This is a genomic window from Jeotgalicoccus meleagridis, from assembly GCF_903994045.1.
GTDB lineage: Bacteria > Bacillota > Bacilli > Staphylococcales > Salinicoccaceae > Jeotgalicoccus > Jeotgalicoccus meleagridis.
On the sequence record NZ_CAJEWD010000009.1, the window covers coordinates 1 to 55,945 of the forward strand.

Genomic DNA, 55,945 nt, shown 5'->3' on the forward strand with positions numbered 1-55,945 from the left:
GCCACACCTGTTCCCATGTCGAACACAGTAGTTAAGCTCTCCAGCGCCGATGGTAGTTGGACTGACGTCCCGCAAGAGTAGGACGCTGCCAGGCTAATATTTTAATAAAATGTAAAATTCATATTGATTTTTTATTAATAATATAAGATAATAAATACTTAATGGAGAATTAGCTCAGCTGGGAGAGCATCTGCCTTACAAGCAGAGGGTCGGCGGTTCGAACCCGTCATTCTCCACCATCTAGCCGGCCTAGCTCAACTGGTAGAGCAACTGACTTGTAATCAGTAGGTTGGGGGTTCAAGTCCTCTGGCCGGCACCATAATACTAAGAGCCATTAGCTCAGTCGGTAGAGCATCTGACTTTTAATCAGAGGGTCGCAGGTTCGAATCCTGCATGGCTCACATTTGAAATAGCGGGTATGGCGGAACTGGCAGACGCGCTAGACTTAGGATCTAGTGCCTTCGGGCGTGGGGGTTCGACTCCCTTTACCCGCACCATATTAAATTATTTAAAAAAGATAAATCAGCGGAAGTAGTTCAGTGGTAGAACACCACCTTGCCAAGGTGGGGGTCGCGGGTTCGAATCCCGTCTTCCGCTCCAGTTTAAGCCGGGGTGGCGGAACTGGCAGACGCACAGGACTTAAAATCCTGCGATAAGTGATTATCGTACCGGTTCGATTCCGGTCCTCGGCACCATTAGTTTTATTTGCGCCCATAGCTCAATTGGATAGAGCGTTTGACTACGGATCAAAAGGCTAGGGGTTCGACTCCTCTTGGGCGCGCTTATAATATAATAACGGGAAGTAGCTCAGCTTGGTAGAGCACTTGGTTTGGGACCAAGGGGTCGCAGGTTCGAATCCTGTCTTCCCGATTCTATTTTATAATAGATATCACTTTTAATTTAATGGGGGCTTAGCTCAGCTGGGAGAGCGCCTGCCTTGCACGCAGGAGGTCAGCGGTTCGATCCCGCTAGTCTCCACCATTATTAAGTTAGTACTTGTTAGTTTATAAAATTTAACTCGGCGGCGTAGCTCAGCTGGCTAGAGCGTACGGTTCATACCCGTGAGGTCGGGGGTTCGATCCCCTCTGCCGCCACCATTAAGGACCTTTAGCTCAGTTGGTCAGAGCAAACGGCTCATAACCGTTGGGTCGCAGGTTCGAGTCCTGCAAGGTCCACCATAACTTAATTTTATATCGCGGAGGAATACCCAAGTTCGGCTGAAGGGATCGGTCTTGAAAACCGACAGGGGCTTAACGGCTCGCGGGGGTTCGAATCCCTCTTCCTCCGCCATTTTTATTTTAATATTATTATCGCGGGATGGAGCAGTGGTAGCTCGTCGGGCTCATAACCCGGAGGTCGTAGGTTCGAATCCTTCTCCCGCAATTATCTATGTTTGGTCCCGTGGTGTAGCGGTTAACATGCCTGCCTGTCACGCAGGAGATCGCGGGTTCGATTCCCGTCGGGACCGCCATTATAATTAAATATAAGTGGTTTAGTAGCTCAGTTGGTAGAGCATGTGATTGAAGCTCACAGTGTCGGCGGTTCGATTCCGTCCTGAACCACCATTTAAGCCGGCCTAGCTCAACTGGTAGAGCAACTGACTTGTAATCAGTAGGTTGGGGGTTCAAGTCCTCTGGCCGGCATATTTACGGAAGGGTAGCGAAGTGGCTAAACGCGGCGGACTGTAAATCCGCTCCTTCGGGTTCGGCAGTTCGAATCTGCCCCCTTCCATTTGTATAGGGGTATAGTTCAATGGTAGAATAGAGGTCTCCAAAACCTTTGATGTGGGTTCGATTCCTACTACCCCTGCTTTATTAATTTAGTAATATGGCGGTTGTGGTGAAGTGGTTAACACACCGGATTGTGGTTCCGGCATGCGTGGGTTCGATCCCCATCAGCCGCCCCATATTGGGCTGTAGCCAAGCGGTAAGGCAACGGGTTTTGGTCTCGTGACGCGAAGGTTCGAATCCTTCCAGCCCAGTTTTTAATTTAAAAAGTAATCCTTTGGCGCCATAGCCAAGTGGTAAGGCAGAGGACTGCAAATCCTTTATCACCGGTTCAAATCCGGTTGGCGCCTTTTATATTAAATGCGGAAGTAGTTTAGTGTTTAGAACATGCTTCTTCCTGAAGCAAGACATAGGTTTAAATCCTATCTTCCGCTCCATATTTTTTAAAAATGAAGACTTATAGTCTTTTTTTTTATAATGAGCCACCGTGGCGGAATTGGCAGACGCGTTGGACTCAAAATCCAATTCTCGTTAGAGAGTGTCGGTTCGATCCCGACCGGTGGTATATAAGACCTAATCGTTGTTTTCAATGGTTAGGTCTTTTTTAATAGGATTTAGTGAAAAAATTCTCAAATTATTCATGAATTTTGTGAAAATATCACATAATGTCTGTTGATTTGTGTTAAAATAAGTTTTTATTGCTTAAAATAATATAATATAAGCAATAAAAAGTGAGTTAGGAGGATTAGAATGCATCCTAAAGAAAATGACGTTTTAGAACATATAAAAGTAAACCCTTTTATTTCACAATCTGAGCTGGCTAAAAAGCTCGGTCTTACAAGCTCATCTGTATCATCAATTATTTCTGATCTTATTAAAAAAGAATTTATTCAAGGTCAAGCTTATGTCTTAAATACAGAATTTCCTATTGTTTGTATTGGTGCAGCTAACGTGGATAGAAAGTTCTTTGTCAATGAAGAGTTGATACATGGTACCTCTAACCCGATTCAGTCATCTCAGTCAGTCGGTGGAGTTGCACGTAACATAGGAGAGAATCTTGGCCGCTTAGGAGAAAATGTTGCTTTAATCACGACACATGGTGCTGATAGTGAATGGCAAACAATATCTGATTTAACCTCACCTTTTATCAACCTAGATTTTGCACAGTATGTAGAAGGACAATCAACAGGTTGTTATACTGCATTATTAAGTAATGATGGTGATATGGAATACGGCTTAGCAGATATGGACATATATGACCATTTAACTCCAGAGGTATTGATTAAACAAACATACATATTAAAGCGTGCAAAGTGTATAATCGCAGATTTAAATACGCCTAAAGTCACTCTAGAGTTCTTAACTGCATACGCAGAAAAACATAATTTAAATCTTGTACTTATTCCAGTATCCGGACCTAAGATGGACCGTCTACCAGATAATTTAAATTCTGTTGACTGGTTAATCGTCAATAGGGATGAAACTGAAGCACAATTTAATATTAAAATTAATAATGATCAAGAATTGATGGATGCAGCAGCCTTGTGGACGGATTTAGGAGTTCGTAATGTCATTGTTACGAATGGCGTCAAATCCATAGCTTACAGCAATAAGAACGGTGATCAGAAGGTATATGACATTACACCATCAGATAAGGTAGTAGATGTCACAGGAGCAGGAGATTCGTTCTCTAGTGCAATTATCTTTGGATGGTTGAAAGGCTATTCAGTTGATGATATCGTCAAAATGGCAATGGCTAATAGTCGTAAGACCATTGAAACACCTTTTACTGTTCGTGAAGATTTATCTGAAAAGCAATTAATTAAAGACATGGAGGAAGTTAAATGAATCATTTAATCGATTTACATCCTGAGGTTAAAGAAGCTTTAGAAAATAACAAGCCTGTTATCGCTTTAGAATCTACAATTATTTCACACGGTATGCCATACCCACAAAACGTTGAAATGGCAACAACTGTAGAAAACATCATCCGCGAAGGTGGTGCTGTGCCAGCAACAATTGCAATCATGGATGGAAGAATCAAAGTTGGTCTAGATGAAGAATCATTAGAGAAACTTGGAAACTCTGAAGGCGTTGCTAAAGTTTCACGTCGTGATCTAGCAGAAGTTATTGCAACGAAAAGAATTGGTGCAACAACTGTAGCTTCAACGATGATCTGTGCTGAAATGGCAGGAATTAAATTCTTCGTAACTGGTGGAATTGGTGGCGTACACCGCGGTGTTGAAGAGACAATGGATATCTCTGCTGACTTAGACGAACTTGGTAAAACAGATGTTGCTGTAATCTGTGCTGGAGCTAAATCAATCTTAGACTTAGATAGAACAATGGAATACTTAGAAACTAAAGGTGTACCAGTGATTGGTTATCAAACTGAAGTATTACCAGCTTTCTTCACACGCACAAGTGATATTAAACTTAACACTGTTACTGAAACTACTGATGAAATTGCAAGCATCATTAAAGCAAAACACGATCTTGGACTTGAAGGTGGCGTAGTAATCGCTAACCCAATTCCAGAAGAAGATGAATTAAATAAAGATTACATCGATGGAATTGTTCAAGAAGCAGTTAAAGAAGCTGAAGAAAATGGAATTGGTGGTAAAGATTCAACACCATTCTTACTAGGTAAAATTGTAGAGAAAACTGAAGGAAAATCATTAGAAGCAAACATTAAACTTGTTTACAATAATGCAAAAGTTGGCTCACAAATTGCTGTAGATTACTTCAATAAATAATTGCTAGATATAAGCCCTAATCCTTACATTTAATGTAGGATTAGGGTATTTTATTATATAAGGGAATAAAAAATTGAAGAGGGTGCGGAGTGTGACGGAATTTATTAAATATCTTTCTTTAAAAAAAGATGAAAGTGGAGATAATTTATACTTCATTTCTGATGAAACAACAAAGAGAGAACTTCATCGTTATAATTTAAATAATGAAGAGCTAATTCAAGTAACAAATGAAAAAGAGAATGTGAAAAACTTTTGGCATGTGGATGAAGGTCTTTTGATTGCTACAGATTACAACGGTAATGAAAGAGAACAACTCACTTACATAAAAAACGGCAGTGTTCAAAAAATTACTGATGACGGTGATTACTATCATCATTACGGTGTGTATATGAAAGATCATTTTATCTTTCTTAGAAACCATCACGATGGTAAGGACTTTGACCTAGTAAAATATAGTCAAGGACAGTTAGAAGTTATGGCTACTTTTGAGCGTCCAACTTCCATAGTTTCAAAATTTGATGATGAAAAAATCATTCTAAGTCAGCAAGTAAATAATATTGATAAAGAAATTTATCTCTTTAATATACATACAGGGGAGTATAAAAAAACACCATTATCGATTGGGCGTTTTTCAAACTACCGTTCTTTAAATGAAGAAACAGCCGTCTTTACGAGTGATTATCTTGAAGGACATATGAACTTATATCTCTTAAATAAAGAAGACTTTTCATTTAGAAAGCTCACATATTTTAAATGGGATATTGAAAAGCTCTTAATATTAAATGATAAAGAAACTGTTGTATTTGAAGTGAACAAGAAAGGTTTCAGTCAGCTTTTTCAATATAAGGTCACCGAAGATATTTTAGAACTATTAGACTTTCCAACTGATGGTGTCATTCACTCAATTCAAAATATAGATAGTAAACTATATATGATTTATTCCAGCATGAATCAACCGCATATTGTTTGTTCATACGATCTCATGAGACATGAATTAATAAAATTATTTGGCAATGAGGATCTTAAAGAACCGATGACTGTCAGCCATTCAACTTACCCGTCCTTTGATGGACTTGATGTGCCATATTATCTATATGAACAAGCAGGTGAGAACTTATCGACTGCCATTCATGTGCACGGAGGACCTGAGTCTCAAGCAAGACCTGAATTTAATGAGCTGTACTATAAACTTTATAAGGAAGGCTTCCAAATTGCTGTACCGAATATTAGAGGTTCTACTGGCTATTCTAAATTCTATATCGGTCTTGATAACCAAGAAAAGAGAATGGATGCAGCAAAAGACGTCGTATCTCTAAGAAGTCACTTATGTGCAGTACATGATGCGAATCCAGAAAACATTTTTATTATGGGCCGAAGTTATGGTGGCTTTATGACTCTACTGCTCATTACTCAATTCCCTAAATTGTGGAGAGCTGCGGTGGATATTGTTGGGATTTCTCACTTTACTACCTTACTGTCGAACACACCTGCATGGCGAAGGGATAACCGCTCATATGAATACGGCTTTATCGGTAAACATGATGAGTTTATGCAGTGTATTGCACCATTAAATAATGCACATAGAGTAAGGTCTCCTTTAAAAATATTCCATTCACATCACGATGTGAGAGTACCTTTCTCTGAATCGACTCAAATGTATGAAAAAATGAAAGAAGTGCATAAAGATGTTGAACTAATCGTTTACGAAAACGAGGGACATCAATATTTGTATACTGAAAATCAAGATGATATGAATGCTAGAATTGTTAAATTCTTTAAAGAAGAGACTAAGAAATAATAAGAAGAGACTAAACAAACTTGTTTAGTCTCTTCTTTTGCTTAAGTGATTAAATTTAAATAATAGGGTAGTGAAGTTTTCAATTTCTTCTTTTGTCCACTCATTAGAGATCGTATTAAAACGCTCTTGTCTTTTTGAGCGCGCGCGTTTTAAGGTCTCTTTTCCTTCAACAGTTAAATCATACTTGTAGGCACGTCTATCAGTTTCGGAAGAAATTTTCTTGATTTTATCTTGTTTTAATAATTCAGCAGCTTGACGACTGACAGTAGAGATGTCTAGAAATAAATGTTCAGATAACTGTTTTACTCCCATAGCACCTTCTTCTGATAGTAATAATAGTATTAAATAACTCGCAGATTTTAATTCTTGAGACTCACTGATTTTTGAGGTGCGATATTTTAATTGTCTAACCAGCATACCAAGCTGCAATTCTAGTTTTTCTAAAGCTTGATCATGATTCATTTATGGCGACCTTTCAGAATAATTTATTATTTGACTTTGAATATAGTTGTATTATACAATTACTTCTGTTGTATGTCTAGGAAAGAAGGAAATATATGTCAAATAACTTAGAAAATAATCAAAACTTAACTACTAGGAGTCGCACTGTCCTAATGGCGGTATTGTTGTCAGGGGCTTTTGCGGCTATTTTAAATCAAACGCTGTTAGCGACTGCAATTCCACATATCATGAATGATTTAAAGCTGGATGCTGATGTTGCACAGTGGTTACAATCTGTTTTTATGCTTGTCAACGGAATTATGATTCCAATTACTGCTTTCTTAATTAATAAATTTTCTACAAGATCTTTATTCTTTACAGCACTGTCACTGTTTGGACTCGGTACTTTAATTTGTGGTATTTCCCCAAATTTCTCTATTTTACTCGCTGGTAGAATACTACAAGCAGCAGGTGCCGGTATTGTGATGCCATTAATGCAAACGATCCTATTTCTAACTTATCCTAAATCTGAACGTGGTAAGGCTATGGGAATGTTTGGATTAGTAATTAGTTTTGCTCCAGCTATAGGACCGACTTTATCAGGTTGGTTTGTAGAAATATACCCTTGGAGAGGACTATTCTGGATTATCGTACCAATTGTTGTCATTGATATTATTGTTGCTTACTTTATTTTAAGAAATGTGACTAAAACAACGAACCCAAGTCTAGATATGACATCAATTGTCTTATCAACACTTGGTTTTGGTGGTCTACTATACGGCTTTAGTGCTGCCGGAAATTCCGGATGGTTGAGTGTATCAGTCATTCTTCCTATCATCGTTGGAGCTTTAGCACTGTTCTTCTTTATCAGACGTCAAAATAAACTTGATGAACCAATCTTAGAATTTGGAGTATTTAAAAATAAAGTATTTACTTTATCTACACTACTCGGAATGATTGTCTTTATGGCTATGATTGGTGGAGCAGTCATACTTCCTATCTTTATGCAGACCATGCTTGGTTTCTCAGCTATGGAATCTGGCATGATGTTACTACCAGGTGCCATACTCATGGGAATCATGAGTCCTGTTACAGGTCGTCTTTACGACAGATACGGGGCACGTTGGTTAGCCATTATCGGTCTTTTAATAGTGACTGTGACGACACTGATGTTTTCAAATCTGGATACAGCAACAACATTCACTTACTTAGCAGTAGTTAACACATTTAGAATGCTAGGTGTTGCCATGGTTATGATGCCAGTGACAACAGCAGGTTTAAATCAAATTTCAAACACTTTAGTGCCACATGGTACTGCTATGAACAACACGATGAGACAAGTAGCAGGTGCAGTAGGAACTGCCTTACTCGTATCGATTATGACAGGAACTATGAAACCTGAAGAAGGTGTTGAGGGAATGATTCACGGCGTCAACGTCTCTTTCTTTTTTGCAGCAACACTTGCTTTTATTGGATTTATTTTAGCCTTTTGGTTAAGAGAACCAAAAGAAAATTAAAAGAACAGATAAGCATATCATTATATGCTTATCTGTTCTTTTTTCTACTTCTATAAAGCTGCATCAAGACGATAATAACTAAACCAATATACATAAAATATTTAACGATAAAAGTAGCTAAACCGTTTAATACATCAAGAGGATAGAGTATTCTACCCAGACTATAAATTAAAATAATAATAAAGATAATTTTTGTCGACCACTCTGAAGAAGACAAGATAAAGTACAGTGCAGCTGCTGCGATAATAATAAATAATCCAAACAGTAATGAATCAACTAGAGAGACATCGAAACTATCAATAAATAAAACTTGTAAAAAACTTGATGACATAAAGATAATGAGGCAATTGGTGATTACAAATAATAATAAAAATATAATAGATGCTCCGGTTTTATGACTGCCCCGTCCAGATGCCTGGTGTTTTATCCCATGATTCATGAAAGGTACCATCACAAAAATTAAGAGTAGAGCAAGGACTACAGAATAAGAAAGAACTATTTCTCCTATGAAAAATGTCATAGCGATGTAGAGTACTGCAAAGTAGAAGAGTAATATCGTAACGTCTATCCAGAAATTCCCTCTAATTTTTTCTAATTCCTTTGATTCGTTTTTAGCTAGCACTCGCGTCTTTTGGTTGTAATAATCAATATAATTTTGATTATTATCTATCATGTTTCTTACTAGCTCATATAACTTTTTATATTTTGCTTCTTGTGCAACGTGATTTTTATCGAATTCCTGATTTAAAGAATCAAAAGCGATTTGATCATCGTCACTTAAATTTTCATATAGTTTAGTATATTTTTCTTTAAATTGTGTCATAGTAACCTCTTATTCTGTACTTATTAATTTCTAGTATATCAACAAGTTATGTATTTGACGATGAAAGTAAATGATTAAGAAAGTATAAATGGGTTATATAAAGAAAAATTAAGTTAAAATAACTTAATTTTAGTTTGTTACTTGCTTTTTGTAACTGGATATATTATTATAAGTATTGCAATACTTCGAAATTGAAATAATTAAATTTAACATGTATGGAGGAATTTTAAAAATGGCTAAATTTGTAGCAGACACAGCACACTCAGAATTAGAATTTACGGTAAAACATATGATGGTAACTAAAGTAAGAGGAACTTTCGGCGAATGGTCAATGGAAGTAGAAGTTGACGACATTGAAGATCTTTCATCAGCTGTTATCAAAGGTGAAGCAAACGTAGCAACTATCGATACAGGCGTTGAAGACCGCGATGCTCACTTACGTTCTGGAGACTTCTTTGAAACTGATGAATTCCCTAAAATGACATTTGAATCAACTAAAATTGAAGGTTCAGGTTCAAAATATCAAGTTACAGGTAATTTAACAATTAAAGATGTAACTAAAGAAATTACTGTACCACTTTCTTATAACGGACAAGGTGTAAGTCCATTTGGACCTACTGTATATGGTTTTGAAGCAGATTTCTCAATCAACCGTGAAGATTTCGGTTTAACATGGAACCAAACTTTAGAAACTGGTGGCGTACTTGTATCTAAAGATGTTAAGATCAACGCTGAATTACAGTTTAACCCAGCTGAATAAATAAATGCACAATAATTGAAGGTCTGACATTTGTCAGGCCTTTTTGATTAGAAAATTATACAAAGGGTATATAGTATTATTAATAAATATAGATAATAGGAGATGCTATAATTGGCAAATTTTGATGCATTGATAATTGGTTTTGGTAAGGCAGGGAAAACTTTAGCGGGTAGTCTTGCTGCACAAAATTGGAAAGTTGCATTAGTTGAAGAAGATCCTAAAATGTATGGTGGTACATGTATTAACATTGCTTGTATTCCTACGAAATTACTTATGCATGATGCATTAGAAGGCAAGGATTATGCTTCTGCCATAGAACGCAAATTCACTACGATTGAAAAGCTGAATAATAAAAACTATCATACTGTCGCAGATTTAGATAACGCTGAAGTTATTGATGGAAAAGCGACATTTTTAAATGATAAAGAAGTAGAAGTTAAGAAAAACGACGGTAGTAAAGAAACATTGACTGCAGATAAAATATTTATCAATACAGGTGCTAAAACAGCCATTCCACCATTAGAAGGTGACATGGACTCAGACAAAATTTATACTAGTACGAGTCTTTTAGAAGAGAAAAAATTACCTGAAACATTGACAATAGTCGGTGGCGGTTATATTGGTCTAGAATTTGCGACAATGTACAATGCCTTTGGTTCAACAGTTAATGTCATTGTTCCAAATGATGCTATTTTAGAAAATGAAGACGAGGAAATTGCTAAAGAAATTACTAAAGACTTAAAAGAAAGTGGCGTTAACTTTATTTTTGGTAACTCTGCTGAGAAAGTAACTGACAATGGTAATGATATTACAGTTCATCTTTCTGAGAGTGAAGATATCACTTCACAGGCTGTCTTGTTTGCTACTGGACGTAAACCTAATACAGAAGGTTTAGGTTTAGAAAACACGAGTGTTAAAGTAAATGATAAAGGTGCAATTGAAGTGAATGATCACCTAGAAACAAGTGTTGAAAATATCTTTGCTTTAGGTGATGTAAAAGGTGGCATGCAGTTTACTTATACTTCACTTGATGACTTTAGAATAGTGAATGACTACCTTTTATCAGAAGGTAAATATACTTTTAAAGAAAGACAAAATGTTCAATACTCTATGTTTATCGACCCAGTGTTCTCACGTATTGGCTATACTCTAGATGAAGCTAAAGAGAAAGGCTATAATGCAAAAGAAAATAGTATGGCTATGTCTGGACACCCAAGATCGCACGTTAATAATGAAACTAGAGGTATTTTTAAAGCCGTTGTAGATACGGACAGTAAAAAAATACTCGGTGCACATTTATACGGTGTCAATTCTGAAGAGTTAATAAACACAGTTAAACTTGCTATGGACCATGATATACAATATACAAGTTTGAGAGATATGATGTATAACCATCCAAATATGTCAGAAGCGTTTAATAACTTGTTTGATATATAAAGTTGAATATATAAACTGATAAATTCCCCTTCATTTGGTTAAGAAGCTAAGTGAAGGGGAGTTTTACTCTAAAAAAAATAAATAGTTATAGACCGTGTTTTTTCAAGGCTCTATAAACTCGAGCTATGGGTAAACCGACGATTGTGTAATAATCTCCTTGTATGGACTCAACAAATGAAGCACCAAAATCTTGAATCCCATATGCTCCAGCCTTGTCATATGGTTCACCTGTATTGATGTAATCTTCAATTTCCTGGTGACTTAAACTGAAAAATGACACACTTGCCTTAGAGATTATTTTTTCCTCAAAGTCCCTTGACTTTATGATTGCAGCGGAGTACACTTCATGAGTGTTGCCGGATAGGGCGTTGATCATCTTCCTAGCCTCTTCTTTAGAAGTAGGTTTTTCAAAGATCTCATTGTTGAAGCTTACTACAGTATCACCAGTGATTATGGTAGTATTCTCAGGGAGTTGAAGAGCATCTGCTTTTAGTCTGGCTGTTTCTATGACTTTTGTTTGAGGGTCGGTTGATGTGATTAGTTTCTCATCAACATTTGGAACTTCTACTTCAAAGGAAATACCGACTTGTTTGAGTAAACTTTGACGTCTTGGAGAAGATGATCCAAGTATAATTTTCATAGATAAAACCTCCATTATGATTAAGGTTGCCTTATATTATAAAGTGGTTATAATGGCTTTAGTGTAGCTTTTGAAAATAACTATGAGAAATTTAAATAGATAATTAATAATTATGATATAGAAGAATTAAGAGGGGAGCAATCATGAGAGTTGAATTAACGAAATACAGAGTAAAAGAAGGTAAAAGTGAATTAGTCGATGAGTGGATTGAGTATATGCACAACCACATGGATGATGTGCTCATGAACCTCGAAGGTGAAAAAATGTTTGTGGAAACAATCTTCCGAGAAGCATTTAATGATGTTGAATATTTGTATTGGTACAGCGTTCAGGATGTAGAAACGACCGAGCAAGAAGTTAATGCTGATGAACTTGACCAAAAACATATAGAATACTGGGAACAATGTATCGACAAAACTTTCAGACCAGAAGATATGAAAGCTGAGATTGTTATGATACCTAAAAAAATAAGAGACGCTATGCAATTTGATGAAAACCAATAAAGTCAGGGGACTTATATACCCTGGCTTTATTTTCTTTGTTCATTAGAGATATAATATAGTGAACGTGTGAGTTTTTTCTAGGAGTGATAATATGAATCGCCACGAATTTAAAGAGAAAGTTATTGAATATGCATCTACTATAGGAATTGATGATATTGGTTTTACTACTGCAGAACCGTTTACTGAATTTAAAGCGAAACTCATTGACTATTATAAGAACGGCTATGAGTCAGGTTTTGAAACAGGAACGATAGAGGAAAGAACAAACCCTAAAGCGAGTTTACCGTCTGCTAAAAGTATTATCTCAATTGCAGTGGGCTACCCCAATAAATTGAGAAATGCGCCAAAGTCTAAACGCGGTGACAGAAGAGGAATATTTGCACGTGCGTCTTGGGGTATGGATTATCATACTTTATTAAGAAAACGACTGGAAAAATTAGAGGCCTACATAAAATCAATAGATCCATCAATCGAGTGTAAATCAATGGTGGATACAGGTGTCTTAAGTGATAGAGAAGTGGCGAGAAGAAGCGGTCTAGGCTTTATCGGTAAAAATGGATTTGTGATCAATCCAAAGCTTGGAACATATTCCTATCTAGGGGAAATGATTGTATCTTATCCATTTCCTGAAGATGAAGAACTCTTGGACTCATGTGGAGATTGTAATATTTGTGTAGACCGTTGCCCGACTGGTGCACTAGTTGGAGATGGACAGTTGAACTCTAAGAAATGTATTTCATTTTTAACACAAACTAAAGGTTTTATGCCCGTTCAATATAGAGGTGTCGTCGGTAACCGACTGTATGGTTGTGATACGTGCCAGCAAGTATGCCCTAGAAATCGTGGCATTAACACAGAACATCACGAAGATATTGTTTTAGAACCGGAAATTTTAAAACCTGAGCTTACTAGTTTATTAAAAATATCAAACCGTGAATTTAAAGAGACCTATGGTCATCTAGCGGGTGTTTGGAGAGGTAAAAAGCCGATTCAAAGAAATGCAATTCTCGCTTTAGCTCATTACAAAGAAGAGTCAGCCCTAGATCTATTAAAAGAAGTAGCAGAAACGGACCCGAGACCGGTTATTAAAGGAACTGCCTACTGGGCAATTGGACAAATTGCTGGTAATGATGCCTTAGAATATATTTATTCTAGATATAATGAAGAAACAGATCAAGAAATTAAACAAGAGATGCTTTTAGGCATCCAAGAAGTGTCATAGGAAGAAGGAAAAATATGAATCACGTTGTTTTATACCAACCAGAAATTCCACAAAATACAGGTAATATAGCAAGGACTTGTGTCGGGACAGGCACACCTTTGCACCTTATTAAACCGTATGGTTTTAGCTTAGAGGATAAGTATGTTAAACGTGCCGGACTTGACTATTGGAAAGATCTTGAACTTTATGAATATGAATCAATTGAAGAATTTTTTGAACAAAACCAAGGAAATTTTTATATGATTTCTAAGTTTGGTAAACAAAACTTTTCAGACATGGATTACTCAGATAGAAAAGAAGCACATTACTTTGTCTTTGGCAGAGAAACAAGTGGACTACCTGATGAGTTAAAGGATAAGTATAAAGATACTTTAATGAGGATTCCCATGACAGAAAAGGTACGTTCATTGAACCTCTCAAACACTGTAGGTATTTTGGTGTATGAGGCCTTAAGACAACAGGATTATCCAAATTTAAAATAGGAGGAAGCTTTAATGAATGAAGTAATAAAGTTAATCAACAATCATCGCTCACTCAGAAAATTTTCTGAAGAAAAATTGAGTCAGGAAGAAATTGAAAATTTGGTTGGGGCAGCTCAAAGTGCAAGTACATCAAGCTATGTACAAGCATACTCAATTATTGGAGTGACTGATGAAGAGAAGAAAAAACAATTGAGAGAGATTTCGACTCAAAGTTATGTGGAACACAATGGGCATCTCTTTGTCTTTGTTGTAGACTTCTACCGCAATAATGAGCTTGCCAAGAAATTTGATCAAAGTATTTCTTACGATAAAACAGAAAATCTTATTGTCGGTGTTGTTGATGCTTCCTTGGCTGCACAAAATATGGCTATTGCCGCAGAGAGTATGGGGCTTGGCATGTGCTATATTGGCTCACTTAGAAATGATGTAAATAAAGTTAAAGAAATACTAGACCTACCAGAAGCAACTTTCCCTTTGTTTGGGATGGTAGTTGGTCATCCGACAACAAAAGGTTCACAAAAAGAAAGATTACCTTTTAAGGAGATCTATCATGAAAACACCTATCAAAGAATGGAACAAGTAGAGTCCATTATTGAAGAATATGATCAAAGTGTAAGTGAGTATTACAAGGAGCGTACGAATGGTCAAAGAGATGATAAGTGGTCGGAGCAAGTTGTGAAGACACTCATGAAAAAACAGCGTCTTGATGTTGATTCATTCTTGAAATCACAAGGATTTTTAGGTCAATAACAGAATAATATGAAGCGGGAATTAGAACTTCTGTTTCCAGTGGTAGTGTGATTTGGTTCATGTTATAGAGTCTTATTATTTGTAGATAAATTAGGGATTTAATATAAAAAAGCGCACTTGACTTCTTGGGGAGTAGCGTCTGCGTGAGACTACAGACTCACGCAGACGCCCCAGAAAAGCAAGTGCGCTTTTTGATTTAGGAACTGGACTTTTGTCCCAGCCCGCTTTTTTCTTATATAAATGCTTCTCTTTGGCTTGGGTGTTTATCAAGTGAGATTTGATCATTAGGAATGTCATTTTTTAATAATAAATCAATATTTTCTTTCAAGAACTCGTCGCTACCGACAACGTAGTAAAGTGCATTTTTATCTTGCATTAATCCTTCTGCTTTTTCATAGTAATCTGCACGGTTATTGGTGAATTCGGCAGTAATATTATTATTATTGTCATTATTAAAGATATCAGTAAATAAGTATTCTTTTGATGAATCGACGTTTAAAGAATGAATTTTGTTTACGCCACTAGAATCATCGATGTATTTAAGTGCTAGTGGTCGTAAAGTTGCTAAGCCTACACCAGCAGACAGCATGATGATATTTTTCCCTTCACGTTTTAAAGGAACATTTGTATGAGTTTTGAAAATAGCCGCTTTTCCACCAATTGGTAGCTGATCTAGTATGTTTTTAAACTTAGAAGGTTGTTCTTTCAAACGAGTGGTAATACCGATATCGCCATTCTCGTTATAAGTAGAAATTGACATATGTCTAACTAAACTACGGTCAGGTTTTTCACCAGCGTTAAATCCTTCAAAAGCGAGGTGAATATGTGCACCTTCATCCCATGTATAGTCTTCAGGGCAATTAAAGATATATGTTTTTACTTGTGAGTTCTCTTTTTTAACATCTTTTAATGTAGTCCAATATATTTGCATATTCCTATTCTCCTCATCATGGTATTACTGTCATTATATATTTAATTGATAATGTTTATCAATTAAATGAGCTCATAAAAAAACCTAGTCCAAAGACTAGGTCTATTATTCTTAAATAAGACTATTCTCTAATTTTTGTTTCTCCATCATCTTTGTAGCCCCATGAAGTCTCGCGACCTGCAGTAAGCATTGACGTTAGGAATGCAATACAAACCATTAGAATTAAAAATGCTTTCATTATTGATTTGCCCCCAGTACTTATACTTTAATTAACTTCATTATAAACTATTCAGCTAAATATAAAAAGGTTAAGTTTAAAAATTTATAGTTCACTACTAAAATATTAAGTTTATTCTAGTCTTTAGGTTATATTTTATGGAATTTAGGGTAAGATAAATTTAAATGAGCTTATTATGTGATTTATGATTATTGGAGGATAAAAATATGGCTATGAATTTTAAAATATTTGAATCAAAAGAAGTAGCAGATTTATATTTAGCAGATCTTATGAGAAAACAGATACACAACAATCCAGAAAGCATATTAGCAGTAGATACACATGAGGAACTCAGTGCTGCTTATGAAAAATTCGTTGGTGAAGTTAAAAATCATCCAGCAGATTTATCTGAAGTGCAAGTGTATGCCGTTGGTAAGGACGGTTTGGATATCTTTAAGAAGTTAGATTTACCATCTTCTCAAATATACACTGGTGGTACTGCTGAAGACTTAGACAACAAAGGTAAGAAGAAAGTGAACGTTGCAGTACTAAACTTAAACAACAATAAAAAAGTTGGCTTTAACAACGATAATGACGATTTATTTAAGGCAAAAGAGATGTTTATCTATGCTACAGGCAGTAACAGTAGTGAAGTGGTAAGAGCCTTATATGAAGCACCGTTAGATGGTGGGTCTAACTTAAGTGATATAAAAAATCATCGTATGGTGACAGTGATTATCGATACTGATGCAGCAGCAGATTTAGACAGTGATATTGTGGATTATTACACTTATAAGTTTGCATAATATTATTCTTAATGAATCCTTTCGCAATATAGTATAAACTAGTAAGTGAATACTATATTTCGGGGGGATTTTTTTATGTCATTTAGAATTGAACACGATACGATTGGTGAAATTAAAGTACCTGCAGAAAAATATTGGGGCGCTCAAACAGAGAGAAGTCGCCAAAACTTCCCTGTAGGTAAAGAAAAAATGCCGATTGAGGTCATCGTTGCTTTTGCACATTTGAAAAAAGCAGCAGCAATTTCTAACAATAGTTTAGGAAAGCTTTCAGATGTGAAGAAAGACGCGATTGTCCATGCATGTGACCGTGTGATCAACAGAGAACTTGATGAACATTTTCCACTTGTTGTATGGCAAACAGGTAGTGGTACACAAAGTAATATGAACGTTAACGAAGTGATAAGCTTTGTTGCAAACGACTATTTGAAAGAACAGGGCAGTGATGAAGTTGTTCATCCTAATGATGATGTGAACAAATCACAAAGCTCAAACGATACTTATCCAACTGCAATGTATGTTGCTTTGTCACAAGCGATACATGATAAATTAATGCCATCACTTATAAAACTTCATGACACACTAAGTGAAAAGTCTGAGAAGTTTAAAGATATTATTAAAATTGGACGTACACACTTACAAGATGCGACTCCACTAACATTAGGCCAAGAAATTAGTGGTTGGTCTTATATGTTAGAGAAATCTAAAGAGTTTATTGAAGAATCTAGTAAACAGCTAGAAAACCTTGCTATCGGTGGAACAGCAGTCGGTACAGGAATTAATGCTCATCCAGAATTTGGAGGTATGGTTGCGAGTCAACTATCTAAACAAACTGGCCTTGATTTTATATCTTCACCAAATAAATTCCATGCACTATCATCTTATGATGAGGTCGTTTATGTACACGGTGCTTTAAAAGCCCTAGCTGGTGATTTGATGAAGATTGCTAATGATATAAGATGGCTTGCTTCAGGTCCACGTGCAGGTTTAGCTGAAATTGAAATTCCTGCAAATGAACCAGGATCTTCAATCATGCCAGGGAAAGTAAACCCAACTCAATCAGAAATGTTAACTATGGTTGTCGCTCAGGTGATGGGTAATGATGCAACAGTTGGCTTTAGCTCATCACAAGGTAACTTTGAATTAAATGTTTTCAAACCAGTTATTTTATATAATACTTTACAATCAATTTATCTTTTAGCAGATGGCATGAGTAGTTTCAATGATAACTGCGCAGTTGGTATTGAACCAATTAAAGAAAATATTGAAAAGTATTTAAATAATTCCTTGATGTTAGTGACTGCACTTAATCCTCATATTGGTTATGAAAATGCAGCTAAAATCGCGAAAAGCGCACATGCTAAAGGAATTACACTAAAAGAATCAGCACTTGATTCAGGTTTATTGACTGAAGCTGAATTCGATGAGTGGATTAAACCAGAGGACATGATTCAATCTAAAGAGTAGGGGTTTTCTATGAAAAAAATTAGTTTGATTGATATCGGGTCGAATACTATCCGGTTAGTAATATTTGAATATACAGAAGCACACGGACTTAGAGAAGAGAGAAACATTAAAACACCCGCACGACTTGCACAATATATCGATAATCAAGGTGTCATGACTGAAGAAGGTATTGACGCACTTTTAAAAATTTTGCATAGCTTTAAACAAATCTCAGATAAGTATGATATTGAAGAAATTTATCCTGTTGCAACAGCAGCGATTCGTCAGTCTGAAAACAGAAATGATATTATACAGCGTGTAAAAGATGAACTTGATTTAGATGTAAAAATCATCTCAGGTGACCAAGAGGCAACGTTCGGTTATGAAGCAGCTGTTCATACCATTTCTTATTATGATGCTGTCACTATTGATATCGGTGGGGGAAGTACGGAACTCACTTTCTATGAAGATAAAAACCTAATTTATAAAAAGAGTTTACCTTTTGGTGTCGTGACTCTAAAAAGTATGTTTTTCAATGATAGAGAACATAATGATAAGAAAGCAATCAAGGAAGTTAAGAAGTTTGTCGCAGAACAATTTAAAAAAGTGAACTGGTTACCTGGTCGAAATGTACCTATTTTAGCAATTGGGGGGAGTGCGCGTAACATTGCGCGCATTCACCAGTCACTGATTTCTTATCCGATTGCAGGTGTTCACGGCTACACAATGACAAGAGATAACCTTCAAACCGTCTATAAGTTATTAAAATCTACCGATGTTGATGACTTAGATAGCGTTGATGGCTTGAGTAAAGACCGTGCAGACTTGATTATGCCAGCGAGTATTGTTTTTAATACTTTATTTGATGTGGTCGAGGCCACAGAATTTAAGTTTTCTAGAAAAGGTTTACGTGAAGGACTGGCAATGAGCATTATTAGTCGGGATTACCCAACTGCTTTTAATAAGTACAGAGTGTTTGATGATTCTATTAAACAGTTGACTAATGATTTTAACATTGATGAAACAGATGCAAATAAGAGAACTGAAATTGTCGATCGTTTGTATCATCAATTAGAGCGTTTTGATATTCTCAATTTAAGTCGAGAGACCAAGATGATTATGAAACAAGCAGCTGGAATTTATTATCTCGGGGATTTTATTGATCGTGATGCTTCAAGTCAGCATACTTATTATCTAATCTCAAACTCAAACATCAATGGAATATCACATCGGGACCGTGTAAAACTCGCTTTGATAGCCAGTTTTAAAAATAAAACCCTACTTGATTTTTATGCAAAGGAAACCGGCTGGTTTGACGATGAAGAACTAGATGAAATTCAGTCTCTAGGTTCACTGGTTAAGTTTGCTAATGCTTTAAATATTTCAAATACCGGTATTGTTGATAGCTTACGTCTCAGTCAAACTGATGAAGGTTATGAGCTGATTATTAAATACAATGGGGATCCTATTGCTGAAGAATACTATGCACTCAGACAAAAGAAACATTTTGAAAAGATAATTGGACAAAAACTATGGATAGAATTTACAGAAAGTTAACATTTATACGCTATAATAATCGAGGTTAGGAGGATACAAATGGATTATAAATTAAACGATAAATCATATTATAATAACCGGGAATTAAGCTGGTTAAGGTTTAACTATAGAGTATTAGAAGAAGCGAGTGATCTACGTAATCCTCTACTCGAAAGACTTAAATTTATAGCGATAACAAGTTCCAACTTAGATGAATTTTTTATGGTTAGGGTAGCTGGTTTAAAGGACCAAGTAAAAATGAATTATGCAGAGCCCGATACAAAAACGGGACTTACACCTGAGGAACAACTTGAAGGTATTGGTGAATTGAACCGTTATAATTGCCAGGTTCAATATGAAACCTATCACCAATTAATGGGAGAGCTAGAGAAACTGAATATCTTTATTAAACATCCTAAAGACTTGTCTAAAGACTTACAAGATGAGCTTGAGGCTTTATTTGATGAGCAAATTTTGCCATCACTGACACCTTTAGGGATTGATGCTTATCGCCCATTTCCTAAATTGATGAATAAAAAGCTGAATATTTTTGTCGATTTATCGAATGAAGTCGGTAGACAAACTGCAATTGTGCAGTTACCAACAGTGATTAGACGCTATTTTGAACTTCACGAAGATAATAAAACATACTATATTTTAGCTGAGGATATTATAGAGACCTATGCTTATAAATTATTTAACGGTTATAAGATAGACCGAACATTCCCATTTAGAATTACTAGAAATGCTGATTTAACCATTCATGAAGAAGGTGCAGCAGATTTACTAATTGAAATTGAGCGCTTTTTAAAAGAGCGTACAAAAGGTGCTGCAGTGCGTTTAGAAATAGATAGAAGTAAAGATCCTACTATCAATGGTTCATTTTTAGAAGAACAATTATCCTTACACCATGAAGATGTTTATCGTTTTGATGGACCTTTAGATTTAACTTTCCTCTTTGAACTAGTTGGGGATTTAAAAGAAAGATTTCCTAATCTTGTCTTTAAGCCATTCTTTCCACAACCTGCTAAGTTCTTAGGTAATGAGAATGTCTATCAGGCAACTTTAAAAGAGGATATATTTTTCCACCATCCATATGAATCTTTTCAACCTATTGTGGAATTTGTTCAAGAAGCGGCTCATGATAAGGATGTCCTTGCAATAAAACAAACACTCTATAGAGTCTCAAGTGATTCACCTATTATAGAATCATTGAAACAAGCTGCAGAAAACGGTAAACAAGTGACTGTTCTCGTTGAGTTAAAAGCACGTTTTGATGAAGAAAATAATGTGCACTGGGCAAAAGAGTTAGAAGATGCTGGCTGTCATGTTATTTATGGTATGAACTACTTGAAGACGCATAGTAAAATTACTTTGGTTGTTAAACGCGTAAATAAAAAAATTGTAAAATTTGTTCACCTAGGAACAGGTAACTATAATGATTCTACTGCAAAACTATATACGGATATGGGTATCATTACGACTGACCCAGAAATCGGTGATGATGCGGTTAACTTCTTTAACTATTTAAGTGGTTACTCATTAAAACCTGAGTATAAACAACTGCACGTTGCACCATTTGAGATTAGAGATCTATTTGCAGAGCGCATTGACCAAGAAATAGAATGTCATAGAGTGCATGGAAATGGTTATATCTTTGCAAAAATGAACTCACTAACAGACAAACGCATCATTGATAAACTACTCGAGGCTTCCCAAGAAGGCGTTAAAGTCGATTTAGTTATCCGCGGAATTTGTTGCTTAAAGCCAGGAATTGAAGGCGTAAGTGATAATATTACTGTCATTAGTGTAGTTGGAAGATTTTTAGAACACTCAAGAATCTATTATTTCTACAATAATGGAGAAAGAAACATGTATCTGTCATCAGCTGATATGATGACGAGGAACATGATTAAACGTGTTGAAATTCTATTTCCTATTAATGATCCAAGAATTATTGATGAGTTATTGGAAATCAATGAACTTTATCTTCAAGATAACACGAAGGCACGTAGACAACTTTCAGATGGTACTTATGAGTATGTAAAAAATGATCTACCACCACTGAGTGTCCAAGATGAGTTAATGAAGCGTGCGATTGAAAATGGAGAAGAGAAAAAATCAGAATTTGTAGAAGAACACAGCAACATCTTACAAAGAATTAAGAATAGATTTAAAAAATAAGAAAAAGGATTGGAAATTTATATTTCCAGTCCTTTTTATCTTTCCTTACTTTTCTTTCATTGTTACTGTTAATTCCTTATCATCTAGTGGATTAATGAATGACAACTGATAACCGAATAGATGCATATTGACAGCAGTTGAGCCACCGTAGAGCTTATCTCCAATAATAGGAGCATTTAAATGGTTAAGGTGTGCTCTAATTTGATGGGTTCTTCCTGTTTCCAATTCAACAGTCAGGACATCGTAATGTTCTTTTTTCTGACTAGATAGGATGTGTGTGATAGCAGATTTTCCATCTCTAGTCACATGATATATATTAGTATAAGGTTTTCTACCCAGTGGCGCTTTGATCGTTTGTTTACGAATGCCACTATTTTTTTTCACATGTGCTTTATATATCCTTCTAATCTGGTTATTTGCAAGCATGTGATCTAGAATTTTTTTCATATAAGCATTCTTTGCTAAAAGCACAATACCTGTTGTATCAGCATCCAAACGGTGAACAGCTTCTACATAGTTGGAATCTACTGTATTGATTACATCGTTAACTAAGGTGTCATGTTCGTTTTCATCGTTGGGATGAACTTTTTGACCTGCTGGTTTTTCAGCAACAACAATATTGTGATCTTCATAGACAATACTCGCTTTTTTATTACTCTTTTTATAAGCACTTTCTTGTATAAAATCTGGAAGATACACTTCGTCATTTTCTTTTAAAATGACATTCAATTTACACTCTTGATCATTTACTTTTATATCCTTCGACATTCTTAGCCAATGGAGTTCTTTTTTCGGAATATAGAGGGCCTTCAACACTTCTTCTAAGCTTTTGTTTTTAAACTTCTTATCTATAGTAAACTTCATCTTATTCAGCCACAGCAGTCATGAATTCTTCAAAACCATCAGCTGAACCAGGATTTCCTTCTAAGCGTTCAACTTCTTTGCCATCTTTGAAATAAACTAAAGTTGGTGTTGCTTCGATGTTATATGTTTGCCAAGCTTCATCATACTCTAAAACGTTGAGCTGTGTGACTTCACCATCTATGTTATCTAAAGCATCTGTCAGTAATGGTGTTGCTGCTTGGCAGTGTACACATGTTGGGCTCCAGAAGTATACGAATTCTCCTTCTTCTGATTGGATGATTTCTTCAACTTCAGCAGGTGTCTTGTTCGACTGATAATCTTCATTATCTAACACGTCGATTGTCGGTCCACTTAAGTCCTCAGGTTCTTTATCAGTGTACGGATAATAGCCACTTTCGCTTAATGAATCAGGATCTGAAGATTGGTTACTCACAAAAACAAAGACTGCCACGAAGACGATAACAATTAAAGCGATAATACCGTAAAAAATTTTATTTCCCATTTACTTAAACTCCTCTTTTAATCTTTTTTTATGAAAAATGATAGAATAAAAATAATAACAAAGGCGACTAAAGCAAGTAGGGGAATGGTAATAAATCCACCCCAGTTAATATATTGCACTGTACAAGATACGCCCATACAAGCATTTGCGCTTTCACCAAGTGCAGGTATTTTCTGTAATCCATAATGATAAGTAGATACTAATAAGCCAATGCCACTCATTATTCTAACATATAGCCTTGCATTACTATCGTCTTTAATTACACCAATGAGCGATAAAAGAACAATAGGATACATCAGTATTCTTTGATACCAGCACATTTCACATGGTTCGTATAATCTAATTTCACTAAAGTATAGAGATCCTAGTGTCGCTATTAAGGATACTAAAAATATAAGCTGTAAAAACAGTTTATTATTTTTCATATTTGTACTCCTTTCAATATTATTTTGTAAGTGACTATTTAATTATAAGTGATAGTAAGTAAATTAAGTGTAACAAATTTAGTACAATCTTTAAGAGGGAGGTTATGGTGTGAAAAGTAAATTACAGTTATTAAAAGATATTGCAGAGTTTTTAAATGCAGAAACGCATAGACAAGCCATGATAGATGGTGCCTTACGTTTATTGATAGACCATTCAAATTTTGAAACAGGCTGGGTTTTTCTTATAAATAATCAAGGAGAGCATGAACTAAGTGCATATTATCAACTGCCACCTTCTTTAGAAGAAAATGATCATCAGTATCTGTGTAATGATAAGTGTTGGTGTGTTAATAAATTTAATAAAAAAGAATTAGTCAAAGCTACTAATATTGTTGCTTGTTCTAGATTAGAACGTGCTGCACGTTCTGAAAAAGACAGCAATAACCATATTACCCATCATGCGACAGTGCCTTTGTTTTCGGGAAGTGAAAATTTTGGCTTATTAAATGTTGCAACACCATACACTAAGGAATTTCAACAGGATGAATTAGATTTATTAGAGTCTGTTGCCTTTCAACTTGGTTCGTCTTTAAAGCGCTTGGATCTTACTGTAAAAGAAAAAGAAAGTATGATCATGCAAGAAAGACAAAGACTTGCTCGTGAACTCCACGATTCGGTCAATCAGATGTTATTTTCAATTGGAATAACTTCACACGCAGCTCAGTCTTTAAAGGAAAGTGAACAAATTGAAGGGGCTTTTAAGAGAATTGGAGATACATCAAAATATGCTATGCAAGAAATGAAAGCCTTGATATGGCAGTTAAAGCCAATTGGCTTAGAGAATGGTATTATTGATGCTATAGAAAACTACGCTAAAATACTTCAGTTGGAAGTCGAAGTAACTGTAACAGGGTTTTATAACTTAGCAGATGATGTGGAATTAGAAATTTATCGCATTATACAAGAAAGCTTAAATAACGTGAGAAAGCACGCAAATACAGATGCTGCTGAGGTTGCCTTAGAACTCACAGATAAAGTCATAAGTATTCAGATAAAAGATCTTGGACAAGGCTTTGATTTAAAAGCGTCTAGAGGTTTAAGTCATGGAATCTCTAACATGAGAGAAAGAACGAGAAATATAGGTGGTAAATTCGAAATTCAATCAGCAGCTAATCAAGGTACTATTATTAGAGTTGTAATACCGAAAGGATGATAAAAATGTACAACATCATATTAACAGACGACCATCAAGTGGTTAGAGAAGGGATGAAATTCCTTTTATCTACGACTGATGATATTAAGGTGATTAATGATTTTGACAATGGCCAAGATACTTTAGACTTTTTAGAAAGTACAAAAGAAGAAGTTCATTTAGCACTCATTGATTTAGTCATGCCTGAAATGGATGGTATTGAGTTAACGACCTTGTTAAAGGAAAAATATAAAGATATCAAGGTCCTCGTTTTATCTTCTTACACTAGTGAAGAGTATATTCGTCCTGTTTTTCGTGCTGGTGCTGATGGTTATATCATTAAAGAAATGGACATAGAAGAATTGACAAATTCCATCCGAGACGTCATTGATAATAAACGAGTGGTGCATCCTGAAATATTAAAAATTATTGATGAGGGTGGTAATCTCCCTCATGAAAGAAATGTCTTATCTAGAAGAGAGATGGAAGTGCTAAGAGAAATTGTTAAAGGTCACTCGAACAAAGAAATTTCCGAAGCACTTTTTGTCAGCGAAAAAACAGTAAAAACACATGTCAGTCATATTCTAAATAAGCTAGAAGTTTCAGATCGTACCCAGGCTGTTATCTATGCAATAAAATTTAATATTATCAATTTTTAATGTATATTTTCAAAAAAAGTTTTTACTATGTAAACGCTTAACCATGCGGTGTCTCGGCGATTGTAAAGAAATCTTTAATCAATTTTTATAGACAAATCTATGAGATACAAAGTATACTTGAATACATATTCAAGGAATATTCTTTAAACAGGGAGGATACATATGAAAATTGGTAATAAGTTAACAATTTATATTGTAATCGCTTTAATCGCCGGTATTGCAGTCGGTTCATTTTTTAATACCATGGTGGATCAAGCTTGGGTTTTATGGATTGATAAATACATCTTTAACGTACTTGGACAAATCTTTTTAAACCTAATCTTCATGGTTGTAGTACCAGTCGTATTTATCTCGATTACTTTAGGGGTAGTCAGTGTAGGGGATCCTAAGATGCTCGGTTCAATTGGAATTAAAACCCTAGCATTTTACTTGGTGACAACAGCGATTGCGATAACAATTGCTATGGCTATCGCACTATTATTTGAACCAGGTGAAGGAAAAGCAGATTTATTACAATCAGACGATGTTTCAGAATATCGTGAAACAGAGTTAGAGGGTGGCGACACTGAGATTGCCATGGAGCAAACCTTTGACCAAACGATAATTAATATTATTCCTGATAACATCTTTATGGCAATGGCAGAACAAGATATGCTACAAATTATTGCTTTTGCCATCTTCATTGGTGTCGGGATGATCGCAGTTAAGGAAAAGGCCAGTGGTTTAATAAAGCTCTTTGAACAAGCCAATGAGGTCATTATGTGGATTGTGCTCGCAATCATGAAATACTGTGCTGCTTTAGGTGCTTTTGGCCTCGTTGCGACTGCATTTACACATGCAGGGTTTGGTGCAATTCAACAGTTAGGAATGTACTTTATCTGTGTACTCTTAGCGCTATTAATACACTTTGCAGTCGTTTACGGTTCTGCAGTTCAGTTCTTAGCTAAGCACAGTTTCGTATGGTTCATTAAAAACTTTATTCCAGCAATGACAGTCGCATTTAGTACATCTTCATCTTCAGCAGTATTGCCAGTTTCACTAGAAGCTGCTCAAAATAATCTTAAAATCAGAAAAAGTATCTCATCTTTCGTACAGCCATTAGGAGCGACGGTAAATATGGATGGTACGGCAATTATGCAAGGGGTTGCCACAGTCTTTATCGCTCAACTTTCAGGTGTTGATTTAACAGTGATGCAGATGATTACAGTTGTGATTATTGCGACTATTGCAAGTATCGGTACAGCAGGGGTTCCAGGTGTCGGCCTGGTCATGCTAGCTATGGTATTAACGGCTGTTGGGCTTGATCCAGCTGCAATCGGTATTATTCTAGGAATCGACAGACTCTTAGATATGACGCGTACTGTTGTTAATATTACAGGGGATGCAACTGTTGCTTTAGTCATTGACCATCAACAAGACGTCAAAGAAGGTAAATTTGTTAAAGGTAAACACAAATACGCCGATGGTGAAATTGTAGAAAAATAAGTTATAAAGTGTTTGATTCTCTAGTAAGGCTGTTGAAAAAGTCATTCTGACTATTTCAGCAGCCTATTTTTATAATAGTTCTAAATAGTGAATAATTAGTGAATTCTTTCCCAAAGCTCTTTATAATGTAATAGTTATCATTTAAAATAAATAACAGACAGAATGATACGATAGGCGATTAGCATAAGTAGTCGCAGTGAGATGAGGGGACGATTTTTAATGGATAAAGAAGAATTCACACAGATTCTACAGTCTAAGTTCAAAATAGTGAGAACGGAGGCTGGCTACACTCAAGATGCTATGAGTCATACAATTGGATTGTCCAAGAAAACGCTAGTACAAATAGAAAAAGAGCGAATTGTACCTAACTGGACAACTAGCGTTTCACTCTGTGCCTTATTTAGAGATAGTGAAGCTCTAACAAATACATTTGGGGGAGACCCACTGGAACTCGTTCAAGTCTTATCAAGAGGATCAGCAATTTACCCTAATTACAACAAAGAAGATTTGTATTGGGAAACTCTAGAAAGTGCCAGAGGATATAAATTAGAGTTCAATAAGACGAACCAAATATATCGCGTGATAAATGATCGAAATCAACCATTACATGCTTCATATATTGAACGTGAAATGAGAACTTATTTCGATAGAGTAAAAAATAGATAATGAATCCTTGCCCGTAGATTGATATCTACGGGTATTTTTACTTTTATTTATTGGTAATTTTAGATATAGTTAATTTTCATATAGAGGTGAATTTATGAATCCAGTATTACAAGTAATTATTATGGCTATAACAGGTGCATTAATCGGTGGTTTGACGAATACCATTGCCATCAAAATGCTTTTTAAACCCTATCATGCTAAATATCTTTTTGGTAAACGCCTGCCTTTAACACCAGGTGTGATTCCTATGAGACGTGAAGAAGCATCTACCAAACTTGGGGAGATTGTCACAGGGCATTTATTAACACCTGAAGTGTTTCAAGAAAAACTAAAAAGTCCTGAAACAGATCGATTAATCATGCATTTTATCGATAGACAAATTGAAACAATTGAAGAAGAGAAATTATCACCTTCATACTTTTTAGAAAGATTGTCTAAGGGACTCACTGAAAAAATAATCCATGCTTTTAATAAAGAGATTGAGGACAAGGTTACACAAGAAGCAAAGCATTTATATAGTAGAGACATAGAAGATGTATTACCAAAAGACGCAATGACAGCGATTGAATATAAGGTTGATCATTTAGCCTACGATATAAATGGTAAGATAAGCGATTATTTAGCGTCGGAAAAGGGCTATAGAGATATTTACACTATGGTCGATGAATTTACTGAGAATCGCGGAAAGCTTGCGAGTAGTATTAAGTATTTTATGACTAAAGAATCTTTAGCGAGTAGAGTTCAAAGTGAGTTGTTAAAACTCATTAGCCAAGAAAAAATGATCGCAATAGAAAAGAAAGTCATTGTTGATGAATTTGAAAAACTTAAATCGTCTAGCATTAATGAACTCATAACAGAAGAAGATCGTTCACAAATATTGGTGAGCGTAATTAAAGTACTGCAAGAAAAAATAGATATTAGAACAATCTTAAATACACCAATTATAGATTTTAACAGAGACTTATTTGAAGATTTTAAAGCTAAAGGTAAATACAAATTGAAGGATAATTTAGTGAATTATTCCTCAAAAAATATGACTAAGATTATTAATAAACTTCAACTGGCTGACGTGATAAAAAAACAAATCGACAGTTTTGAATTGAGTAAATTAGAATCTTTAGTTATGGATGTTGCAAATAAAGAATTTAAGATGATTATGTTACTTGGCTACCTATTAGGTGGAATCGTAGGTGTTTTCCAAGGAATATTTGTATTATTTTTCTAAAATTGCTTTTTATGTTATCGTATCAATATAAACTTAAAAGGAGTTTTTACTAGTATGACTAATGTATACGATCAGGCAAATGCACTAGAAAGTGCTTTAAGACAATCAGATGAATTTCTTCAGATGCAAGACCTTTATAAAAAAGTGAATGAAGATGAAACTTCAAAAAAACTTTTTGATGAGTTCAGAGAACTTCAAATGACCTTGCAACAAAAACAAATGCAAGGTGAAGAGCTCTTAGAGGAAGATATCCAAAAAGCTCAAAGTTCTGCACAAGAAATTGAGAACGATGAAAACATTAAAGGTTTAATGGAAGCTGAGCAAAAAATGAGTCAGCTTATTCAAGACTTAAACCGTGTAATTATGAAACCAATCGAAGAACTTTACGAGATTAACAATCAGTAAAAAATTTAATAGATGAGAGGCCATAATGGCCTCTCATTTTTGTTATAATAGCTAGGAATAGATTTTTGTCTTAGAAAGGATGAATCCATTGGTAAAATTTATCCATGCAGCTGATTTGCATTTAGATAGTCCATTTAAATCACGGACAAAAATGCCAAATAGCGTCTTAGAAGTTCTAATGGAAAGTACATATAATAGCGTGACTAGAATGATAGATTTTGCTATTAGAGAGTCAGTTGATTTTATTGTTCTATCTGGTGATATATTTGATCAATCAAACCGTTCACTAAAATCAGAAATATTTTTGAAACAAGCTTTTAATCGCTTAAGAGAAAAAAATATTTTTGTTTACATGATTCATGGTAACCACGATCCGATATCATCTGGATTTAAAACGCACTGGCCAGAAAATGTCGCGGTTTTTAAAGAAAACGTTGAAACTTATGAAATGATGAGCCGTCAAGGTGAAAGAATTTATCTACATGGATTTTCTTATTTAATGGATGAGTCTTATGAAAATAAATTAGATGAATATCCGACTAATACAGATAATAGAGGAATCCATATTGGTCTTTTACACGGTACATATGCTAAAAGTAAAGAGAGTGTCAAACGTTATACAGAATTTAATCTTGAAGCTTTAAATAGTAAACTCTATCATTACTGGGCACTTGGTCATATTCATGTACGTAATCAATTATCAGATTTACCACAAATTCATTACGCTGGGAATATGCAAGGGCGTCATAAAAATGAAACTGGTGAAAAAGGTTTTCTTTTAGTCCAAGGAGATGATGTTTCCTTGACGACAGATTTTATCGCAACACAAGAAGTGATCTTTGAGAACTTAACACTTCAAACTGAGACCTTAAGAAAAGAAAGCTTATATCAACATATTGTCGAATTTAAAGAAAAACTTCGTGAAGACAGTAAATATATTATCAACCTAACAATTGATTATGACGGTGAAGACGAAATATCCTTAACTGACTTCAATGAATTAATTGAGTTACTGCAAGAGGATGAGGTCAATGTAAAACAGTTTGTGTGGATTGATAATATCAAGGTTTCTTATAATAATAAGGAGCAAATTGCCTTATTAAATGATATTAAAAAGAGTTACTCAAATAATGATGATCTCTTTAGAGAAGCGGTTAACACCATGTACATGGACCCAAATATAAATCGTTATTTACCATCAATTGGAGAGATTTCTCAACAAGAAATGCTTGAGATGGGTGAAGAACGCTTGAAAATGCTGATGAGGAAGTAGTGAAAAAATGAAAATACTTTCAGTTAATATATATGGTTACGGTAAATTAATTAAAGAAGAATATACCACTGCTCAAGATTTTGTACAGATTTTCGGTGAAAACGAAGCAGGGAAGTCAACCATGATGTCCTTTATTCACTCTGTATTATTTGGTTTCCCAACTAAGAAAGAGCAAGAACCTCGTCGTGAGCCTCGCATGCATAATCTCTATGGTGGTAAATTAGTTGTCCAATTTGAAGATGAAGAAGGACCTGTAGAGATTGAGCGCATCAAGGGTAAAGTCCAAGGGGACGTCAAGATTTACTTTAAAGATGGGTCGACTAGAGGAGAAGAATGGTTACACAAAAAGCTTAACTATATCGATAAAAGAACTTATCGCTCCATCTTTTCTTTTGATGTTTTAGGACTTCAAGATATTCATAAAAATATGACTGAAGACAAATTACAAGAGTACTTATTAAGAGCAGGTGCACTTGGCTCCCATGAATATGATGAAATGCTCAGTACCATTGATAAGGAGTTAAAATCACTCTATAAGAGAAATGGTATTAACCCGGTCATCAATCAAGAACTAGAAGAGTTAAACAGTTTAAATGACAAAATTAGAGACCTTGAAAAGCATGAGGACAGCTATAAAAGTTTAGTTAACGAACAGATTAAAACTCTAGAGAATTTAAATGCTAAAAAACATACCTTAAATCAACTTGATATGGTTAGAAAGCAGAAGATGAAGGAAGTGATGTACCATAAGGACATCAAGGACTGGAAACAGTTAGAAAGTAAGTTAAATATCGAGCCAGTCAACTTTCCTGAAAGAGGGATTGAACGTTACGAATCTCTAAGAAATCATGTTAAACAATCTGCCAAAGATATCGGTTTAAGACAAGAAAAACTTAAATCTCTAATCGATGAAATTCAACACATTGAACTTCCAGATAAATCTGTTATGGCCTATCTTGATGAGTTACAAAAAGAAGAACCAGAGATTAAGCAACAGAACCTTGAAGTGGTCCGTCTATCGAACTCAATCTCTAACTTAGAAAGTGACATTAACAATCTTCAAAGTGATATTGGTTGGACAGAAGAACACTTAGATGTTGATGATTCTAATATCGTTAGGGAAACAGTCCAATCTCTCCTATCAAAATACGACGAGATTATGCTAGAAGAACAGTATTTGATTCGTGAAATTGACCACTTAAGTAGTGACATTAAACAGCTAGATTTAGATATAAAAACATCAGAAGAAAATCAAATAGATGATACACGTATGGTTAAAAAGCGTGAACTCTTAGACAAGGAATTTGAACTTGTAGAGAAAAAACGCATGTATCAATTGATAGAAAAAGATTATGAACGTGAAAAGAAAGAACGCGATAGGGTTAAAAATTGGCAAGCAGCGCTAATTATTACCATCAGTATAGTCGCAATTATTATCGGTGTGACATTTATCGTTAACAACAACTTCTTATACGGGGGACTTAGTTTTGCTATTGGTGCAGCAGCACTCTTCATCTTAGTCATTACTAATAACCGAGAAATCGATAGTCTGAAAACGGACTATCAAGAAGAAGTAGAGACCTTACAAAATGATATTTCACAGCTAAAAAATGATTACGATATTGCTTTTGATATTGAGGATGCTAAAGATGGTCGTCAAGAATTAAAAGCTCTGAAAGCTAAACGTAACTCATTCAGAGTGAAGTTAGGTGATTTAAATGAGACTTTGAGCGTCAATGAAGCAAATCAAGATCATTTAAATACTCAATTGTTAGATGTGAAAAAGGCTCTAAAAGTGAATCCTGATATCGAGTCTAAGTATATTGTGGATGCTATATTTACAATTAGAGATATTAAGAAAAAACGTCGTCAAATTGAAAAAGAAGCTGATGAATTAGCTAGCATCAAGAGTAACCTTGAAGCTTTTGATCAAAGAGTAAGTGAAGAAGTAAGTAACTTAGGTATTTCTTACTCTAAAAATAGAGTTTTCCATGAAGCGGGTCAGTTAGCTAGTAAATTAAGCTCTGATGAATCTAAGTATTATCGTTTAAGAGAACAAGCTGATTTATTAGAAAATGAAATCGCAGTATTAGAAGAGAAAAATAGTACTTCACAAAAAGAACTGAATGAATTACTAGACTACGTCGATGCAGATGATGAAGAAGAGTATTACTACTATGCTAGAAAATTCGATGAATATAGAGCAGATGTCAATCGCTTTAAAGTTCTGAGTGAAAAACTTGATGAAGAACATTTTGATTATGATTTAAGAAATGAACTATCTTCACGACTCTTAGCTGATTTAAAAGAAGATGAAGATCAGATTAATCAGCAAATCGAAGTAGTTAATCAAGAGGTGCAAAAAGAACAACAAACTTTAGTTGAATTGAATAATGATATTAAGGTCTTAGAAGGTGATGGTAAACTCAGTGAGTTAAATCACTTATACGGCATGCAAAAATCAGTTGTTCAGAGCCTGTCTAAGGAATACATGAGTTTAACTTATATTAAAATTTTAATAGAAACTCATATTAAAGCGATTAAGGACGAACGTCTGCCAATTGTTATTGAAGAGGCTAGAGAGACCTTTGAATTTGTTACAAAAGGTAGATATATCAATGTCATTTATAATGAAGAAGGCATCTTTGTTAAACATAAAAATGGACAAGTATTCCATCCACTTGAGTTGTCACAGTCGACAAAAGAGATGTTATACATTAGTTTAAGACTGAGCTTGATTAGAGCACTAAAAGGTTATTATCAACTACCAATTATTATCGATGATGCATTTGTTCACTTCGACAGTGAAAGAACAAGAACAATACTCGATTACTTTAGAACGAAGACTAATGATCAAGTCTTGTATTTTACATGTAATCTTAATACAAGTATTCCTTCATCTCAGACGATTAAGTTAAAAGAAAAGACTAAATAGGAGGATGAGTAATGAATAATATTTCATCGCTTAAAGCAGGGGATTCTGTAGATACTTTTTATTTGATAAAAAGAGCACAACAAGGAGTAACAAGCCAAGGTAAACCCTACATGACAATTATTCTCCAAGATAGAACAGGTGAAGTAGAAGCTAAGCATTGGAATGTGACACCTGAAGAAATAGAAGTCTTGCTACCTGAAACGCTTATCAAGGTTAAGGGAGACATCATTGATTACCGAGGGAAAAAACAGATGAAGATTGCCAATTTTAGATTGGCGACACCAGAAGATGGTCTAGCTCCAAAAGATTTCGTGGAAAAAGCACCAATTGATGGAGATGAGCTATACGATCAAATTTTAGACTACTGCTTAAAAATTGAAAATGGTAGCTTACAAAGAATTACACGTCAATTATTGACTAAATATAGACAAGAGTTTTCAGTTTATCCTGCTGCTATGAGTAATCACCATGATTTTGTCTCAGGACTCGCTTATCATGTGTATTATATGTTGAGGGTAGCTGATTCACTATGTGATATCTACCCAACTTTAAATCGCAGTCTCTTGTTCTCAGGTATTATCTTACATGACATCGGTAAAGTTAAAGAACTTACAGGGCCGATTGGAACATCTTACACTAACGAAGGTAATTTAATTGGTCATATTGTTATTGCAGTAGAAGAAATTACTAGAATTGCGGATCAGTTAAATATTGAAGGAGAAGAGGTTATGTTACTTAAACACCTCATCCTCAGTCATCACGGTAAACTTGAATATGGTTCACCGAAAATGCCAATGATAAAAGAAGCAGAGATTTTACACTTTATTGATAATATCGATGCTAGAATCATGATGATGGATAAGCATATAAATAAGGCAGATAAGGGCAGCTTTACAGATAGAATCTTCCCCTTAGAATCTAGAAACTTCTACAGACCAGAAAGCTTATAAAATATTGACTTAACCATAAAAATTTCCCAGTACCTAAAGGTTACTGGGAAATTTTTTTATTCAGCATTTTCTTCAGAATCTTCTTCTGAGTCTTTATTGTTAGCATCTTCTTCAGCATCTTCTTTTGGTGCACCAGCGTCTTCTTCTTCAGCTGCTGGGTCTTCTTTTTTAGCATTTTCAAGTGCCTCATCGGCATTTAAGAAAGTCTCTTCTATATATGAATCAATTTCTTCATTTTCAAAGGAAACTTCATATTCTTCCATTAAATCCTTATACGCTTGAAGTGCTTCTTGTGGCTCTTCTTGTATTTTTTGATTTACTAATTTTGTTTTAATTGACTGAATTTCTTCTTCAGAAGCATCTTCTAGACTAGCATCTTCACGTAGAATAATGTGATAACCAAACTGAGATTCTACAGGTTCAGAAATTTCTCCAGCTTCAAGTTCAAAGAGTTTTGTTTCAAATTCTTCAACCATTTCTCCTTTTGATACAAAGCCGAGTTCACCGTTTTTCTGTGCACTACCTGTATCATCGGAGTTTTCTTTAGCAAGTTCACCGAAGTCAGCACCATCATCTAATTGTGCTTTTAGATCATCAGCTTTTTTCTTAGCTTCTTCTTTTGTTAGAGCATCTTCATCTTCTCCATCTTCAGAGAAAGCAACTAAAATATGCGACCCTTTTCTAACACTGTCGAATGCTTTTTCATCAGTGATTTCGAAGTAATCAGCAAAATATAAGTCATTATAAGCATTGGATACTCTTTGAGATTTATAAGCATCAACAGTCATTCCTGGTTGTGATTGTTGTAACATCATTTGGAAATTTTCTTCTCCACCATATTGTTCAATCTCTTTGTTGACTGTTTCATTTAATTCATCTTTATTGATATCATCTTTGTATTTATCTTCAAGGACTTTGTCGAGTACAAGTTGGAATGTTTGGTTAGCAACTTGATTTGTCCCGATTTGATTTAAAACGTCATCTGTTGTGACCTCTCCAGCTTTACTGTTGGCAAGTACATCTCCATACTCAACAGTTTCACTGCCTGTACTTTCTGATTTTTCCTCATCTGAGTTGCCTGAATCATTGTTACAAGCTGCTAAACTGACAAGGCCAATCCCTAAAATGAATGGTGCTAATTTCTTATTCATTAACTTTTCTCCCTCCGGTTGATATACAAGGCATAATATATCATAAAAAAAGGACAAGGCACAAATATAATCTGTCCTCATCCTTACTGTTTAAATTAATCTTTAGTCTTTCTTCTTATCTTTTTTACTTGCTGGAAAATCTGTTGCAGTCTCCACACGGTTCGTTACGTTGTCAATATTACCTTGTAAGCGTTCAATGTTTGGATTAATATCAGCTTGGAAGTTTGAAATCATCGTTTTCACTTCATCTCCTAAGCTTTGAAAGACCTCACTAGATTCTCTTTTGGTTTTGAGGAAGGAGTTTTTGATTTCATCTCCCTCAATTTTAAGTTGATTAAATTGCGACTTTAAATCGCTTGAACCAGATTTTAAGGAAAGTTGTAATTCCTTCCCTGATTTTGGTGCATTTAAAAATGAAATAAGTACACCACCGGTTACACCGACTAAAAAGCCGACTCCAATATTTTTAAGCTTCATGATAAACACCTCTCATCTTAAACTTTAATACCCTTATAATAGAAAATTATGCATCTAATCTATTTTTTAGTGCACTTTCTAAGTCGCTTCTTATCTCAGGTGTATTATCTTCTTTTTCTACATCAACCCATTTGTAACCAAAGCCATCGTGTTGATCCTTATATCTCGGAATGATATGGAAGTGTAGGTGGAAGACGGATTGTGATGCATAAGAGCCGTTGTTTTGGACGACATTTAAACCAGCAGGTTCAAAAGTATCTTTGACTGCATTAGCAACACGTGTCACGACAGACATTAACTTTGCACCTGTGTCTTCATCTAAGTCATAGATGTTTTCAATGACTTTCTTTGGAACAACTAAAGTATGGCCTTTAGCCACTGGAAAGGCATCTAAAAACGCAATAATATCATCATCTTCATATACAATATTTGCAGGTATTTCACGGTCAATAATTTTTTCGAAAATTGTCTTAGTCATCTCAATATCCTCCATTGCCTTGTTTGTGATATAGTTTTACTTACGTATTAGTATACAAATAATTTCAACTATTTTAAAGGAAGTAAAATAATGGTCCTAGAATTAAAACACTTAACAGGCGGTTATTCAAAAGAACCGGTCATAAAAGATATTTCACTGAACATAAAAGAAGGAGAAATTGTTGGCCTTATTGGACTCAACGGAGCAGGTAAGAGTACGACAATAAAACATATACTCGGTCTCTTAAGACCTCATTCAGGCACTATAGAAGTAAGAGGAAAAACTTTAAAAGAAGACGTAGAAGAATATAGAAGACATCTAGGTTATATTCCTGAATCGCCTATTTTATATGAAGAACTGACTTTAAAAGAACACATCGAGATGACTGCCATGGCATATGGTCTAACGACAGAAGAAGTGGAGAAAAGAAAAGGGCCGCTTCTTAAGCGTTTTAGACTAGAGGACAAGGAAGATACTTTTCCAAGCCATTTTTCAAAAGGTATGAAACAGAAAGTCATGTTGATTTGTGCTTTCATTGTAGAACCAGATCTTTATATTATTGATGAACCATTTCTTGGATTAGACCCTTTAGGGATTGAATCTTTGATTGAACTAATGATTTCTGAGCGCGATAAAAAACGCTCAATCTTAATGAGTACACACATCCTATCAACAGCAGAACGCTACTGTGACCGCTATATTATTATCGATCAGGGTGAAAAGATTGCAGATGGTAGCTTAGATGACTTAAGGGAGAAAACTGGGCTTTTAAACGCGACACTTGATGAAATTTATATTGAGTTAACTGGTGGTAATGTAGATGAGTAAGTCATTGTTTGAAAGTCGGATGACCGAAGATGTAAAAATTAGGTCCTATTATGGCAAATTTATTTTCAACAGTCACTTTTTAGTCTTTCTCATGATTGCAGCAGGTGTCCTTTTATATACTTTACTCAGCCTGAGAGAAAGTCTGAACCCGAGTATTTACATCGATGTACTCTCAGCTATTATTTTAGCAGTCGTCTTAAATCCTAAGTATAGAACTCTATTAAAAGAAGCGGATATGTTATTCTTACCACCTTATGAAAAGCATATGGATAATTATTTTAAAGGCGCAAAAATCTACAGCTTATCACTTGGTATTACTTTACCCGTCGTGACATCATTAGCTATCCTCATCATGTTAACAATCGGACATGATGTGCTTACTTTATCCTTGTTTTTCATCATGGCAATTATCCTATACTTTAATACATTTTCTATAAAAACTTTAGCAGTCAATACAAATCTTAATCGTTTAGCAGTGACTCTTTCTTATTTATTCATAGACTTTACTAGCTTGTTTTTAATTTTAATCCATCCTGCCTTCTTTATCTTGGCAGTAATTTTAGTGATTCTCTCTCAAATCTTTGTGAGAAGACATGTTTTTGAAAATATTTCTTGGATGAACTATACAAGCTATGAGAAAGATCAACAGCAGTCTTATTATCAGACTGTTAGTATGTTTACAAATGTTAAAAGCATAGATAAGAGCTTTAAAAGAAGAAGAGTTTTAGACTTTTTACTCCCTGTCTATAAGGGTGAGAAGTTCGATAAAAAACATATGTATGAATATTTATTTTACCGTTCTTTCATCAGAGATCATGATTTACCGATGATTGTTTTACGAATAATGATTCTGTTCTTTATCATTATGTTCTGGATTTCTAATCTTTATGTATCTCTAATATTTTCCTTGTTTGGGATTTATATTATCGTACTTCAAATGTCTCAAATCTATACTGCCCAAGCCTATCTTCTATGGCCAAAAGTATGGCCAGTGAAAAGGTCTTACATTCAAGACAGCTACATTAGATACTCACATAAGGTTGTCTTTATCATCACCCTTATTTTCTTGTTTATATTTATTATTATTCATCCAGCACAATTCTATTTATCTCTTATCTTTCCAATCTGGGGTTATCTCTTGAATAGGGTATACTCTAAATCAATATATAAAAAAGAAGAAGAACTCAGTGATTAATCACTGAATTCTTCTTTTTCTTCTTCTGTAAATTCATTATCATCCACACTATAATAAGTTTTACTTGATAGATAGTCACCGAATAATGATTCTTCATTGCGGAATCTCTTCAAGGCGTCGTGAGTTAAATACTTTTTAAAAGCATCTGTATACTTAAAGTCATCGTGGATCAATAAGTCAGCCCATTTAATAAAGAGGACATAAGTTTCACTCTTATCGTTAACTGCAAGTCGATATGATAGTATACCGTTCATTTCCTGTAGTTGATCCGTAAGATCAGACAAATGCATTCTAAGTGCCTGGAAACCATCACCAGCAGATGGGATATAAAAGATGGTAATCGGACTTTCTCCGTTAAGTTCGCCTTCTTGATAGAGCACTTCATACGTTTTTTTAGTTGCAAAAACAGATTCAACTTGATTATCTTCATAAAATAAAACAGCATCTGTGCCTTTAGCATTTAACGATGTATGTGGATATTTTTCCTGTAAGTCTTCTAAATAATTCAGGGTTCCTGTTGTAATGTGTAAATACACTCTGTTCACCTCATCTAGTTATCTTCTACATATAATATACACTACTTTTAGGCTCGATAAACACAGAGGCAAATAGAACGATTTTTTGACAAGTTGACCCTAGATGATAATTGTTCTAAAGAATATGCTAAACTAAATTAAGTATAAATATAATATATTAGGGGGTACTTCCGTGTTTAACGATACACTCATTAGAGCAGCACGAGGCGAAAAAACTGAACATACTCCAGTTTGGTTTATGAGACAGGTTGGCCGCTCTCAACCGGAATATAATAAGGTAAAAGAGAAATATTCTCTTATAGAAATTACCAAGCAGCCAGAATTAACGGCTTATCTGACAGCGACACCAGTCGATAATTACAATGTCGATGCTGCAGTACTTTACAAAGATATCATTACACCTTTAGCACCAATTGGAATTGATGTCGAGATTAAGTCAGGGGTCGGTCCAGTTATACATAATCCTGTTCGTACTTTGAACGATATCGAGAATCTTGGAGAACTTGATCCATTTAAAGATCTGGACTATGTGTATAAAGCAATACAGATATTGACTCAGGAAAAACTAAATGTACCTTTAATCGGATTCTGTGGTGCACCCTTTACAGTAGCAAGCTATATGATTGAAGGGGGACCTTCTAAAAATTATCACAGAACAAAAACAATGATGTACACACAACCAGAACTTTGGTTTAAACTCATGGACAAATTAGTCGAGACAAGCATCACTTATTTAACTGCTCAAATTAAAGCAGGTGCAAGTGTCATCCAAATTTTCGATTCATGGGGTGGCGCATTGAACAAGGCTGATTATAATCATTACCTTGCTCCAGGTATGAAGAGAATTATTAATGCTGTAAAAGCACAAAATGTGCCAGTAATTGTCTTTGGTGTGGGTGCGAGTCACCTTGCAACAGAGTGGGATAAGCTCGGCAGCGATGTTTTAGGTTTAGACTGGAGAATGTCTATAACAGAAGCTCGTGAGTTAGGTATCACAAAGGCTCTTCAAGGAAACCTTGACCCAGCAATCCTTTTATCAGATTGGTCTGTGATTGAAGAACGTGCCAAAAAGATTGTAGAAGAAGGTCAGAGAACCGGACATATCTTTAACCTTGGGCATGGCGTCTTTCCACAAGTCGACCCTGATGTCTTAAAACGATTAACCGAATTAGTACACACATATAGTAAAGGACTGTGAAATTATGAGTGAGAAAAAAGCATTATTAGTTATGGCATATGGAACACCTTATAAAGAATCGGATATTGAGCCATATTATACACATATAAGACACGGCAGAAAGCCAAGTGAAGAAGCACTTCAAGACTTAAAAGACCGTTATGAAGCAATTGGAGGAATTTCTCCTTTAGCAGATACAACTGAAAGACAGGCAAAAGCTCTCGTTGATAGTTTAAACAAGCAATCAGACGATGAGTTTGAGTTGTTCATCGGTTTAAAACACATCCATCCATTTATTGAAGATAGTGTGAAAGAAATCAATGAAACGGGTATCAAAGAAATTCACACAGTAGTATTAGCACCACATTATTCAAATTTCTCTGTGGGTTCTTATAATCAAAGAGCAAAAGAAGAAGCAGACAAATACGGTATTACTGTTAAATCTGTTGATTCCTTCTATGAACAGATGCCGTTTATTGATTTTTGGGTAGATGCGTTAGAGCAAACGTTTTCTGAAATTCCAGAAGAAGCACACGATAAAACAGCTATCATTGTAAGTGCACATAGCTTACCTGAGAAAATTAAGGAACATAATGATCCTTACCCTGATCAACTTGTAGAAACAAAAGATCTCTTGAAATCACGATTTAATAAAGGGCATTACTTTGTTGGTTGGCAGTCTGAAGGAAATACACCAGACCCTTGGTTAGGTCCAGACGTTCAAGATTTAACGCGTGATTTATATAAAGAAAATAATTTTGAACACTTTGTTTATTTACCATTGGGCTTTGTTTGTGAACATTTAGAAGTGCTTTACGATAATGATTATGAATGTAAAGTTGTAACAGATGAAGTGGGTGCCGAGTATCACAGACCAGCAATGCCAAATACGGATGACAGATTCATCCAAGCAATGGTCAATGAGCTTCTGAAATTATAATTCGTTTTTTAAAGGTGTGTGACTCATGAAAAATATCGCAATTATCGGTGCAGGTATTACCGGTTTGTCTTCAATGTATTATTTGTTAACAGGTAATCAAGATTATCGAGTAGATATTTTTGAGAAGAGTGATAGAGCAGGTGGTAAGGTCAAGACACATATCCAAGATGGATATACGATTGAACTTGGACCCGAATCATATCTATCGCGTAAACAAATTATGACCGATTTAGCCGAAGAAATCGGACTCGGTCATACCTTAGTTAGAAATGAGACAGGCCAATCATATATCTATACGAAGAATCAGCTGTTTCCTGTGCCAATGGGAACCATGCTAGGTGTTCCAATGGAGTTTAAAGCGCTCTTATCTACAGAACTCATCTCTTGGCCAGGTAAGTTAAAAGCCAGTCTTGAGTACTTTAAAGATACTATGCCATTGTATAAAGATATTTCTGTGGGTGAATTCTTTAGACACCGTTTTGGTAATGAAGTTTTAGAAAATATGATAGAACCACTATTGTCGGGTGTATACGGCACCAATATTGACCAACTCAGTTTAATGTCTACTTATCCGAACTTTAAGAAGACTGAACAGTACTATGGTAGTTTGATGAAAGGTTTACCGATAGAAAGAAGCCTTAAACCACAAGCGCCTAAAAAGAAAGTTGGACAGTTCTATCAATTTTCTGATGGTCTTCAGTCCTTTATTGACCGACTAGTCGAAGTGAATATAGAAAAGGGCGGACAAATTAACTTCCAAGCGGATGTTACTGATATAGAAAAGTTAGATGATGGTTATCGAGTGACGGTTAATGGTGAAAGCCAAGTTTATGATGAAGTCATTGTAACGACGCCGCATTTCCAATATAAACGCTGGTTTGATGATAAGGAATTTGAGTATTTTAAACATATGGAAGCTACAAGTGTTGCAACAGTAGTGATGGCTTTTGATCAGGAACAAGTTAATAATTCAATCGATGGGACAGGCTTTGTCGTCAGTCGAAATATGGATACAGTCATTACAGCCTGTACTTGGACTAATAAGAAATGGAAGCATTCTACTCCAAGTGGTAAGGCACTCTTACGTGCTTACGTCGGACGACCTGGTGATTTTATCGTCCATGAAAAATCTGATGAAGATATCATTAGGCTCGTTAGAAAAGACTTAGACCAGATAATGAATATTGAAGGAGAGCCGAATTTCTCCATTGTGACTAGATTACCTAATTCTATGCCTAACTATTTTGTTGGACATAAGCGCATGATTGATGAGATCCAAGATTATGTAGGAGAAACATATCCTGGTCTTCACTTAATCGGTGCTTCACACTATGCAGTTGGCTTACCAGATTGTGTTCAAACTGCAAAAGACACTGCAGATAAAATTTTAAATATGTCATTAGATTTCTAGACCTGTTTCAGTTATAATTGGAACAGGTCTTTTTATATTAAACAGGGGGAGTAGAGATGAAGTTTATTTCAAATAATAACATTACAGATCCAATGATTAATCTAGCGATGGAGGAGTATGTCTTAAGAGAGATTCCAACAGATGACTCTTACTTTCTCTTCTATGTTAACCAGCCATCGATTATCATTGGGAAAAACCAAAATACTATAGAAGAAATCAATGTGCCTTACATTGAAGAAAATGATATTAAAGTTGTTCGTAGAGTGTCAGGTGGTGGGGCAGTTTATCATGATGAAGGTAACTTAAACTTTAGCTTTATAACAGAAGATGATGGTGATAGCTTTCATAACTTTAAACGTTTTACACAACCGATAGTAGATGCACTGAAAGAAATGGGGGTCAATGCTGAATTATCTGGCCGTAATGATATAGAACTTGAAGATGGTAAAAAAGTATCTGGCAGCGCTATGTTCACGCAAAATGGACGTATGTTCTCTCATGGTACATTGATGTTAGAAAGTGATATCAATGAAGTTCAAAACGCCTTAAAAGTGAATCCTAAGAAGATTAAATCTAAAGGGGTTAAATCTGTCAGTGCAAGAGTTGGAAATATTAATGACTATCTGCAGGATAAAATAGATATTGAAGAATTTAAAAAGAGAATACTGAAAAATATCTTTGGTGATCTTGAGAGTGTAGAAGAATATGTCTTGAACGAAGATGATTGGAAAAAAATCAATAAATTATCAAAAGAAAAGTATCAAACATGGGATTGGAATTATGGGAAAAATCCTAAATACAACTACGATAATTCCTACAAATATGATGCTGGTTTACTTGATATCCGCCTAGAAATTAAACAAGGTCGAATTAATCATGCTAAAATATTTGGAGACTTTTTTGGTGTAGGAGAAGTTGTGGATATTGAGAAGAGATTAATTGGAGTAGAGCATAATAGACAAGCGATTGATCACGCTTTAAAGGATTTAGATATCAGTCACTATCTAGGGCGTATCACAAGAGAAGAGTTTTTAAATCTCATCTCCTAAAGTGAAAACAAAAAAAGCGACTACTTGAGGAATCACCTTAAGTAGTCGCTTTATGTATGCTTATAGTTGTTTGAGTAAGTTAGTGTATTTCATGAATTTCTCTTTGTCCTTTGCAAGGAGCGCTTCTTCTATCTTAGTTGTATATAATTTTTTGTTAAAGATTTGCATGGATTCTTGCAATACTAGGTCTGCGGATAAGTCGTTGATAGTATTGAGGAATCCTCTTAATTGATTTGTCGGATATACTATTCTACCCATATGTCAAAACCCCTCTCCATAACTCTTAAATAAAAGTATACACTTCATTCTCAATTAGGTCAATGATAATGAGAATCGTATTTCTTAATTATCTGATAATAAATATTTACTTATCAAACATTTCCCTAAATATAGTTAACAAAGATGTTTATTTATGTTATATTCTATTTAATAAAATATTTGGAGGCCACATGACTAGACAACAGTATATTATGAATGATGAAACGATGTATATTGTAGCTAAGCCAAATGGGCGTTATGTAGAAAGTTCCATAGCAGAATTATATGGTGATCCTATATTATGTCTAAAGAGTCCCAATAAGATTATTGAATATAATTGTAAGTATCACTCTCAAAACTATGTTTCACGAAAAGATTTGACGAAAGGCTTAACAGATATTCGAGCTAAGCATCCGATTATTGTTGATCTCTTTGCTTCATATATTTATTTTTGTACACACTCCGATAGAGTAATGGAGAATAGTTGGTTTAATCTTAAGTATATTAAGAGATACTATGAATATAGAGGAATGACTAAAGTTATTTTTGAAAATAATGAGGAATTAAAAGTTGATATTTCATATTCATCTTTTAATAATCAATATTTAAATGCTGTCAGGTTATATTATAAATTCACTTTAGAAAAAGAAAAGTACTATAAGAAGAGTCATAATCAGACGATTACTTATGAACAATTTCAGACAGATGAAAGTCATGAAGTGAACTATATTAATGAAGCAGCTCGAGCAGCATATAAAAAATATATGAGAGGAATAGACGAGTTAAACTCATTAATTTGAATTCTAAGTTAATACTCACATAAAAATTGTAAATATAAATTAATTATTATTAATTTATTGTTGATAATGTTTATAGTCCTTGTTATAATAAATATTGTTCGTTTGAAAGCTACATAATATTCCACAGTAGCTCAGTGGTAGAGCTATCGGCTGTTAACCGATCGGTCGTAGGTTCGAGTCCTACCTGTGGAGCCATGGAGATGTACTCAAGTGGCTGAAGAGGCGCCCCTGCTAAGGGTGTAGGTCGCGAAAGCGGCGCGAGAGTTCGAATCTCTCCATCTCCGTACTGATACTTTTTAAACCCCATCATATCATCGTTAAACGTTGATATGATGGGGTTTAACTTTTCTTTAAAAACTATAAAAGTGACAAAAAAGGACTAGACCTGTCAATATAATGTCAATCTAACTGTTAATATTCGTTGACAAATTATCTAAAAGATAAGAAAAAAAGAGATATGAACAAAGCCATATCTCCTAAAAAATTATTCTTTTTTTACTTATTCTACTCTGTCATTGTTTTCGTTAGATTTGTTAGCTTGTCTGTACTCTTTTTCAGTCATTACATCTTCAACATGCACATTCACTTCAACAACATTTAAGCCTGTCATAAATTTAATTTGTTCTTTAACAACTTCTTTAACTTTGTTGAAGACTTTAGGCGCACTTTCGCCATATTCTAAAATAACTTTCAAATCAATAGCAGCTTGTTTTTCTCCAACTTCTGCAGAAACACCTTTAGTAACATTTTCTTTGTCAGAGAAACGGTCAGTTAAACCTGAACCAATGCCGCCTTTCATATCAAGTACACCTTTAACTTCACGAGTTGCAATACCTGCAATTTTTTCGATAACTTCATCATCAAATGATAAAGTATCATGGAAGTTTTGTTTTTGATCTTTCGATACTTCGTTGACACCTGTTTTTTTCGTTATACTGCTCTTTGACGTTCTTGTCATTAAAATTATTTTTTTCATTATAGTTTGACATTAATATTCCTCCAATAATTTATTTTTTTAAAACTTGGCTACGGTCTATTAAATACTCGATAAATCCGAAAATTAAACTTAACACTATAATCAGTGCAAATTTATAGATTCCTACAATAAAGATCAATGTGAAAAAGATAAACGCACAGATTAATAATAGCGTTGTGAATGGATACATTTTAAAATAATCAAATCTCAAATTAATTCACCCCTTTAGATCACTCTCTTTTCAGTCTTCTCTTGATCAGTGACTATAAGCTTCACGTTTTCTACGTTGGCATTTGTAAATTCTTCGAGCTTACTTTGAATTTTTGAATTAATATCTTCGACTGAGTACTCTGGAACATCATCGCTTGGAGCCCATAAAACTTTAACGACAGAATCGATAGTTCGTTTGTTATTTCTCTCTTTTAGTGTAGTGTCTATAGACACGATTCTCACGTTTTCAAATTGATTCACAGTTTTCTCTATATATGAATCGATTGCTTTTCGTGAAATTACTAATTCGCCATTTGTTGTTGCCCAAGCGAGTTTATGTCTTTTGTCTGATGGTCTGAAAGCCCACAGTATAAAGAAGATAGAGATTATCAATAGTACAGCGAGAACGATGTAATGAATTAATGTAAACTCATTGAATGACTGAACTTGTTCAAGCCAAGTCTTGATGCGCTCATAGGGTGCTAGTGTTGCTGCATAGTAAATTAGAAATATTAGTAATAACAGTCCGAAGAGAAAAGAAAATACTCTTTTCATTGACTCACCCCTCTCTTAATCAAGCTAATATATATACCCGTGAAATAAAAAGTTAAGCAAAAGTATTAGGGTGGGAAATGTTATATTCAATCAAAATGTTTAGTTACTTATTAAGTTTTTGATTTATACTTTTGTATTTATCACTATTGAGCGATTTTCCGTTATAGATTGATTTACATTTTATAACAAAACTATATTCAGCTTTTTATATCTCTGTATAATAATAGAAGAGGTGAAGGGCGTTGGAAAACATTATAAAAGCTGTGACATCGAATTCTTGGGAGTTAGTATCGTCCAAAGATCATTTAACAGTCGAATTTTCGACAATGCGTTGGTCATATACAATTGTTAAGCGTCCATTATTTGGTTATCGTTTAACTATTGAATCAATAGAGAATTCTAAGAGAGAAGATATTATTTTTAAAACTGAAGATTTACTATTAAATTATATAGAAGAACATAAAGTTGATTGGGAATCTCAATTGCCACTCAATCAAATATAAAAAGTAAGATGCGCTGGAAACATAAATTTCAGCGCATCTTTTTTATCTTATCATGTCAAAATTTATCTATAGAATACTTATAGGTAGCATGGTATCCTTATAAAGGTTATTTGATGAAATGAAAAAATGGTGAAGATAATGAGTAAAAATAGAAAAGGTGATGGCTACTTGATTACATTAGCAGGAACGATTGGTGCAGGAAAAACGGAATGGGGTAAGGTGATTGCCAAGCATTTTGGTGTTGATCTTTTAGAAGAAAAAGTTGATGGAAATCCTTTTTTAGCAAAATATTATGAAGACCCTGAACGCTATAGCTTCCACTTACAAATATTCTTTTTAAATCACAGATTTAGAGCGATTAAAAGTGCCATGGCCCATCCAAACTCTGTGTTGGATCGTTCGATTTATGAAGATGCAATGATTTTTGCACGACTACAATTTGAAAATGGTTCCATGGATAGAGAAGAATATGACACTTATTTAGAATTACATGAAAACATGATGGAGGAGTTAAATGACCTATATAAACAACAGGTCTTATTTAAAAAATCTCCAGATTTAATGGTGCTTGTTCATGGTTCTTTTGAAGAAGTGATTCGTCGAGTGAGAAGACGTGGACGAGATTATGAGCAAATCGAAGGTAATCCTGGTTTGTATGATTACTATAAAGATTTATACCATCTTTATGAGAATGAGTTTAAAACAGAATATATGAAAAAGAATATTTCTCCAATTTATACGATTAATATTGATGAGATGGATATTTATAATCCTGATCATGTAAAAGAAGTACTGATGGGCATTGAAGATACTTTAAAAAATGATCGTGGCTTTGTCCATCCTGAAGAGTTAGAAGAACAATAATTTAACTAAATGGTGGATGCTTCTTAATTTGGTAATCTGATGTCACTAAAATTTAGTTGAATATAATAATTTTATACTTAAAAATTTGAAAAGCTCATTTATTCTGATGAATAGATGGGCTATATTTTTATTCAATTTATAATTAACGAACTATGCATTTATCGTTTATCAAAAATCACTAATTTACTATTTTATTTTTTTCTGTATTTGCAAATGGGATTGTTGATTCTAAACTACCTTTAATTTTGGTGATTGCTAAATCTTTACCTTCTAACCATTCTTTGAAGTTAAAAACTACTGGTAATCGATCTGTCCCTAAAGAGAATACGGTATTGAGTTCTTTAGGCATGTACATCGATGTGTGAATTGTACCAGCTGAGGCACTGTATTTGTGGGACGCTATACCTTTTTCATACTGATTCATTATTTTAAAGGCATCATAAGCATTAGGTGAGGTCGCTTGATAGGTGAGGATATTAGATTCACGTTCTTTCGTTTCTTCTTGGCGATAACGATTCTCTTCTTCTAAGACGTGGAAATGATTAGTACATACACTTGACTGGCGGTGAATGACTGTTCTTGGAGAAGCTTCAATAACATAAGATTTCCCTTTTTTATCCTGCACGACATAAGAAAATGAATGACGGTGCGAGATATCTTCTAGTAAAGCAATTGCTTCTTCTACATTTTTACACGACTCTAAAACAATGCGAGCAATCATATTACACAAAAAGCCATCGCCTGATTTTTTAGTATGAGTAAAATTGTAACCAATTGTCAGACCGTGTTCGTTCATACCATCAATTCTTCCAGTAATCTGCATCGCTGGCCCCATGTGAGCATATCCACCATCATTAGGTTGATAGAAAATGAAACGTCCTTCATAACTTCGAGGATGACTGTCATAATTTCGTATGAAAAAATCTTCATTTGTATAAATAGAACAGCCACTTCTCACTTGTTCTAAATAATAGCCACCAAAGTATTTATAAGCATCATCAAGCGGCATTTTAAGCGCATCACTTAAACCCTGAATTTCATCTATTAGTTTGGGAGATAAGGCAGATAGATGATCCATAGTCAGAGATTTATCTGTTTGAAAATGCCTATGCTCTCTTTTTTTAAAGAGGCGTTGTCGATTTTCTAAAGTAGGGGAATAGCGTAATTTTTCTCCCTGATAGAAGCCAAAATCATAATGACTGCCACGAAATTGTAAAACATCACTTATATAATCCATTAATTACACCTCAATTTTCAATCATATCTATTGTATTATCTTTACAGAATAACCAGTAACTATTTGCTTAGACAAAAAGACACCGTACTCTGGGTCAAGAGTACGGTGTCACTAAATGTGCGAATAATAGATTTTAAGTAGCTGAAAATGATTTATATAGAATTAATAAGAGGGGGCCTATTAATGTTTAATTGATAATCATTTTCAATTACTAATATAAATCTTATCTGTTCCTGAGTCAAGGCTAATTGAGAAAAATTATCAATTAATTTTGAGCGTTTTGTGACACAAGGTGAATATGATTACCTGCCGGATCAATTACTTCTATATAAGCACCCATATCTTTTGTTTCATATGAAAGCTCATTGAGCCTTAAAACAGTTTGATCAAGTATCTCTTTATTTGGGAAAACAAGACGATAATAGTTTAAACCAACAGTACCATCTTTAGGTGAACTTGCTGATGTACCATTCCAAACATTAGCAGCAACATGGTGATGATAGCTTTCAGTAGACATGAATAGGGCTTGATCAGAAAATTTACTAACGACTTGGAAACCAAGACCATCAATATAGAATTTTTCTGCTTCTTCGATATTATTTACGTGTAAATGAACATGTCCCATAATAGTATCTGCTGGTAAACCTGTAAAGTCTTTCGGATCAGGCTGATCTTTTAATAAATCTTCAGCATCCAGACGCTCTGTGACCATGTGTACATTTGAACCATTCCAAATCCACTTATCTGCATCTCTATCTACATATATTTCTATTCCATTACCATCGATATCCTCTAGATATAAAGCCTCAGAAACATGATGATCTGCAGAACCTAAAGGCACACGATTGCTAGCTAAATGCATAGTAATCAATGCTAAATCCTCTCGACTCGGTAGAAGTAGGGCAAGGTGATAAAGTCCTGTATAACGATTATTCGTTCTATCATGATCTGCTTTTCTTAACTGTAAGATAGTTGTTTTACCATCTGCACTTAAATTAGCCTCTTGTTCAGTTTCGTTAACGACTTTAAAACCAATGACCTTTGTATAAAACTCAATAGAGTTCTTTAAATTTTTAACATTTAGTGAAACTAGATCTGCATATACAGCAGGTTCTTGATGAAATGACATTGTTCTTCCTCCATATAGTAACTTTATGTAAGTGAGTTTACTATGATAACCAGATATAGTCAAGTAATATATTTTACTTTTACTAGATAGTGTATTATGATATTATTACTTATTGAGGAGTGATGTATATGGCTCAAACAGAAATATGTCCTCGCTTTGAAAAAGCAGTGAATATTTTAAGCCAAAGATGGACTGCTTTATTGATCTATCAAATGCTAGATGGAAATTCTCGTTTTGGAGAAATTCAATCTGCAACTGGCGTCAGTGGTAAAGTTCTATCAGATAGACTAAAAATGATGGAGCAGGAAGGGTTAATTATTAGAGAAGTAATTCCTGAAACGCCTGTAGTAATTAAATACACTTTAACTGATAAGGGATTATCACTAGAACCAGTGTTGAGAGATATTGAAGCTTGGTCACAAGATTGGGTAGAAGCACCAACTAAATAGTAAAAAAAGGTAGGCGGAATCGCCTACCTTTTATTTTGACCAGACACCGACTTGATTACTTTTTGCTTCTTCTTCAGCATCTCGGAGTAAGTCTTCATATTTATCGTTTGGTGGATGTACATAATCAACAGTTGCTAAGCCTTCTCTAACTAATGTTTCATTGACCATTTCACCATCAGCATAGACATAGGCTAAGTAACGATCGTAGTGATCAGTTTTTTCCTCATCGAATTCTACAGTAATTTCGTCTGCAGAATCTAACAATTCTTGTGTACGCTCGAAAGCTTCTTTTGCGTAAGGTTCATCAGCTTCACCATCACGGCCAATTTCTGGTGTATTGATGATGAGATATCTGAAACTGTGGCTTTCTCCTTGATAGTTAAATTTAGTTGTATCTCCGTCGATATGTTGACTGACAGTGACGACATTATCGTCATTTGTTGAGGTTTCTTCGCTGTTATTATCGGCAAAATTATCATTATATACAGTTACACCTACAAATAGTAAGAGAATGACAATCATACCTGGAATACCAAGTTTCTTTAAATGCCTTGGGCGAATTAATTTGTTATTTGGACGTTGATTATTATTTGCCATAACGTATCCTTCCTATGTTAAGTGCTTAATCATAATTTTATAGTTCTTTCATGCTTTCTACAAATATAAATTTCAAGATCAGCGTGCTAACTCGCTATATGACTAAGAAAGTGTAAATTTGATATAAGAAAATGTTAAAAAGGCTTGAAATAATTCTTAAGAACGTATATTATTATAAACAGACATTAAATATATGTTAAATAATATTAGCGCGGGATGGAGCAGTGGTAGCTCGTCGGGCTCATAACCCGGAGGTCGGAGGTTCGAATCCTTCTCCCGCAATTTATAATGTTTGTCTTTACATAAGGTCCCGTGGTGTAGCGGTTAACATGCCTGCCTGTCACGCAGGAGATCGCGGGTTCGATTCCCGTCGGGACCGCCATTCTTTAGGTTCAGTAGCTCAGTTGGTAGAGCATGTGATTGAAGCTCACAGTGTCGGCGGTTCGATTCCGTCCTGAACCATCTTGATGCGGGTATAGTTAAATGGTATAACCTCAGCCTTCCAAGCTGATGTTGTCGGTTCGATCCCGTCTACCCGCTTATTTTAATATTCCACAGTAGCTCAGTGGTAGAGCTATCGGCTGTTAACCGATCGGTCGTAGGTTCGAATCCTACCTGTGGAGCCATTTTATTTTGGCCCGTTGGTCAAGCGGTTAAGACACCGCCCTTTCACGGCGGTAACACGGGTTCGAGTCCCGTACGGGTCATATTCAGAAGTGTAACCGCACTTCTGTTTTTTTATCTGGACAGTTGGCCGAGCGGCTGAAGGCGCACGCCTGGAACGCGTGTAAACGGCAACCCCGTTTCGAGGGTTCAAATCCCTCACTGTCCGTCAGAAAATCTCTGTAAGCCTTTAGGCTTATGGGGATTTTTTTTGAATTATTATTTAATATGCTAAAATTAATATAGATACTTAAAAGCTAGTTATATTGTGTATAGCTAGTTTTTTTATAGATAAAAGGAAGTGAAAACATGGATAAAAATTGGATAGAACAACTACCTTTAGAAGGTATTCAAGAAGTGACACCTATGGCGGGTGGGGATGTAAATGATGCTTATAAAGTAGATGCTGTGGAGAATACTTACTTTTTACTAGTGCAGCCATCTAAGAGCCGAGAATTTTATGATGCAGAAATTAGTGGCTTAAAACATTTTGAAGAAATTGGTGTTAATGCGCCTAGAGTAATCGATAGTGGAGAGATCAATGGGGATGCTTATTTACTTCTATCTTTCATTCAAGAAGGGAGCGGTGGTCAAGAAGCACTTGGTCAAATGGTAGCCAAAATGCATTTGGACCATCAAAAGGATGGTGAGTTTGGTTACGATTATAGACATGAAGGTGGCGATATGACTTTTGATAATTCGTGGACCGATTCATGGATAGATTTATTCGTTACTAATCGCCTAGATGTTTTAGCAAATTTAGTCGTTGATAGGGGATATTGGACAAGTTCAGACCTAGAACTTTATAAAGAAGTGCGCCAGGTCATTGTAGACACTCTTAGTCAACACGATAGCAAGCCTTCATTTTTACATGGAGACTTATGGGCAGGAAATTATATGTATGACGAAAACGGTCAACCAGTCCTGTTCGATCCCTCACCATTTTATGGAGATAGGGAATTCGATTTAGGAGCAACGACCGTTTTCGGTGGATTTACAAATGATTTTTATCACGCGTATGATGCAGTGTATCCTTTAACAAATGGCGCTTGGGATAGAATTAAATTTTACAAATTCTATCTTTTACTCGTTCATCTTGCGAAATTTGGTAATTCCTATAAAAGAAGCGTAGATGAAGTGATGAAGGACATTTTAGCCTAAGTTTTACTTCATACCTGTATAAATTAAGACTGCTTCTTTTAAAAACTCTGCACCATTTTCTACATGCTTATCGTAGTAAGATTTAAATCGTTCGTCTGCGACGTACATTTCTACTAATCCAGCATGTGCTTCTGGAGAGTAATTTGGCCAAGTGAATGATAACCACTCTTTGTGCATGGCAGCTAACTCCTGTGCCTCTTCTGTTGAAGGGTCTTTACTTGGAGTGAGTTTAATTAAGTGGTCGATAATTTCTTGTTCAAGTGATTGAAACTCTTGATAGTCACTTTCTGACATGTTTTTAAACTGTTTATTGCTCTCTCTTACTGTCTCTTCACCATATTTTTCCCTAATCTCTTGGCCATATCTCTCTTCATTTTTCTCGATTTGTTGTTCTTTGAAAGCTTCAAATTTTTCGTGATTTGACATATTTATTTCTCCTTTATGATTTGCAAGTGTTTTCTCCACAGTTGCAATGATTTTGTCAAGATGGTTGCGTTTTTCCATTAAGGAAATATAGTGGTGTGATAAGGCTTTTTCCTGATCAAAGTTGTCGTCATTTATTATCTTCTTAATCTCTTCTAAGCTGAGCTCTAATTCACGGTAAAATAGAATTTGTTGCAGCAGATCAATTTCTGTTTCACCGTAAAATCTATAACCAGACTCGTTAATTTTCTTAGGCTTTAATAGATCAATTTGGTCATAGTAACGTAATGTGCGGTTGGTGACACCAGATATTTCTCCTAATTGGCTGATCGTATATTCCATTTTACTACCTCCTGACAAAACCAATGTTAAAGGTTGACCTAAGGTTAAGGTCAAATACTTTTTTAAAGTTTTTTATTTTTTTGGTTTAACTGATATAAAAATACTGATTCCAATTATAAGAAAAATGATAAAAGCGAGACCAATGCCACTTAATATGTCGATCAAAATATTCGCTCCTTGTCTTGTTTTTGTTTCTTATTGTTTTTTATCTTTTATATTTAATGATAAAATTATAGTAATACATTAGTTAAGGGAAGTCGAAGTAGATGGATCCATTATTGGTATGGTTAAATATTTTAGTGTTAACAGTGGTCTTTATTGCCATTATTGTTACTTTGTTAATGATATCTGCAAGAAGGCGATCAGAAATTATGACAACTCAGCCTTTGTTGATGATCGATAAGGTTCAATGGGAAGAAGATAACCGTGGTAAATATATGATGTTTCGTATCGAGAATAAAAAAAATAACCCATTTCATATTGAAAGAGTGTATGTGAAAGGTTATGATTTTACGATTAAATATCATTATATTAAAGAAGAAGATGAAAATGATGTTGTCTTATTGAAGCTCTACATGCAGCCAGATCAAACGATGAATTCTCGGATTAGAATTAATTATCGAGACTTTAATAATAAACCACATACGGTAATGTCAGTGCGCCTTGATATGGAAGGTGGAGAGTTGACTTATGAAGCAGAAGGTACTAAATTTATTTTGACAAAATCATCATAAATCAAAAAAGTAGACAGAGGATATTCTCTGTCTACTTTTTTCTATTCTTCAGAATCTTCTTCTGTACTTGATTCACTTTCGACATTAGAGAAGTCTAGATCAAGTGTTTCATCTAATGGTTCAACTTCTTCCATCGGATTTTCTCGAGCCTGTAGGTGAGTTTCAGTCTCTGGATCTAAAGGTCCATAGACAACTACTGCAGTAGCTGATTCACCAGCTTCAACTAATTCATCCGCAGCTTTTTTACCTTCATCGTAATCACTGCCATCTTCAAGATCTGCTGTTAGGTTATCTGTTGGTGCATCACCAGCGTCACTGACTTGTCTAACTGCTAGATCTAGACTAAAGGCTTCGCTAGGTGTAGCAGCTGAATCTGAAGTGTTCTCAAAATCAAATTCAACTAAAACGGCAGGTACTGTAGTGTCATTGCCTTCTTCATCAACTGAAGGGACTTCAACTACAGTGAAATTGTTAAACGTGTAATCTCCACTTAATCCACTATATGATAAACTGCTCTCAGTTGTTTCTTCTGTGTCTTCGTTTGATGCACTAGAATCCTCGCTTTGGCTTTCTCCACAAGCTGCTAAAAGAAGTGTTAATGCAAGTCCTCCAAGTAGTAGTGGTCTTTTAAAGTCCATTACAAATCCCCCTATAATTTGTTTGAATACACAATTAATTATATAGAAGATTTGAAAAAATACAATTTTGTAATGAAATTATATTCCAGTTAAACCGTAAATAATCAAGCCGATTGTTAGTAATAGACCCATGATAGTATTTAATTTCCCCATTGAAGCCATGGCAGGAATCAACTCTACTGGCGTATCACCTTTTTTCATCAATAGTATCGTTTTAAGTGCTAAAGGTGCAGATAATAAGGGAATGAGTAAGAAAACAGATCCCATACTATTGAAAAATGCCATGTAGATTAAAAAGAGATAAGCAAATAACAAGAGCCCTGCAGCTGTGGCAATCGCTAAAGGTTTGCCGACTAAGATAACATAAGTTTTACGACCACTTACCTTGTCTTTTTTACGGTCTCGAATATTGTTTGCCATATTCAACAGACCGATTGTAATCGCTGGTGGAATAGACATCAGTAAAGGAAAGGTTTGTAAGTTACCTGTATGGATGTAAAAAGTAATCATGATAATTACTGTGCCCATAAAGAAACCAGCAAAAATTTCTCCAAATGGGGTCCAAGAAATCGGAACTGGTCCACCTGTGTAGAGATAACCGACAGCCATT

The 55,945-nt window shown here is 34.9% G+C and carries 55 protein-coding genes, 32 tRNA genes and 1 rRNA gene (1 of these 88 cut by a window edge); 68 read left to right on the top strand and 20 right to left on the bottom strand.

Annotated features, from left to right (window positions below; genetic code table 11):
• The 27 genes from rrf to JEOSCH030_RS10335 form a co-directional block, all read left to right on the top strand.
• A 5S ribosomal RNA gene (rrf, locus tag JEOSCH030_RS10205) occupies positions 1-94 on the top strand; the annotation flags it as partial.
• A 69-nt stretch (positions 95-163) separates the two neighbouring features.
• Positions 164-239: transfer RNA gene (locus JEOSCH030_RS10210), tRNA-Val, on the top strand.
• A 4-nt stretch (positions 240-243) separates the two neighbouring features.
• Positions 244-319: transfer RNA gene (locus tag JEOSCH030_RS10215), tRNA-Thr, on the top strand.
• A 9-nt stretch (positions 320-328) separates the two neighbouring features.
• A tRNA-Lys gene (locus JEOSCH030_RS10220) sits at positions 329-401 on the top strand.
• An 11-nt stretch (positions 402-412) separates the two neighbouring features.
• Positions 413-497, top strand: a tRNA-Leu gene (locus JEOSCH030_RS10225).
• Positions 498-525: 28 nt separating this feature from the next.
• A tRNA-Gly gene (locus JEOSCH030_RS10230) sits at positions 526-600 on the top strand.
• 6 nt (positions 601-606) lie between these two features.
• A tRNA-Leu gene (locus JEOSCH030_RS10235) sits at positions 607-695 on the top strand.
• Between the two features lie 12 nt (positions 696-707).
• Positions 708-781: transfer RNA gene (locus JEOSCH030_RS10240), tRNA-Arg, on the top strand.
• Between the two features lie 15 nt (positions 782-796).
• Positions 797-870 (top strand) — tRNA-Pro (locus JEOSCH030_RS10245).
• 35 nt (positions 871-905) lie between these two features.
• Positions 906-981 (top strand) — tRNA-Ala (locus JEOSCH030_RS10250).
• A gap of 39 nt (positions 982-1,020) precedes the next feature.
• Positions 1,021-1,097: transfer RNA gene (locus JEOSCH030_RS10255), tRNA-Met, on the top strand.
• Positions 1,098-1,101: 4 nt separating this feature from the next.
• A tRNA-Ile gene (locus JEOSCH030_RS10260) sits at positions 1,102-1,178 on the top strand.
• A 19-nt stretch (positions 1,179-1,197) separates the two neighbouring features.
• Positions 1,198-1,290: transfer RNA gene (locus JEOSCH030_RS10265), tRNA-Ser, on the top strand.
• A gap of 21 nt (positions 1,291-1,311) precedes the next feature.
• Positions 1,312-1,383, top strand: a tRNA-Met gene (locus JEOSCH030_RS10270).
• Between the two features lie 12 nt (positions 1,384-1,395).
• Positions 1,396-1,471 (top strand) — tRNA-Asp (locus tag JEOSCH030_RS10275).
• Positions 1,472-1,489: 18 nt separating this feature from the next.
• A tRNA-Phe gene (locus JEOSCH030_RS10280) sits at positions 1,490-1,565 on the top strand.
• Between the two features lie 5 nt (positions 1,566-1,570).
• Positions 1,571-1,643, top strand: a tRNA-Thr gene (locus JEOSCH030_RS10285).
• 7 nt (positions 1,644-1,650) lie between these two features.
• Positions 1,651-1,731: transfer RNA gene (locus JEOSCH030_RS10290), tRNA-Tyr, on the top strand.
• Between the two features lie 7 nt (positions 1,732-1,738).
• Positions 1,739-1,809, top strand: a tRNA-Trp gene (locus tag JEOSCH030_RS10295).
• Between the two features lie 21 nt (positions 1,810-1,830).
• Positions 1,831-1,906 (top strand) — tRNA-His (locus tag JEOSCH030_RS10300).
• A gap of 3 nt (positions 1,907-1,909) precedes the next feature.
• Positions 1,910-1,981 (top strand) — tRNA-Gln (locus JEOSCH030_RS10305).
• Between the two features lie 25 nt (positions 1,982-2,006).
• Positions 2,007-2,077 (top strand) — tRNA-Cys (locus JEOSCH030_RS10310).
• Positions 2,078-2,089: 12 nt separating this feature from the next.
• Positions 2,090-2,164: transfer RNA gene (locus JEOSCH030_RS10315), tRNA-OTHER, on the top strand.
• Positions 2,165-2,208: 44 nt separating this feature from the next.
• Positions 2,209-2,292: transfer RNA gene (locus JEOSCH030_RS10320), tRNA-Leu, on the top strand.
• Positions 2,293-2,477: 185 nt separating this feature from the next.
• On the top strand, positions 2,478-3,575 hold the full coding sequence (locus tag JEOSCH030_RS10325; RefSeq protein ID WP_185126572.1) for a carbohydrate kinase family protein: 1,098 nt from the start codon (positions 2,478-2,480) through the stop codon (positions 3,573-3,575).
• Entirely contained in the window at positions 3,572-4,483 is a 912-nt protein-coding gene (locus JEOSCH030_RS10330) for a pseudouridine-5'-phosphate glycosidase (protein WP_185126573.1), read from the top strand. The genes JEOSCH030_RS10325 and JEOSCH030_RS10330 overlap by 4 nt, the downstream gene beginning before the upstream one ends.
• Before the next feature lie 91 nt (positions 4,484-4,574).
• Positions 4,575-6,281: an alpha/beta hydrolase family protein gene (locus JEOSCH030_RS10335; protein ID WP_185126574.1), complete on the top strand. Its 1,707-nt coding sequence runs from the start codon at positions 4,575-4,577 to the stop codon at positions 6,279-6,281.
• Between the two features lie 24 nt (positions 6,282-6,305).
• Here the strand turns inward: JEOSCH030_RS10335 and JEOSCH030_RS10340 are convergent, their stop codons facing one another.
• The gene (locus JEOSCH030_RS10340; protein ID WP_185126575.1) at positions 6,306-6,743 is read right to left on the bottom strand and encodes a MarR family winged helix-turn-helix transcriptional regulator; all 438 of its coding nucleotides are present in this window, start codon (positions 6,741-6,743) and stop codon (positions 6,306-6,308) included.
• A 95-nt stretch (positions 6,744-6,838) separates the two neighbouring features.
• On the opposite strand from JEOSCH030_RS10340, the gene JEOSCH030_RS10345 reads away from it, so the two are divergent.
• Complete coding sequence (locus tag JEOSCH030_RS10345; RefSeq protein WP_185126576.1) at positions 6,839-8,239, top strand: MDR family MFS transporter; 1,401 nt, start codon at positions 6,839-6,841, stop codon at positions 8,237-8,239.
• A 28-nt stretch (positions 8,240-8,267) separates the two neighbouring features.
• Here the strand turns inward: JEOSCH030_RS10345 and JEOSCH030_RS10350 are convergent, their stop codons facing one another.
• Positions 8,268-9,062 carry a hypothetical protein gene (locus JEOSCH030_RS10350; RefSeq protein ID WP_185126577.1) on the bottom strand — a complete coding sequence of 265 codons (795 nt, stop codon included), beginning with the start codon at positions 9,060-9,062 and terminating at the stop codon, positions 8,268-8,270.
• Between the two features lie 232 nt (positions 9,063-9,294).
• On the opposite strand from JEOSCH030_RS10350, the gene JEOSCH030_RS10355 reads away from it, so the two are divergent.
• Positions 9,295-9,822, top strand: coding sequence for a YceI family protein (locus JEOSCH030_RS10355; protein WP_185126578.1), 528 nt, complete (start codon positions 9,295-9,297; stop codon positions 9,820-9,822).
• A gap of 111 nt (positions 9,823-9,933) precedes the next feature.
• Positions 9,934-11,259, top strand: a complete 1,326-nt coding sequence (locus JEOSCH030_RS10360; RefSeq protein ID WP_185126579.1) for an FAD-dependent oxidoreductase — start codon at positions 9,934-9,936, stop codon at positions 11,257-11,259.
• Between the two features lie 85 nt (positions 11,260-11,344).
• Here the strand turns inward: JEOSCH030_RS10360 and JEOSCH030_RS10365 are convergent, their stop codons facing one another.
• Positions 11,345-11,899 carry a Maf family protein gene (locus JEOSCH030_RS10365; RefSeq protein WP_185126580.1) on the bottom strand — a complete coding sequence of 185 codons (555 nt, stop codon included), beginning with the start codon at positions 11,897-11,899 and terminating at the stop codon, positions 11,345-11,347.
• 143 nt (positions 11,900-12,042) lie between these two features.
• On the opposite strand from JEOSCH030_RS10365, the gene JEOSCH030_RS10370 reads away from it, so the two are divergent.
• The 4 genes from JEOSCH030_RS10370 to nfsA all read left to right on the top strand — a co-directional run bounded on the left by JEOSCH030_RS10370 (position 12,043) and on the right by nfsA (position 14,856).
• Positions 12,043-12,402: a DUF6176 family protein gene (locus JEOSCH030_RS10370; RefSeq protein WP_185126581.1), complete on the top strand. Its 360-nt coding sequence runs from the start codon at positions 12,043-12,045 to the stop codon at positions 12,400-12,402.
• Between the two features lie 91 nt (positions 12,403-12,493).
• Positions 12,494-13,624, top strand: a complete 1,131-nt coding sequence (gene queG / locus JEOSCH030_RS10375) for a tRNA epoxyqueuosine(34) reductase QueG (RefSeq protein ID WP_185126582.1) — start codon at positions 12,494-12,496, stop codon at positions 13,622-13,624.
• 14 nt (positions 13,625-13,638) lie between these two features.
• Positions 13,639-14,106, top strand: a complete 468-nt coding sequence (gene trmL / locus JEOSCH030_RS10380; protein ID WP_185126583.1) for a tRNA (uridine(34)/cytosine(34)/5-carboxymethylaminomethyluridine(34)-2'-O)-methyltransferase TrmL — start codon at positions 13,639-13,641, stop codon at positions 14,104-14,106.
• Positions 14,107-14,118: 12 nt separating this feature from the next.
• Positions 14,119-14,856 carry an oxygen-insensitive NADPH nitroreductase gene (gene nfsA / locus JEOSCH030_RS10385; protein WP_185126584.1) on the top strand — a complete coding sequence of 246 codons (738 nt, stop codon included), beginning with the start codon at positions 14,119-14,121 and terminating at the stop codon, positions 14,854-14,856.
• A 232-nt stretch (positions 14,857-15,088) separates the two neighbouring features.
• Here the strand turns inward: nfsA and JEOSCH030_RS10390 are convergent, their stop codons facing one another.
• Complete coding sequence (locus JEOSCH030_RS10390) at positions 15,089-15,787, bottom strand: ferredoxin reductase domain-containing protein (RefSeq protein WP_185126585.1); 699 nt, start codon at positions 15,785-15,787, stop codon at positions 15,089-15,091.
• Between the two features lie 444 nt (positions 15,788-16,231).
• On the opposite strand from JEOSCH030_RS10390, the gene JEOSCH030_RS10395 reads away from it, so the two are divergent.
• From JEOSCH030_RS10395 to JEOSCH030_RS10410, 4 genes are all read left to right on the top strand, one after another.
• Complete coding sequence (locus tag JEOSCH030_RS10395) at positions 16,232-16,810, top strand: hypothetical protein (RefSeq protein ID WP_185126586.1); 579 nt, start codon at positions 16,232-16,234, stop codon at positions 16,808-16,810.
• 75 nt (positions 16,811-16,885) lie between these two features.
• Positions 16,886-18,274, top strand: a complete 1,389-nt coding sequence (gene fumC / locus JEOSCH030_RS10400) for a class II fumarate hydratase (protein ID WP_185126587.1) — start codon at positions 16,886-16,888, stop codon at positions 18,272-18,274.
• A gap of 9 nt (positions 18,275-18,283) precedes the next feature.
• The gene (locus JEOSCH030_RS10405) at positions 18,284-19,810 is read left to right on the top strand and encodes a Ppx/GppA family phosphatase (protein WP_185126588.1); all 1,527 of its coding nucleotides are present in this window, start codon (positions 18,284-18,286) and stop codon (positions 19,808-19,810) included.
• 39 nt (positions 19,811-19,849) lie between these two features.
• On the top strand, positions 19,850-21,973 hold the full coding sequence (locus JEOSCH030_RS10410; RefSeq protein WP_185126589.1) for an RNA degradosome polyphosphate kinase: 2,124 nt from the start codon (positions 19,850-19,852) through the stop codon (positions 21,971-21,973).
• Positions 21,974-22,018: 45 nt separating this feature from the next.
• On the opposite strand, the gene JEOSCH030_RS10415 is transcribed toward JEOSCH030_RS10410, so the two are convergent.
• The 3 genes from JEOSCH030_RS10415 to JEOSCH030_RS10425 are packed head-to-tail and all read right to left on the bottom strand — an operon-like array spanning position 22,019 to position 23,764.
• Entirely contained in the window at positions 22,019-22,837 is an 819-nt protein-coding gene (locus JEOSCH030_RS10415) for an RluA family pseudouridine synthase (protein WP_185126590.1), read from the bottom strand.
• Position 22,838: 1 nt separating this feature from the next.
• Entirely contained in the window at positions 22,839-23,339 is a 501-nt protein-coding gene (locus tag JEOSCH030_RS10420; RefSeq protein ID WP_185126591.1) for a thioredoxin family protein, read from the bottom strand.
• Between the two features lie 17 nt (positions 23,340-23,356).
• Positions 23,357-23,764 (bottom strand): disulfide oxidoreductase, encoded by a 408-nt coding sequence (locus JEOSCH030_RS10425; protein WP_185126592.1) that lies wholly within the window; start codon positions 23,762-23,764, stop codon positions 23,357-23,359.
• Between the two features lie 109 nt (positions 23,765-23,873).
• Between JEOSCH030_RS10425 and JEOSCH030_RS10430 the strand changes: the two genes are divergently transcribed.
• The 9 genes from JEOSCH030_RS10430 (at position 23,874) to yhaM (ending at position 34,554) form a co-directional block, all read left to right on the top strand.
• A complete protein-coding gene (locus JEOSCH030_RS10430; RefSeq protein WP_235962283.1) occupies positions 23,874-24,977 on the top strand; it encodes a GAF domain-containing sensor histidine kinase in 1,104 nt (367 codons plus the stop codon).
• A 5-nt stretch (positions 24,978-24,982) separates the two neighbouring features.
• Positions 24,983-25,615 (top strand): response regulator, encoded by a 633-nt coding sequence (locus tag JEOSCH030_RS10435; protein ID WP_185126593.1) that lies wholly within the window; start codon positions 24,983-24,985, stop codon positions 25,613-25,615.
• 162 nt (positions 25,616-25,777) lie between these two features.
• Positions 25,778-27,100 (top strand): dicarboxylate/amino acid:cation symporter, encoded by a 1,323-nt coding sequence (locus tag JEOSCH030_RS10440; protein WP_185126594.1) that lies wholly within the window; start codon positions 25,778-25,780, stop codon positions 27,098-27,100.
• A gap of 219 nt (positions 27,101-27,319) precedes the next feature.
• A complete protein-coding gene (locus tag JEOSCH030_RS10445; RefSeq protein WP_185126595.1) occupies positions 27,320-27,766 on the top strand; it encodes a helix-turn-helix transcriptional regulator in 447 nt (148 codons plus the stop codon).
• Between the two features lie 94 nt (positions 27,767-27,860).
• Positions 27,861-28,991, top strand: a complete 1,131-nt coding sequence (locus tag JEOSCH030_RS10450; protein WP_185126596.1) for a DUF445 domain-containing protein — start codon at positions 27,861-27,863, stop codon at positions 28,989-28,991.
• Positions 28,992-29,045: 54 nt separating this feature from the next.
• Positions 29,046-29,396 (top strand): YlbF family regulator, encoded by a 351-nt coding sequence (locus JEOSCH030_RS10455; protein WP_185126597.1) that lies wholly within the window; start codon positions 29,046-29,048, stop codon positions 29,394-29,396.
• Between the two features lie 79 nt (positions 29,397-29,475).
• Complete coding sequence (locus JEOSCH030_RS10460; protein ID WP_235962284.1) at positions 29,476-30,669, top strand: metallophosphoesterase family protein; 1,194 nt, start codon at positions 29,476-29,478, stop codon at positions 30,667-30,669.
• 7 nt (positions 30,670-30,676) lie between these two features.
• Positions 30,677-33,604 (top strand): ATP-binding protein, encoded by a 2,928-nt coding sequence (locus JEOSCH030_RS10465; protein ID WP_185126599.1) that lies wholly within the window; start codon positions 30,677-30,679, stop codon positions 33,602-33,604.
• 11 nt (positions 33,605-33,615) lie between these two features.
• A complete protein-coding gene (gene yhaM, locus JEOSCH030_RS10470) occupies positions 33,616-34,554 on the top strand; it encodes a 3'-5' exoribonuclease YhaM (RefSeq protein ID WP_185126600.1) in 939 nt (312 codons plus the stop codon).
• Positions 34,555-34,610: 56 nt separating this feature from the next.
• On the opposite strand, the gene JEOSCH030_RS10475 is transcribed toward yhaM, so the two are convergent.
• The 3 genes from JEOSCH030_RS10475 to JEOSCH030_RS10485 all read right to left on the bottom strand — a co-directional run bounded on the left by JEOSCH030_RS10475 (position 34,611) and on the right by JEOSCH030_RS10485 (position 36,660).
• The gene (locus JEOSCH030_RS10475) at positions 34,611-35,705 is read right to left on the bottom strand and encodes a peptidylprolyl isomerase (RefSeq protein WP_185126601.1); all 1,095 of its coding nucleotides are present in this window, start codon (positions 35,703-35,705) and stop codon (positions 34,611-34,613) included.
• Between the two features lie 102 nt (positions 35,706-35,807).
• On the bottom strand, positions 35,808-36,182 hold the full coding sequence (locus JEOSCH030_RS10480) for a YtxH domain-containing protein (protein WP_185126602.1): 375 nt from the start codon (positions 36,180-36,182) through the stop codon (positions 35,808-35,810).
• Between the two features lie 46 nt (positions 36,183-36,228).
• Complete coding sequence (locus JEOSCH030_RS10485) at positions 36,229-36,660, bottom strand: HIT family protein (protein WP_185126603.1); 432 nt, start codon at positions 36,658-36,660, stop codon at positions 36,229-36,231.
• Positions 36,661-36,750: 90 nt separating this feature from the next.
• Here JEOSCH030_RS10485 and JEOSCH030_RS10490 point away from each other — a divergent pair, with 90 nt between their 5' ends.
• Positions 36,751-37,488, top strand: a complete 738-nt coding sequence (locus JEOSCH030_RS10490) for an ABC transporter ATP-binding protein (RefSeq protein ID WP_185126604.1) — start codon at positions 36,751-36,753, stop codon at positions 37,486-37,488.
• Positions 37,481-38,683, top strand: a complete 1,203-nt coding sequence (locus JEOSCH030_RS10495) for an ABC transporter permease (RefSeq protein ID WP_185126605.1) — start codon at positions 37,481-37,483, stop codon at positions 38,681-38,683. The genes JEOSCH030_RS10490 and JEOSCH030_RS10495 overlap by 8 nt, the downstream gene beginning before the upstream one ends.
• Here JEOSCH030_RS10495 and JEOSCH030_RS10500 read toward each other — a convergent pair.
• Positions 38,680-39,219 carry a hypothetical protein gene (locus JEOSCH030_RS10500; RefSeq protein WP_208454290.1) on the bottom strand — a complete coding sequence of 180 codons (540 nt, stop codon included), beginning with the start codon at positions 39,217-39,219 and terminating at the stop codon, positions 38,680-38,682. The two genes, JEOSCH030_RS10495 and JEOSCH030_RS10500, sit on opposite strands and share 4 nt — an antisense overlap.
• A gap of 172 nt (positions 39,220-39,391) precedes the next feature.
• Here JEOSCH030_RS10500 and hemE point away from each other — a divergent pair, with 172 nt between their 5' ends.
• From hemE to JEOSCH030_RS10520, 4 genes are read left to right on the top strand one after another with little or no spacing between them, the layout of a single operon-like run.
• Entirely contained in the window at positions 39,392-40,417 is a 1,026-nt protein-coding gene (gene hemE / locus JEOSCH030_RS10505; protein ID WP_185126607.1) for a uroporphyrinogen decarboxylase, read from the top strand.
• A gap of 4 nt (positions 40,418-40,421) precedes the next feature.
• Positions 40,422-41,336, top strand: coding sequence for a ferrochelatase (gene hemH, locus JEOSCH030_RS10510; protein WP_185126608.1), 915 nt, complete (start codon positions 40,422-40,424; stop codon positions 41,334-41,336).
• Positions 41,337-41,361: 25 nt separating this feature from the next.
• The gene (gene hemY / locus JEOSCH030_RS10515) at positions 41,362-42,747 is read left to right on the top strand and encodes a protoporphyrinogen oxidase (RefSeq protein WP_185126609.1); all 1,386 of its coding nucleotides are present in this window, start codon (positions 41,362-41,364) and stop codon (positions 42,745-42,747) included.
• Between the two features lie 56 nt (positions 42,748-42,803).
• A complete protein-coding gene (locus JEOSCH030_RS10520; RefSeq protein WP_185126610.1) occupies positions 42,804-43,796 on the top strand; it encodes a lipoate--protein ligase in 993 nt (330 codons plus the stop codon).
• 60 nt (positions 43,797-43,856) lie between these two features.
• On the opposite strand, the gene JEOSCH030_RS10525 is transcribed toward JEOSCH030_RS10520, so the two are convergent.
• Entirely contained in the window at positions 43,857-44,054 is a 198-nt protein-coding gene (locus JEOSCH030_RS10525) for an IDEAL domain-containing protein (protein ID WP_185126611.1), read from the bottom strand.
• A gap of 191 nt (positions 44,055-44,245) precedes the next feature.
• Between JEOSCH030_RS10525 and JEOSCH030_RS10530 the strand changes: the two genes are divergently transcribed.
• From JEOSCH030_RS10530 to JEOSCH030_RS10540, 3 genes are all read left to right on the top strand, one after another.
• Entirely contained in the window at positions 44,246-44,854 is a 609-nt protein-coding gene (locus tag JEOSCH030_RS10530; protein WP_185126612.1) for a competence protein ComK, read from the top strand.
• Positions 44,855-44,974: 120 nt separating this feature from the next.
• Positions 44,975-45,049: transfer RNA gene (locus JEOSCH030_RS10535), tRNA-Asn, on the top strand.
• 1 nt (position 45,050) lies between these two features.
• A tRNA-Ser gene (locus tag JEOSCH030_RS10540) sits at positions 45,051-45,138 on the top strand.
• A 215-nt stretch (positions 45,139-45,353) separates the two neighbouring features.
• Here the strand turns inward: JEOSCH030_RS10540 and JEOSCH030_RS10545 are convergent.
• The gene (locus JEOSCH030_RS10545; RefSeq protein WP_407929477.1) at positions 45,354-45,821 is read right to left on the bottom strand and encodes an Asp23/Gls24 family envelope stress response protein; all 468 of its coding nucleotides are present in this window, start codon (positions 45,819-45,821) and stop codon (positions 45,354-45,356) included.
• Positions 45,822-46,055: 234 nt separating this feature from the next.
• Entirely contained in the window at positions 46,056-46,595 is a 540-nt protein-coding gene (gene amaP / locus JEOSCH030_RS10550; RefSeq protein ID WP_185126614.1) for an alkaline shock response membrane anchor protein AmaP, read from the bottom strand.
• 242 nt (positions 46,596-46,837) lie between these two features.
• On the opposite strand from amaP, the gene JEOSCH030_RS10555 reads away from it, so the two are divergent.
• Together JEOSCH030_RS10555 and JEOSCH030_RS10560 are read left to right on the top strand one after the other, a co-directional pair.
• Positions 46,838-47,098: a hypothetical protein gene (locus JEOSCH030_RS10555; protein ID WP_185126615.1), complete on the top strand. Its 261-nt coding sequence runs from the start codon at positions 46,838-46,840 to the stop codon at positions 47,096-47,098.
• A 138-nt stretch (positions 47,099-47,236) separates the two neighbouring features.
• Positions 47,237-47,962, top strand: coding sequence for a deoxynucleoside kinase (locus JEOSCH030_RS10560; RefSeq protein ID WP_185126616.1), 726 nt, complete (start codon positions 47,237-47,239; stop codon positions 47,960-47,962).
• Positions 47,963-48,140: 178 nt separating this feature from the next.
• Here JEOSCH030_RS10560 and JEOSCH030_RS10565 read toward each other — a convergent pair whose 3' ends face one another.
• Complete coding sequence (locus tag JEOSCH030_RS10565) at positions 48,141-49,199, bottom strand: C45 family autoproteolytic acyltransferase/hydolase (RefSeq protein WP_185126617.1); 1,059 nt, start codon at positions 49,197-49,199, stop codon at positions 48,141-48,143.
• Between the two features lie 265 nt (positions 49,200-49,464).
• Positions 49,465-50,328: a VOC family protein gene (locus JEOSCH030_RS10570; protein WP_185126618.1), complete on the bottom strand. Its 864-nt coding sequence runs from the start codon at positions 50,326-50,328 to the stop codon at positions 49,465-49,467.
• 128 nt (positions 50,329-50,456) lie between these two features.
• On the opposite strand from JEOSCH030_RS10570, the gene JEOSCH030_RS10575 reads away from it, so the two are divergent.
• Positions 50,457-50,777 (top strand): winged helix-turn-helix transcriptional regulator, encoded by a 321-nt coding sequence (locus tag JEOSCH030_RS10575; protein WP_185126619.1) that lies wholly within the window; start codon positions 50,457-50,459, stop codon positions 50,775-50,777.
• A 30-nt stretch (positions 50,778-50,807) separates the two neighbouring features.
• Here JEOSCH030_RS10575 and JEOSCH030_RS10580 read toward each other — a convergent pair whose 3' ends face one another.
• Entirely contained in the window at positions 50,808-51,374 is a 567-nt protein-coding gene (locus JEOSCH030_RS10580) for a thermonuclease family protein (protein WP_185126620.1), read from the bottom strand.
• A gap of 210 nt (positions 51,375-51,584) precedes the next feature.
• Between JEOSCH030_RS10580 and JEOSCH030_RS10585 the strand changes: the two genes are divergently transcribed.
• From JEOSCH030_RS10585 to JEOSCH030_RS10620, 8 genes are all read left to right on the top strand, one after another.
• Positions 51,585-51,656, top strand: a tRNA-Met gene (locus JEOSCH030_RS10585).
• Between the two features lie 24 nt (positions 51,657-51,680).
• Positions 51,681-51,756: transfer RNA gene (locus JEOSCH030_RS10590), tRNA-Asp, on the top strand.
• 7 nt (positions 51,757-51,763) lie between these two features.
• Positions 51,764-51,836 (top strand) — tRNA-Phe (locus tag JEOSCH030_RS10595).
• A 7-nt stretch (positions 51,837-51,843) separates the two neighbouring features.
• Positions 51,844-51,914, top strand: a tRNA-Gly gene (locus JEOSCH030_RS10600).
• An 11-nt stretch (positions 51,915-51,925) separates the two neighbouring features.
• Positions 51,926-52,000 (top strand) — tRNA-Asn (locus tag JEOSCH030_RS10605).
• A 9-nt stretch (positions 52,001-52,009) separates the two neighbouring features.
• A tRNA-Glu gene (locus JEOSCH030_RS10610) sits at positions 52,010-52,081 on the top strand.
• Between the two features lie 37 nt (positions 52,082-52,118).
• A tRNA-Ser gene (locus JEOSCH030_RS10615) sits at positions 52,119-52,206 on the top strand.
• Between the two features lie 140 nt (positions 52,207-52,346).
• On the top strand, positions 52,347-53,198 hold the full coding sequence (locus JEOSCH030_RS10620; RefSeq protein ID WP_185126621.1) for a fructosamine kinase family protein: 852 nt from the start codon (positions 52,347-52,349) through the stop codon (positions 53,196-53,198).
• A 3-nt stretch (positions 53,199-53,201) separates the two neighbouring features.
• Here the strand turns inward: JEOSCH030_RS10620 and JEOSCH030_RS10625 are convergent, their stop codons facing one another.
• Positions 53,202-53,963, bottom strand: a complete 762-nt coding sequence (locus tag JEOSCH030_RS10625) for a MerR family transcriptional regulator (protein WP_185126622.1) — start codon at positions 53,961-53,963, stop codon at positions 53,202-53,204.
• Between the two features lie 266 nt (positions 53,964-54,229).
• Here JEOSCH030_RS10625 and JEOSCH030_RS10630 point away from each other — a divergent pair, with 266 nt between their 5' ends.
• Positions 54,230-54,697 carry a hypothetical protein gene (locus JEOSCH030_RS10630; RefSeq protein ID WP_185126623.1) on the top strand — a complete coding sequence of 156 codons (468 nt, stop codon included), beginning with the start codon at positions 54,230-54,232 and terminating at the stop codon, positions 54,695-54,697.
• Positions 54,698-54,738: 41 nt separating this feature from the next.
• Here JEOSCH030_RS10630 and JEOSCH030_RS10635 read toward each other — a convergent pair whose 3' ends face one another.
• Together JEOSCH030_RS10635 and JEOSCH030_RS10640 are read right to left on the bottom strand one after the other, a co-directional pair.
• Entirely contained in the window at positions 54,739-55,335 is a 597-nt protein-coding gene (locus JEOSCH030_RS10635) for a DUF5067 domain-containing protein (RefSeq protein ID WP_185126624.1), read from the bottom strand.
• Between the two features lie 78 nt (positions 55,336-55,413).
• Positions 55,414-55,945: the 3' portion of a 1,4-dihydroxy-2-naphthoate polyprenyltransferase gene (locus JEOSCH030_RS10640; protein WP_185126648.1), read on the bottom strand. 389 nt of this gene lie beyond the right edge of the window; the window shows 532 of its 921 coding nt (coding positions 390-921); its start codon lies off the right edge, out of view; the stop codon is at positions 55,414-55,416.

What these genes read in the sequence shown, in the direction of transcription:
- JEOSCH030_RS10340 (WP_185126575.1), bottom strand. Translation starts at nt 6,743, where the DNA reads ATGAATCATGATCAAGCTTTAGAAAAACTAGAATTGCAGCTTGGTATG.
- amaP (WP_185126614.1), bottom strand. Translation starts at nt 46,595, where the DNA reads ATGAAAAGAGTATTTTCTTTTCTCTTCGGACTGTTATTACTAATATTT.
- JEOSCH030_RS10415 (WP_185126590.1), bottom strand. Translation starts at nt 22,837, where the DNA reads ATGAAGTTTACTATAGATAAGAAGTTTAAAAACAAAAGCTTAGAAGAA.
- JEOSCH030_RS10560 (WP_185126616.1), top strand. Translation starts at nt 47,237, where the DNA reads ATGAGTAAAAATAGAAAAGGTGATGGCTACTTGATTACATTAGCAGGA.
- JEOSCH030_RS10410 (WP_185126589.1), top strand. Translation starts at nt 19,850, where the DNA reads ATGGATTATAAATTAAACGATAAATCATATTATAATAACCGGGAATTA.
- JEOSCH030_RS10485 (WP_185126603.1), bottom strand. Translation starts at nt 36,660, where the DNA reads ATGACTAAGACAATTTTCGAAAAAATTATTGACCGTGAAATACCTGCA.
- JEOSCH030_RS10365 (WP_185126580.1), bottom strand. Translation starts at nt 11,899, where the DNA reads ATGAAAATTATACTTGGATCATCTTCTCCAAGACGTCAAAGTTTACTC.
- JEOSCH030_RS10395 (WP_185126586.1), top strand. Translation starts at nt 16,232, where the DNA reads ATGGCTATGAATTTTAAAATATTTGAATCAAAAGAAGTAGCAGATTTA.
- JEOSCH030_RS10480 (WP_185126602.1), bottom strand. Translation starts at nt 36,182, where the DNA reads ATGAAGCTTAAAAATATTGGAGTCGGCTTTTTAGTCGGTGTAACCGGT.
- hemY (WP_185126609.1), top strand. Translation starts at nt 41,362, where the DNA reads ATGAAAAATATCGCAATTATCGGTGCAGGTATTACCGGTTTGTCTTCA.
- JEOSCH030_RS10620 (WP_185126621.1), top strand. Translation starts at nt 52,347, where the DNA reads ATGGATAAAAATTGGATAGAACAACTACCTTTAGAAGGTATTCAAGAA.
- JEOSCH030_RS10355 (WP_185126578.1), top strand. Translation starts at nt 9,295, where the DNA reads ATGGCTAAATTTGTAGCAGACACAGCACACTCAGAATTAGAATTTACG.
- JEOSCH030_RS10520 (WP_185126610.1), top strand. Translation starts at nt 42,804, where the DNA reads ATGAAGTTTATTTCAAATAATAACATTACAGATCCAATGATTAATCTA.
- JEOSCH030_RS10330 (WP_185126573.1), top strand. Translation starts at nt 3,572, where the DNA reads ATGAATCATTTAATCGATTTACATCCTGAGGTTAAAGAAGCTTTAGAA.
- JEOSCH030_RS10420 (WP_185126591.1), bottom strand. Translation starts at nt 23,339, where the DNA reads ATGGGAAATAAAATTTTTTACGGTATTATCGCTTTAATTGTTATCGTC.
- JEOSCH030_RS10495 (WP_185126605.1), top strand. Translation starts at nt 37,481, where the DNA reads ATGAGTAAGTCATTGTTTGAAAGTCGGATGACCGAAGATGTAAAAATT.
- JEOSCH030_RS10435 (WP_185126593.1), top strand. Translation starts at nt 24,983, where the DNA reads ATGTACAACATCATATTAACAGACGACCATCAAGTGGTTAGAGAAGGG.
- JEOSCH030_RS10630 (WP_185126623.1), top strand. Translation starts at nt 54,230, where the DNA reads ATGGATCCATTATTGGTATGGTTAAATATTTTAGTGTTAACAGTGGTC.
- JEOSCH030_RS10530 (WP_185126612.1), top strand. Translation starts at nt 44,246, where the DNA reads ATGACTAGACAACAGTATATTATGAATGATGAAACGATGTATATTGTA.
- yhaM (WP_185126600.1), top strand. Translation starts at nt 33,616, where the DNA reads ATGAATAATATTTCATCGCTTAAAGCAGGGGATTCTGTAGATACTTTT.
- JEOSCH030_RS10350 (WP_185126577.1), bottom strand. Translation starts at nt 9,062, where the DNA reads ATGACACAATTTAAAGAAAAATATACTAAACTATATGAAAATTTAAGT.
- JEOSCH030_RS10465 (WP_185126599.1), top strand. Translation starts at nt 30,677, where the DNA reads ATGAAAATACTTTCAGTTAATATATATGGTTACGGTAAATTAATTAAA.
- JEOSCH030_RS10450 (WP_185126596.1), top strand. Translation starts at nt 27,861, where the DNA reads ATGAATCCAGTATTACAAGTAATTATTATGGCTATAACAGGTGCATTA.
- JEOSCH030_RS10325 (WP_185126572.1), top strand. Translation starts at nt 2,478, where the DNA reads ATGCATCCTAAAGAAAATGACGTTTTAGAACATATAAAAGTAAACCCT.
- fumC (WP_185126587.1), top strand. Translation starts at nt 16,886, where the DNA reads ATGTCATTTAGAATTGAACACGATACGATTGGTGAAATTAAAGTACCT.
- JEOSCH030_RS10405 (WP_185126588.1), top strand. Translation starts at nt 18,284, where the DNA reads ATGAAAAAAATTAGTTTGATTGATATCGGGTCGAATACTATCCGGTTA.
- JEOSCH030_RS10390 (WP_185126585.1), bottom strand. Translation starts at nt 15,787, where the DNA reads ATGCAAATATATTGGACTACATTAAAAGATGTTAAAAAAGAGAACTCA.
- JEOSCH030_RS10625 (WP_185126622.1), bottom strand. Translation starts at nt 53,963, where the DNA reads ATGGAATATACGATCAGCCAATTAGGAGAAATATCTGGTGTCACCAAC.
- JEOSCH030_RS10460 (WP_235962284.1), top strand. Translation starts at nt 29,476, where the DNA reads ATGAATCCATTGGTAAAATTTATCCATGCAGCTGATTTGCATTTAGAT.
- JEOSCH030_RS10580 (WP_185126620.1), bottom strand. Translation starts at nt 51,374, where the DNA reads ATGGCAAATAATAATCAACGTCCAAATAACAAATTAATTCGCCCAAGG.
- trmL (WP_185126583.1), top strand. Translation starts at nt 13,639, where the DNA reads ATGAATCACGTTGTTTTATACCAACCAGAAATTCCACAAAATACAGGT.
- JEOSCH030_RS10635 (WP_185126624.1), bottom strand. Translation starts at nt 55,335, where the DNA reads ATGGACTTTAAAAGACCACTACTACTTGGAGGACTTGCATTAACACTT.
- JEOSCH030_RS10440 (WP_185126594.1), top strand. Translation starts at nt 25,778, where the DNA reads ATGAAAATTGGTAATAAGTTAACAATTTATATTGTAATCGCTTTAATC.
- JEOSCH030_RS10455 (WP_185126597.1), top strand. Translation starts at nt 29,046, where the DNA reads ATGACTAATGTATACGATCAGGCAAATGCACTAGAAAGTGCTTTAAGA.
- JEOSCH030_RS10445 (WP_185126595.1), top strand. Translation starts at nt 27,320, where the DNA reads ATGGATAAAGAAGAATTCACACAGATTCTACAGTCTAAGTTCAAAATA.
- JEOSCH030_RS10345 (WP_185126576.1), top strand. Translation starts at nt 6,839, where the DNA reads ATGTCAAATAACTTAGAAAATAATCAAAACTTAACTACTAGGAGTCGC.
- JEOSCH030_RS10475 (WP_185126601.1), bottom strand. Translation starts at nt 35,705, where the DNA reads ATGAATAAGAAATTAGCACCATTCATTTTAGGGATTGGCCTTGTCAGT.
- JEOSCH030_RS10570 (WP_185126618.1), bottom strand. Translation starts at nt 50,328, where the DNA reads ATGTCATTTCATCAAGAACCTGCTGTATATGCAGATCTAGTTTCACTA.
- JEOSCH030_RS10425 (WP_185126592.1), bottom strand. Translation starts at nt 23,764, where the DNA reads ATGAAAAATAATAAACTGTTTTTACAGCTTATATTTTTAGTATCCTTA.
- JEOSCH030_RS10565 (WP_185126617.1), bottom strand. Translation starts at nt 49,199, where the DNA reads ATGGATTATATAAGTGATGTTTTACAATTTCGTGGCAGTCATTATGAT.
- JEOSCH030_RS10370 (WP_185126581.1), top strand. Translation starts at nt 12,043, where the DNA reads ATGAGAGTTGAATTAACGAAATACAGAGTAAAAGAAGGTAAAAGTGAA.
- JEOSCH030_RS10575 (WP_185126619.1), top strand. Translation starts at nt 50,457, where the DNA reads ATGGCTCAAACAGAAATATGTCCTCGCTTTGAAAAAGCAGTGAATATT.
- nfsA (WP_185126584.1), top strand. Translation starts at nt 14,119, where the DNA reads ATGAATGAAGTAATAAAGTTAATCAACAATCATCGCTCACTCAGAAAA.
- JEOSCH030_RS10490 (WP_185126604.1), top strand. Translation starts at nt 36,751, where the DNA reads ATGGTCCTAGAATTAAAACACTTAACAGGCGGTTATTCAAAAGAACCG.
- JEOSCH030_RS10525 (WP_185126611.1), bottom strand. Translation starts at nt 44,054, where the DNA reads ATGGGTAGAATAGTATATCCGACAAATCAATTAAGAGGATTCCTCAAT.
- hemH (WP_185126608.1), top strand. Translation starts at nt 40,422, where the DNA reads ATGAGTGAGAAAAAAGCATTATTAGTTATGGCATATGGAACACCTTAT.
- queG (WP_185126582.1), top strand. Translation starts at nt 12,494, where the DNA reads ATGAATCGCCACGAATTTAAAGAGAAAGTTATTGAATATGCATCTACT.